Source organism: Dictyobacter aurantiacus (genome assembly GCF_003967515.1).
In the GTDB taxonomy this organism is placed as follows: Bacteria; Chloroflexota; Ktedonobacteria; order Ktedonobacterales; family Ktedonobacteraceae; genus Dictyobacter; species Dictyobacter aurantiacus.
In genome coordinates this window covers 980,414-1,038,084 of the sequence record NZ_BIFQ01000002.1, presented here as the reverse complement: position 1 = coordinate 1,038,084, position 57,671 = coordinate 980,414, and the positions used below count along the sequence as shown (strand labels likewise).

Annotated in this window: 43 protein-coding genes (2 of these 43 running past the window's edge); 26 read left to right on the top strand and 17 right to left on the bottom strand. The window is 53.5% G+C overall.

Translation table 11 applies throughout. The features are described 5' to 3' along the window. Nucleotides 1-614 carry the 5' portion of a metal ABC transporter ATP-binding protein gene (locus KTT_RS29195; protein ID WP_235845908.1) on the bottom strand. Its footprint begins 208 nt before the window's first position, so 614 of the gene's 822 nt are visible here — the first part of the coding sequence; the start codon lies at nt 612-614; its stop codon lies beyond the left edge, outside the window. Continuing rightward, complete coding sequence (locus KTT_RS29190; protein WP_126601218.1) at nt 614-1,534, bottom strand: metal ABC transporter solute-binding protein, Zn/Mn family; 921 nt, start codon at nt 1,532-1,534, stop codon at nt 614-616. The genes KTT_RS29195 and KTT_RS29190 overlap by 1 nt, the downstream gene beginning before the upstream one ends. Before the next feature lie 541 nt (nt 1,535-2,075). On the opposite strand from KTT_RS29190, the gene KTT_RS29185 reads away from it, so the two are divergent. Then, entirely contained in the window at nt 2,076-2,474 is a 399-nt protein-coding gene (locus KTT_RS29185; RefSeq protein ID WP_126601217.1) for a hypothetical protein, read from the top strand. 150 nt (nt 2,475-2,624) lie between these two features. On the opposite strand, the gene murA is transcribed toward KTT_RS29185, so the two are convergent. After that, nucleotides 2,625-3,923 carry a UDP-N-acetylglucosamine 1-carboxyvinyltransferase gene (gene murA, locus KTT_RS29180; protein ID WP_126603227.1) on the bottom strand — a complete coding sequence of 433 codons (1,299 nt, stop codon included), beginning with the start codon at nt 3,921-3,923 and terminating at the stop codon, nt 2,625-2,627. A gap of 318 nt (nt 3,924-4,241) precedes the next feature. On the opposite strand from murA, the gene KTT_RS29175 reads away from it, so the two are divergent. From KTT_RS29175 to KTT_RS29160, 4 genes are all read left to right on the top strand, one after another. Then, nucleotides 4,242-4,922, top strand: a complete 681-nt coding sequence (locus KTT_RS29175) for a DedA family protein (protein ID WP_160146205.1) — start codon at nt 4,242-4,244, stop codon at nt 4,920-4,922. 464 nt (nt 4,923-5,386) lie between these two features. Beyond that, complete coding sequence (locus KTT_RS29170) at nt 5,387-6,280, top strand: alkaline phosphatase family protein (RefSeq protein ID WP_162511826.1); 894 nt, start codon at nt 5,387-5,389, stop codon at nt 6,278-6,280. Between the two features lie 173 nt (nt 6,281-6,453). Continuing rightward, nucleotides 6,454-7,581, top strand: coding sequence for a HEAT repeat domain-containing protein (locus tag KTT_RS29165; RefSeq protein ID WP_126601215.1), 1,128 nt, complete (start codon nt 6,454-6,456; stop codon nt 7,579-7,581). Nucleotides 7,582-7,881: 300 nt separating this feature from the next. Next, on the top strand, nt 7,882-9,150 hold the full coding sequence (locus KTT_RS29160; RefSeq protein WP_160146204.1) for an MFS transporter: 1,269 nt from the start codon (nt 7,882-7,884) through the stop codon (nt 9,148-9,150). A 62-nt stretch (nt 9,151-9,212) separates the two neighbouring features. Here the strand turns inward: KTT_RS29160 and KTT_RS29155 are convergent, their stop codons facing one another. Both KTT_RS29155 and KTT_RS29150 read right to left on the bottom strand, forming a co-directional pair. Continuing rightward, nucleotides 9,213-9,719 (bottom strand): GNAT family N-acetyltransferase, encoded by a 507-nt coding sequence (locus tag KTT_RS29155; protein WP_218031037.1) that lies wholly within the window; start codon nt 9,717-9,719, stop codon nt 9,213-9,215. Nucleotides 9,720-9,748: 29 nt separating this feature from the next. Next, nucleotides 9,749-10,882 carry a potassium channel family protein gene (locus tag KTT_RS29150; RefSeq protein ID WP_126601213.1) on the bottom strand — a complete coding sequence of 378 codons (1,134 nt, stop codon included), beginning with the start codon at nt 10,880-10,882 and terminating at the stop codon, nt 9,749-9,751. 379 nt (nt 10,883-11,261) lie between these two features. On the opposite strand from KTT_RS29150, the gene KTT_RS29145 reads away from it, so the two are divergent. Beyond that, the gene (locus KTT_RS29145; protein WP_126601212.1) at nt 11,262-12,608 is read left to right on the top strand and encodes an acetyl-CoA hydrolase/transferase family protein; all 1,347 of its coding nucleotides are present in this window, start codon (nt 11,262-11,264) and stop codon (nt 12,606-12,608) included. Between the two features lie 69 nt (nt 12,609-12,677). Here the strand turns inward: KTT_RS29145 and KTT_RS29140 are convergent, their stop codons facing one another. Next, nucleotides 12,678-13,232: a Dps family protein gene (locus KTT_RS29140; protein ID WP_126601211.1), complete on the bottom strand. Its 555-nt coding sequence runs from the start codon at nt 13,230-13,232 to the stop codon at nt 12,678-12,680. Between the two features lie 308 nt (nt 13,233-13,540). Between KTT_RS29140 and KTT_RS29135 the strand changes: the two genes are divergently transcribed. Then, nucleotides 13,541-14,245, top strand: coding sequence for a response regulator transcription factor (locus tag KTT_RS29135; RefSeq protein ID WP_126601210.1), 705 nt, complete (start codon nt 13,541-13,543; stop codon nt 14,243-14,245). Nucleotides 14,246-14,349: 104 nt separating this feature from the next. Beyond that, nucleotides 14,350-16,026, top strand: a complete 1,677-nt coding sequence (locus KTT_RS29130; protein WP_126601209.1) for a sensor histidine kinase — start codon at nt 14,350-14,352, stop codon at nt 16,024-16,026. A gap of 11 nt (nt 16,027-16,037) precedes the next feature. On the opposite strand, the gene KTT_RS29125 is transcribed toward KTT_RS29130, so the two are convergent. Further along, entirely contained in the window at nt 16,038-18,767 is a 2,730-nt protein-coding gene (locus KTT_RS29125) for an NACHT domain-containing protein (protein ID WP_126601208.1), read from the bottom strand. A gap of 341 nt (nt 18,768-19,108) precedes the next feature. Here KTT_RS29125 and KTT_RS29120 point away from each other — a divergent pair, with 341 nt between their 5' ends. Next, on the top strand, nt 19,109-22,408 hold the full coding sequence (locus KTT_RS29120; protein WP_235845977.1) for a type 2 lanthipeptide synthetase LanM family protein: 3,300 nt from the start codon (nt 19,109-19,111) through the stop codon (nt 22,406-22,408). Nucleotides 22,409-22,544: 136 nt separating this feature from the next. Then, nucleotides 22,545-22,823 carry a mersacidin/lichenicidin family type 2 lantibiotic gene (locus tag KTT_RS29115; protein ID WP_126601206.1) on the top strand — a complete coding sequence of 93 codons (279 nt, stop codon included), beginning with the start codon at nt 22,545-22,547 and terminating at the stop codon, nt 22,821-22,823. A 144-nt stretch (nt 22,824-22,967) separates the two neighbouring features. On the opposite strand, the gene KTT_RS29110 is transcribed toward KTT_RS29115, so the two are convergent. Together KTT_RS29110 and KTT_RS29105 are read right to left on the bottom strand one after the other, a co-directional pair. Further along, entirely contained in the window at nt 22,968-23,762 is a 795-nt protein-coding gene (locus KTT_RS29110) for an alpha/beta fold hydrolase (protein ID WP_126601205.1), read from the bottom strand. A 272-nt stretch (nt 23,763-24,034) separates the two neighbouring features. After that, on the bottom strand, nt 24,035-26,335 hold the full coding sequence (locus tag KTT_RS29105) for a PAS domain-containing sensor histidine kinase (RefSeq protein WP_126601204.1): 2,301 nt from the start codon (nt 26,333-26,335) through the stop codon (nt 24,035-24,037). Nucleotides 26,336-26,890: 555 nt separating this feature from the next. Here KTT_RS29105 and KTT_RS29100 point away from each other — a divergent pair. The 5 genes from KTT_RS29100 to glk all read left to right on the top strand — a co-directional run bounded on the left by KTT_RS29100 (nt 26,891) and on the right by glk (nt 34,165). Beyond that, a complete protein-coding gene (locus KTT_RS29100; protein WP_126601203.1) occupies nt 26,891-29,926 on the top strand; it encodes an ATP-binding protein in 3,036 nt (1,011 codons plus the stop codon). A gap of 24 nt (nt 29,927-29,950) precedes the next feature. Then, nucleotides 29,951-30,343 (top strand): response regulator, encoded by a 393-nt coding sequence (locus tag KTT_RS29095; RefSeq protein WP_160146203.1) that lies wholly within the window; start codon nt 29,951-29,953, stop codon nt 30,341-30,343. 225 nt (nt 30,344-30,568) lie between these two features. After that, a complete protein-coding gene (locus KTT_RS29090; protein WP_126601201.1) occupies nt 30,569-31,504 on the top strand; it encodes a DUF2705 family protein in 936 nt (311 codons plus the stop codon). A 180-nt stretch (nt 31,505-31,684) separates the two neighbouring features. Continuing rightward, nucleotides 31,685-32,785, top strand: coding sequence for a WD40 repeat domain-containing protein (locus tag KTT_RS29085; RefSeq protein WP_126603220.1), 1,101 nt, complete (start codon nt 31,685-31,687; stop codon nt 32,783-32,785). Nucleotides 32,786-33,142: 357 nt separating this feature from the next. Beyond that, on the top strand, nt 33,143-34,165 hold the full coding sequence (gene glk, locus KTT_RS29080) for a glucokinase (RefSeq protein ID WP_126601200.1): 1,023 nt from the start codon (nt 33,143-33,145) through the stop codon (nt 34,163-34,165). Between the two features lie 497 nt (nt 34,166-34,662). Here the strand turns inward: glk and KTT_RS29075 are convergent, their stop codons facing one another. Both KTT_RS29075 and KTT_RS29070 read right to left on the bottom strand, forming a co-directional pair. Next, a complete protein-coding gene (locus tag KTT_RS29075) occupies nt 34,663-35,673 on the bottom strand; it encodes an aldo/keto reductase (protein WP_126601199.1) in 1,011 nt (336 codons plus the stop codon). Nucleotides 35,674-35,884: 211 nt separating this feature from the next. Then, on the bottom strand, nt 35,885-36,604 hold the full coding sequence (locus KTT_RS29070; protein WP_126601198.1) for a ThuA domain-containing protein: 720 nt from the start codon (nt 36,602-36,604) through the stop codon (nt 35,885-35,887). A gap of 291 nt (nt 36,605-36,895) precedes the next feature. On the opposite strand from KTT_RS29070, the gene KTT_RS29065 reads away from it, so the two are divergent. Beyond that, on the top strand, nt 36,896-38,347 hold the full coding sequence (locus KTT_RS29065) for a hypothetical protein (protein ID WP_126601197.1): 1,452 nt from the start codon (nt 36,896-36,898) through the stop codon (nt 38,345-38,347). Nucleotides 38,348-38,538: 191 nt separating this feature from the next. On the opposite strand, the gene KTT_RS29060 is transcribed toward KTT_RS29065, so the two are convergent. Then, entirely contained in the window at nt 38,539-40,014 is a 1,476-nt protein-coding gene (locus tag KTT_RS29060) for a hypothetical protein (protein ID WP_126601196.1), read from the bottom strand. Between the two features lie 893 nt (nt 40,015-40,907). Here KTT_RS29060 and KTT_RS29055 point away from each other — a divergent pair. Next, entirely contained in the window at nt 40,908-41,501 is a 594-nt protein-coding gene (locus tag KTT_RS29055; protein ID WP_126601195.1) for an NUDIX domain-containing protein, read from the top strand. A gap of 279 nt (nt 41,502-41,780) precedes the next feature. Next, a complete protein-coding gene (locus KTT_RS29050; protein WP_126601194.1) occupies nt 41,781-42,140 on the top strand; it encodes a hypothetical protein in 360 nt (119 codons plus the stop codon). 95 nt (nt 42,141-42,235) lie between these two features. On the opposite strand, the gene KTT_RS29045 is transcribed toward KTT_RS29050, so the two are convergent. After that, nucleotides 42,236-43,510, bottom strand: coding sequence for an adenylosuccinate synthase (locus KTT_RS29045; RefSeq protein WP_126601193.1), 1,275 nt, complete (start codon nt 43,508-43,510; stop codon nt 42,236-42,238). A 5-nt stretch (nt 43,511-43,515) separates the two neighbouring features. Next, nucleotides 43,516-44,400, bottom strand: a complete 885-nt coding sequence (locus KTT_RS29040) for a TrmB family transcriptional regulator (protein ID WP_235845976.1) — start codon at nt 44,398-44,400, stop codon at nt 43,516-43,518. A 344-nt stretch (nt 44,401-44,744) separates the two neighbouring features. Between KTT_RS29040 and KTT_RS29035 the strand changes: the two genes are divergently transcribed. Beyond that, a complete protein-coding gene (locus KTT_RS29035) occupies nt 44,745-45,554 on the top strand; it encodes an AAC(3) family N-acetyltransferase (RefSeq protein ID WP_126601191.1) in 810 nt (269 codons plus the stop codon). Nucleotides 45,555-45,584: 30 nt separating this feature from the next. Here the strand turns inward: KTT_RS29035 and atpD are convergent, their stop codons facing one another. Continuing rightward, a complete protein-coding gene (gene atpD, locus KTT_RS29030; RefSeq protein ID WP_126601190.1) occupies nt 45,585-46,994 on the bottom strand; it encodes a F0F1 ATP synthase subunit beta in 1,410 nt (469 codons plus the stop codon). A 249-nt stretch (nt 46,995-47,243) separates the two neighbouring features. Between atpD and KTT_RS29025 the strand changes: the two genes are divergently transcribed. The 3 genes from KTT_RS29025 (at nt 47,244) to KTT_RS29015 (ending at nt 49,345) form a co-directional block, all read left to right on the top strand. Continuing rightward, on the top strand, nt 47,244-48,074 hold the full coding sequence (locus KTT_RS29025) for an AraC family transcriptional regulator (protein ID WP_126601189.1): 831 nt from the start codon (nt 47,244-47,246) through the stop codon (nt 48,072-48,074). Nucleotides 48,075-48,291: 217 nt separating this feature from the next. Next, nucleotides 48,292-48,987, top strand: a complete 696-nt coding sequence (locus tag KTT_RS29020; protein ID WP_126601188.1) for an AzlC family ABC transporter permease — start codon at nt 48,292-48,294, stop codon at nt 48,985-48,987. Between the two features lie 25 nt (nt 48,988-49,012). Then, nucleotides 49,013-49,345: an AzlD domain-containing protein gene (locus KTT_RS29015; RefSeq protein ID WP_126601187.1), complete on the top strand. Its 333-nt coding sequence runs from the start codon at nt 49,013-49,015 to the stop codon at nt 49,343-49,345. Between the two features lie 9 nt (nt 49,346-49,354). Here KTT_RS29015 and KTT_RS29010 read toward each other — a convergent pair whose 3' ends face one another. Continuing rightward, nucleotides 49,355-52,186 carry a tetratricopeptide repeat protein gene (locus tag KTT_RS29010; RefSeq protein ID WP_126601186.1) on the bottom strand — a complete coding sequence of 944 codons (2,832 nt, stop codon included), beginning with the start codon at nt 52,184-52,186 and terminating at the stop codon, nt 49,355-49,357. Nucleotides 52,187-52,731: 545 nt separating this feature from the next. Beyond that, nucleotides 52,732-53,817, bottom strand: a complete 1,086-nt coding sequence (gene murB, locus KTT_RS29005; protein ID WP_126601185.1) for a UDP-N-acetylmuramate dehydrogenase — start codon at nt 53,815-53,817, stop codon at nt 52,732-52,734. Nucleotides 53,818-54,465: 648 nt separating this feature from the next. On the opposite strand from murB, the gene KTT_RS29000 reads away from it, so the two are divergent. From KTT_RS29000 to KTT_RS28985, 4 genes are all read left to right on the top strand, one after another. Next, on the top strand, nt 54,466-55,305 hold the full coding sequence (locus KTT_RS29000; RefSeq protein WP_126601184.1) for an ABC transporter ATP-binding protein: 840 nt from the start codon (nt 54,466-54,468) through the stop codon (nt 55,303-55,305). 12 nt (nt 55,306-55,317) lie between these two features. Then, a complete protein-coding gene (locus KTT_RS28995; RefSeq protein WP_126601183.1) occupies nt 55,318-56,568 on the top strand; it encodes an ABC transporter permease in 1,251 nt (416 codons plus the stop codon). A 108-nt stretch (nt 56,569-56,676) separates the two neighbouring features. Further along, complete coding sequence (locus KTT_RS28990; protein ID WP_126601182.1) at nt 56,677-57,360, top strand: response regulator; 684 nt, start codon at nt 56,677-56,679, stop codon at nt 57,358-57,360. 56 nt (nt 57,361-57,416) lie between these two features. Continuing rightward, nucleotides 57,417-57,671 carry the start of a sensor histidine kinase gene (locus KTT_RS28985; protein WP_126601181.1) on the top strand. The gene runs 1,083 nt beyond the window's last position, so only the first 255 of its 1,338 coding nucleotides appear in the window; it begins with the start codon at nt 57,417-57,419; the stop codon falls past the right edge of the window.

Below are 57,671 nucleotides of genomic sequence, written 5' to 3'. Positions count from 1 at the left end.
GCGCGACAGAGGTTATTGACCAGGGTGACGATCTCCTGTCCGCGCGCGATGTCCAGGTTAGAGAGCGGCTCGTCGAGCAGCAGCAGACGCGGATTGGTCAAGAGTGCCTGGGCGATCAGAAGGCGCTGCTGTTCACCGCCCGAGAGCTGGCCCACCGGGGCGTCGGCGAAATGCAGGGCGTCAACCTCTTGTAGCGCCTTTTCGATGGTCGCGGTGCGCTTGCGGCTGGGCCACCCCGGTCCCCAGCGATGACCATCGAGACCAAAGCCGACGACGTCGCGGGCGCGCAGCGCCAGGTCTGCTTCCAGCACCCGGTGCTGTGGCGCGTAGCCGATATCGGTATTGCCCCGGCGCGGCGGCCGTCCCATGATACGAACCGTGCCCGTCTCCGCCTTTATTAAACCCAATAGCAGCTTGAGCAGGGTACTCTTGCCAGCTCCATTTGGACCCAGAATGGCGACAAACTCGCCCGCGTTGATGGACAGGTTAATATTTTCCTGGATTGTACGCTTCCCCAATCGGATGCGTACGCTCTCCAGCGAAATAATCGGAGCTCCCCGTTCCACAATAGTATTATTCACGTTCATTTCTTCTACCCATGTTTCATCATCCATTATTTATTCTGGCCCAGACCTTGTTCCAGTGCATTTAGCTGCCCTATCATCCAGCTTTGATACGTTTGATTGCCTGGCATTGTTTCGGTTACGGCTATCGTAGGGATGTGTTGTGCCTGCGCAGTGCTTTGTAGCCTGGTGATGATGGTCGATTGAGTCTGCTGGTTATAGATAAGCACTTTGATCTGACGCCTGGTAATCTGATTTTCAGTGGTAATCACCGTACTAGCTGGCGGATCATTGTCCTCGGCCATCGCCTTCTGGAACTCGGCGGGTGTCAACACATTCAGGCCCATCGAACCGGTTTGATAGAGGAGGATGGTCTCGGTTAAACCAATTGGCGTCCCTGCGTATCTTGCTTTAATGGCCGCCAGCTTCTGGTCGATCTTCATGCTCTCACTCTTGAAGCGCTGCAGGTTGGTTTCGTATGCGGCCGCGTGGCGGGCATCGATCGCTTTCAGGTTGTCTGCTATGGCGGTGGCAATGGTCCTGGCGTTGACAGGACTATACCAGACGTGTTCGTTGTTGGGCAGCTTTACCGTGGCCAGGTCAAAGCCTTTGAGTACCCGGCGACTCTCATCTGGCGTGCTGGAGATGAGTTTGTCCATCCAATCATCATACCCCCCTCCATTGGCCACGATCAGCCTGGCTTTGGCAACAGCCTTTACCTGGTTGACATTGCTCTCATATGTATGGGGATCTACATTAGGGTCTGATAATATGTTTGTTACACTGACATATTTGCCGCCAATCTGGCTGACGATATCACCGTAAAAATTTTCGGCCGCCACCACAGGAATAGTCCCCTTGCTCGCCTGTCCCCCTATATTATTAGTAGCTGGAAGGCTGCAGGCGCTCAGCAAAAATATTCCCACCAGCGCCAGAATCAAACCCGCAGCCTTGCTACGTTTGATGACCATCAAATAAGTGCTCCATCGTACATTATCTACACTACGTAGAGGGTGTCAGACTCCCATGATGATGGCCTGCGGCCTGCATGAGTTTTCGCACCTGCGGTGCTCAAGCTTCCTTTGGTTGTTGGTGCATCGGGGGCGCGGCCGCGCCCCCGATGCACCAACAACCAAAACCGGCGCGGCCGCGCAGCGGACGCGCGTGCGGGGGCGCGCAAGTGGCCCCAACATGGCGGGAGTCTGGACACGCTCTTAGTAGTATCAGGTATCATTATTAATGATACACGATATCTATATGGTGAGAGGATACCATAAGCGGGGATGTACTGTCAATGAGATCTATTCTCATTAACATTTCGTCGTCCCACTCCATTTTTTGCCTGGCTCTTCAAAATCTGCCGGGCCGTTAGCTTGTCCCCTTGTTTTGTCAGGAATTCGTGTAAGAAAGAGAATAGATGTTTTGTTAAATATGTTGTGCCTGCCGCAGAGCCGAGCCCAGAGCAGTCGGCCTCATTTGCGGGCGGCATTATGAGGGGAAAGGACAACCTGTATGGCTGAGGGAATATTGTTTGCGAGCACCAATCCGGGCTGTTATGCGCTTGGTTCGGCCTTGGGTCCTGATATTGTGAATGGACAGGCGCTGGAGGTCTTCCTGGGTGGACACTGGGTTGCTGGTCGTGTGCGACATAGCCGCCAGCCTGTAGACGTTCCGAACCTGGGGACCCAGAGTGCGGGTACATACAATACGGTCGCCACCGATGAAGATACGGTGACCGAGGCTTCCGAAGAATCGTTCCCCGCCAGCGATGCACCAGCCTGGGCGGGCATGCGGGATCAGTTTGCGCATGATCAAGACGCGGTTAAAACTTCGAATGGCCTCTTTTTTGTGTCTGATGAAGATGGTAGCATCTGTGGTCTATGCGTTGGGATGAAGGTGCGCTCAAAGTAGGGATACAGTTTTGAACCAGTGGCGCAGTATTGCGCTGCCGCCGTTTGTGTATAGATTGGGCAACGGCCATGTCATTTAAAAGCGACCTCTGCATTATCCATAACAATATACATAGCAAAATATCGCAGAGGTCGCTTTGTGGTTGCAGTATTAAAGGGATTCCTGGAGGGCAGGTGTTTCCAGACGCTCTTCTTCAATGTGCAGACCCAGTCGTGTCAGGCGGCGAATAATTGAACTGTAGCCGCGCTCAATCATCTGGGCGTTGTCAATGATGGTTTCTCCTTCCGCCACCGAGCCCGCGATGATCAGTGCGCTACCGGCGCGCAAGTCATGCGCCCAGACGGTCGTGCCGATCAATGGCGTGGGACCCGTGATGACGGCCGAGCCATCTTCGAGCTTGATATTTGCACCCATGTTGTTGAGGTCGTTAGCCACGCCGAAGCGCTGGTCAAACAGTGTCTCACGAATGTAGGAGGTGCCTGAGGCCATGCAGGCCAGGGCCATGAGCGGCGATTGCAGGTCGGTCGGGTAACCCGGGAACGGCCAGGTGATCACGTTGACGGGACGCAGAGCGCCACGGCGCTGTACTCGAATGACCGGACCGTCTTCCTGCAGCTCTACACCCATCTGTTCCAGCTTGGCGCGTACGACCGCGAAGTGGCGCAGGTTGGCTCCGATCAGTGCCACATCACCCTGCGTGGCGCCCGCCAGGATAGCCATGGTTCCGGCATCGATGCGATCGGGCATGATGGTATATTCAACGGCTGAAAGCTCTTTTACCCCTTCAATCTGGATGGCGCCCGTACCAACACCCGAGATTTTTGCTCCCATCAGATTCAAAAAGTTGGCTACGTTGGCGATCTCTGGCTCCAGGGCGGCGTTTTCGATAATGGTTGTTCCCTCAGCCAGACATGCGGCCGCCATCAAGTTCTCTGTACCTGTGTGGCTGGGCGTGTCCAGGTAAAGATAGGCGCCCTTCGCTTTCTCCATGCGGACCGAAATGGCGCGCTCATCCTCAACCACTTCAGCTCCCAGGCGGACAAAGCCACGATAGTGGAAATCCAGGCTGCGCTTGCCCAGGTTACAGCCCCCCACCTTCTCGATGCTTACCCGGCCCGTACGTAACATGACAGGCGGCAGGAACAGGACCGAGCCCCGGATCAGATTGGTAAGCTCGGGTGACAGGTTACTGGTGGTGATGTTTGACGCATCAATAACCATTACCTGCTCTTCTTCATGCAATTTTATTTTCGCGCCTAGCGCGCGAGCAATCTCGATGGCCACATATACGTCGTTGATCAACGGCACATTATGCAAGATGGTCTGCCCTCTTTTCGCGAGCAGAGAGGCGGCAATAATTGGTAATGCGGCATTTTTAGCCCCCTGGATAATAACCGTTCCTTCAAGGCGTTGGCCGCCGCGCACGTGATAGCGAACTGGTTGGCGTATCGACATAGAATTAGATTCCCCTTTAATGTATGTGCATAATCTATGCGTAATTAGCATATCATATCGTTAGGGGTTCAATAGGAATGCCAGTATAAAGGTCTAGGAGGGGTCCTATCTGGCGACAACCTTATGGGTAAGCAAGTCGTAAATGAATAGAAAAAGAGAATTTTCTTTGCGTTTAAAGCTCGATACGCAAAACTATGGCTACTTTTGTAGTTAAATAGGTACAAAGTACTGTGACTTTACCTGCTGGTGCCTGGAGGCTGTGTCAAAAGTGCGGTCTATCGGTGCTATTAGTTTAGTAAGGAGTTGATGAGGATGTTGCTGGCATCGCTGATATCGCTACAGGCGTTGCAAGACGCTTTACACGTGATTGGGTACCCTGCCATTGCTTTATTTATCATGATTGAGTGCATCGGCATCCCTATACCGGGCGAAACCATGCTGCTGCTGGCCTCTTTTTATGCCGCTACTGATGATCGATTACAGATTCCAATTGTTATCGCCTGTGCGGCCTTCGGTGCGATTATGGGCGACAATATCGGCTACTATATTGGCCGCACCGGCGGTCGCACCTTTGTGAGCCGTTTTGGTCGCTACTTTTTTATCAAGCTCAATCACCTGGACCACGCGGAGCGCTTCTTTCAACGCCACGGGGCCAGGACGGTTTTCTTTGGGCGCTTTATTTCTATCCTGCGCATCTTCTCCGCCTTTCTGGCTGGTGTTAATCGGATGGATTGGCGTACCTTCCTGGTGTACAATGGCCTGGGAGGGGTGGTCTGGGCCACCTACGTTGGCCTGCTAGGGTATATTGCCGGCCATTATTTTCATGAACATTTTGACCAGGTGGAGTCGGTGGCCAGAACAGTGGGCTGGGCGGGCTTTGCTATCGCAGTCATCATTACTATTGCCGCCGTTATCTTCGTGAAAAAGCGCATCGTGCGCAGCATTGCCTCATCCGAAGTCGCCGATGAGTCAAAAGAGCATTCCCTTCGCTAGAATCCCTTTTCCTGTGATGCACCAGCGGTGCTCAATAGTTGTATGAGCGTATCTGATTCTCGTCATCATGGGGGCACGTGAGCGCCTCCGCACGGGCGTCCGCTACGCGGCCGCGCTATTTGTATGAGTTAGTGCATCGGGGGCGCATCCGCGCCCCCGATGCACTAACTCATACAGGACTCCTGAGCATCGCGGGTGCGAAAACCGATGCAGGCCGCAGGCTATCATCATGAGAGTCTGACATGCTCTATATATGTTGGTGCCGAGGGTGCGCATTCGCGCACCCTCGGCACCAACATATATACAACCGATGCGGCCGCGTAGCGGACGCCTGTGCGGAGGCGCTCACTTATCCCAATAAGATAAGAGTAAAGCCCATCCTGACAAAGGAGACGTTTTTTCTGCTATAATGCAAAAAAAGAACAAAAAAGATTGATAGCGGTTGTTGGATCAGGAGGTTAAGGATGAGAACGCGTATTATCACTATTGTACTGCTATGTGCACTTATGCTGGTGGCCGGGGGGCTATTGACCAGTTGTGCCCTCTCCAAACCTGGTGAGACGGTGCCACAGGCGGTAATCGCCCAGACGAAACTTCCGCGTCCAGACCACGTGGTGGTTGTTATTGAAGAAAATCATAGCTATTCGGATATCATTGGTTCTTCCGATGCTCCTTATATTAATTCCCTGGCTCGCAGTGGGGCTGTCTTTACTAACTTCCATGCCGAAACCCATCCGAGCCAGCCGAATTACCTGGCACTGTACTCAGGCTCGACGCAGGATGTAAGCAGTGATGCCTGCCCCAATACATTTTCGGGACCCAACCTGGGCCGCGCGCTGCTCGACGCCCATCTTAGCTTCGCAGGCTATTCAGAGGATATGCCCTCGGCGGGCTATACGGGGTGTGCCGCCCCCAGTTACGATAATGCCCTGTACGCGCGCAAGCACAATCCCTGGGTTAACTTTACTAATGTTCCGACTGGCAGCAACCTGCCGTACACCCGGTTCCCCACCGACTACAGCAAGCTCCCTACAGTTTCCTTTGTGATTCCCAACCAGATCCATGACATGCACTCCGCCTCCATCGCGGATGGTGATACCTGGCTCAAAAATAACCTGGATACTTACGTTCGCTGGGCCAACACCCATAATAGCTTGCTGATCGTCACCTGGGATGAAGATGATGGCTCCGATGTCAATCAGATCGCGACCATCGTCAGTGGCCCAATGGTCAAAACTGGCAGCTACCATGAAGATGTGAATCACTACCACTTGCTTCGCACTCTGGAAGATATGTATAAACTCCCTGCTATCAACCAGAGCGCCACCGTCCCTTCTATCACCGACATCTGGCGCTAGCCTCCCATCAGGTCCAAATTAAATAGGGGGAAAGATCGTCCGGCAGCGCCGGACGATCTTTCCCCCTATTTAATTTTTTTTCTTCATTCTTTATGAAATTTTGAGACAAAAAGACTCGGTTTTCAAGTAAACTAGAGGGAGGTGAGGCAATATATATAAATAAGGGGCGGTGTATGAATAAAAGCGCATCTCTCTCAGGTTTAGAAAAAACCATTTTAGCATTGAAACATACGACTGACTCTATACGGGAGGCAGCCGTTTATTACTGTATAGCGTTAGATGCCAATCATACTGTTGAGCCGCTTATCGCCGCCTTTGCCGTTGAAGGCAACGCACCCATGCGGGCAACGATGGCGAGAGCCCTGGGGATACTGAAAGACAGACGAGCTATCGAACCTTTGCTGCTGGCTGTAACGACCGACAGAAGCTCTGCCGTACGTCGTGATGCGGCCAATGCTCTTGGAGAATTAGACGGTAGGGAGGAGGTGGTTGAGCCGCTCATTGCTGTCCTTTCAGCTCCAAATGAACACAAAGGTAATAAGATGGATGTAAATGTTGTCTCAAGTATTGTGTTCGCATTGCGGAAGTTGAATGATGCGCGCGCGGTTGAACCATTAATCGAGGCGCTTGAGCGAAAGGACGAGCAGACGCGCGCCGTGATCGCGCTCTCCCTGGGTAGCTTTGGTGATAGGCGCGCGGTTGAACCTTTGCTCAATCTTCTGTATGATGATGAGCCTTTGATCCGCCGCGCCGCCGCCTGTGCCCTGGGCGACCTGGGTGATCAGCGCGCTGTTCTCCCCTTAATTAACTCGCTGACTGATCCAGATTTCGAGACGCGCAGCGGCGCGATTAAATCCCTGGGACTACTCGGCGATCGGCGCGCGATTGAGCCCCTATGTTCTCTGCTGCAACAGGATCGCATACCTTATCGACGTGTCTTTATTATCGAAGCCCTGGATCGCCTGGGCGCTACGCAGGCAGTCAGGCCGCTGATCGCGCTGCTGCAGAATTCGTTTGAAGAAGAGGTGCGCGTGGCCTCTATCGAAACCCTTGGCCATTTAGGTGATAAAAGCGCTACCCCTTACCTGCTCAACTTTGTCACAGATTTTGTGGCTGGTGATGCCAATGAACTCCGCTGGCGTGCCGCCGTCGCTTTAGGGCAAATTGGTGATACCCTTGCCATTGATAAGCTTAGCAAATATCGTACCGATCCTGAGCCTGTTATGCGCATGGCCGTCATCACCGCCTTGCGCCAGTTGAAAACGGCTCAAACCGCCGAATTGTTTCCTGAGCACCCATAACAAAAAACCTGAACCCGGACTGGTGACTATCTCTCGCTGTAAACCGTCTATGGATGTGAGCAACATAAAAGCTCTCTAAAATTTTTATTTTTCTTGTATAGAAAGCAATTTATGCGCGATGATCGTAATTAGAGTAATAACAGCGCGCTATGCTTGAAAATGACCTAAAAGTGGAATTGGAAGATTGTTTTGAGGATATAGACCATTAAGGAGCAATGGATGCTCCTTCTTCTGCAGTGAATTGCTCGTATGTATCCCCGCACTCCATCTCCTACTTGTCTGAAGCAGCAAAAGAGAGATATGAAAAATACCACCGTATCTACGTGGCGACAGCCGTTTGTACGCGATCGCTTTACCGTGCTGGCTTATGCCTTGCTGGCAAGCTTTTGTTATTTACAGGCCTCACCTGGCCCTCTGGTCCCATTCTTGCATGCGGAGATGCATCTCAACTATACCATTGATAGCCTGCATATGAGTGGTATCGCGCTTGGCATGATTGTGGCCGGCCTGCTGGCGGACCGCGTTTCCGCTCGCTGGGGCCGCCGATTGACGCTTTGGGGCGGCGCCTCTGGTCTACTGGTTGGTGCCCTGTTGCTCATGTTCAGTCATCATCCCGCGATCAGCATTTTCAGTATGTTTGTGATTGGTCTGCTGGGCACCTTTTTGATGGTGACGGTCCAGGCTTCCTTATCCGATCACCATGGCGAGCACCGGGCGACGGCGATTACCGAGGCCAATATGATTGCCAGTCTGGGCGCGGGCCTTGCCCCTATCTGCCTGGGTGGCATGATACTGCTGGGCGCTGGCTGGCGCGGTATGCTCTTTGTTCCGATGGTGATCGTGTTGCTACTGGCCCTCTGCTTTTTCAGGGTCCCGGTGCCCGAGGCCCGGACGTTCACACGTAAGCGAGAGTTCAGTGGACGTGTGAAGGTGCCGGGCGCTTTCTGGCTCTACTGGCTGGCGATGGTAATGGGGGTGGCCGCCGAGTGGAGCGTTTCTTTCTGGGGCTCCGGCTACCTGATCAACGTGGTCGGCATCGAGCGCACCAGTGCCGCGACCCTCATGAGCCTGTTCTTCCTGGCTGCCGTGATCGGTCGCTTTATCGGAAGCCATCTGACCCGGCGCATCAGCGTCGAAAGGTTGCTGCTGCCCGTGTTGATCGTGGCAATGCTGGGCTTTACCCTGTTCTGGCTCGGCCCATCGGTTCCATTGCACGTCATTGGCCTGTTCGTCGCTGGCCTGGGCATCTGCAATCTTTTCCCGTTTACCTTCTCCGCCTCGGCCAATCGCATTCCTCAGTATGCTGACCTGGCCAGCGCTCGTTCCGCGCTGGGGGGTGGACTGGCCATATTCTGCGCGCCTCTAGTGTTGGGACGCCTGGGGGACATGGTGGGCCTGCGCAGCGCCTATAGCGTGATCCTGGGCCTGTTTGTGTTGATGGGTGTATTCATGGTGCTGGCCGCCCGCGTTACTGTAGATCGGTCCTCTACGATGATCGTGCCCCCGGAAGATACCCTCGCGAGTGATGCGACCATGGAGAACGGCGACCTCAGCGTAGATCCTGTATAGCTTATGAGGATATAAAGTACCACTACGGAAATGACATCGGACGTCATTTCCGTAGTGGTACTTTATAAGTCGCGTCTCATTTCTATAAATTCCCGCTCACCATATAGTTCGCTTCGCTGTATATAGCTCCCACTCCGCCTGAAGCCGACCTTCTCGTATAGGTGAATAGCCCGCTGATTAAAGGGCAGCACAAAGAGGCGAACCTGCTCGGGAGCAAAGTGTTCTCTGGCGAATTCCAATATGGCCGTCACGAATGCCGTCCCAAGGCCCTGGCCGGTCAAATCTGGTCGTATACCCAGGCCAAGGGCAATCGTCTTCTGATCCTCGTCGTAAATGGCCGGGGCAGTGCTCGACCAGACCAGGGCCGAGGTGCCAAAGCAGGCGAAGCCAATCAGTTGTTCCTCTTCATCTTTGACCGTGTAATGTGGACTACGCGGGTCCAGCATTTCAGCCAGAGCATCATCGATATCAGCATCCACCATATTATAGATGTCGTATGGTGCTTCATAACGCCATTGAGCTATGAGATGCACATCCTGTTCGGTCATGGGTGAGAATTTAAAGGTCATCTTTTTACTTTCTGCTTGAAACACTTTGTTTATTCGCCACGCATGGCGTGATCGATGGTAGAGGGGGTGGAGGGCAGGAAATGATCCCAGGCGCTGGTCTGCCAGTCGTCAACGCGCTCTCCTTTTTGGATCCAGTCGGGAAGCGGTATCAACAGATGTTCGGAGAGGGAGGCGAGGAACGGTTCATAGGTGCTGCGAATCTCTGCCAGTCGTCGCTCTGCCGTCTCCTCATTAGTGAAGACCAGACCGGCTTCAGCCAGCTGCTCGCGCAGTGCAATGAAGTCTTCTGATGATAGTCTTTTGCCGTCCCGGACCGGTGGTGTGCCATAGGTCTGCGCTAGATCGACCGCAGCATGGCGCGCGATGGCAAAGGTAAACTTCATCGGTTTGACCGGTAGATTCTCAATGCCGATCAGGGCCAGGGCGCTGGCATCCAGTACGGTCGTGAGGGCGGCTAACCAGGATTGGCGTTCATGCTGCGAGCGGTAGTAGGTCAGGACCGGGTATGAAATATGGCTTTCAAGCAGCTCGGCGCACCATTTTTCCCATTCGCGCATGAACTGGAGGAGCTCGTCTGGAAAGTGGCTATGAGAGTGCCTTTTGAGCAGCTCCAGCGCCGTTGGAGGGGAGCCCGCTCGCGCATCCAGCAGGGTGATATTTGTTTCGCGGCGCGAAAAAGCCTGATAGATGACGGGCAGGTAGCCGATAATCAAGGCCAGGAAGGCCAGCCCAAATCCCGCTTCTATGGCGACCAGCCCTCTACCCATGCTGGAAAGGGGGATGACATCGCCCAATCCGAGTGTCACAAAGGTGGTACCGCTCATGTAGACATAGGTGGCGAAGGAAATGGATGTATCGGGTGAGTGGAGCGGTGAGATCAGGCCCCATTGTAGCAAAGCAAAGCTAAAGACGAAGCCGGAGGCCCATACCGCCAGCAGGAGTAGCAGGGAGAGGGGGCCGTAGTAACTTAAAAATTGGCCGCGCCGGCCGTCGGGACGCATTTTGCGCGCCAGAGCCGACCATAATTGCCACGTAGCGCTGTAAAAGAGCCGGGTCAGGCGAAACTTTCGTGCTACTCGTCTCGGCAAAACCACGGTCTCAAAGCCATCTTGCGCAATCACCAGAATAAGTAATATGCCGATAATGATTGCTATAATCCGCATAGGTTGTCCTCATTTATACTGCTTGAGTTATTGGTTACATCTCTATCATCGTATGCGCCACTCTTGAGCTTTCTCACCCACGGTACTCATGAGCCAGTTTTATGCTGGTGCATGGAGTGCGCATCCGCGCACTCCATGCACCAGCATAAAACATAACGGTGCGGACGCGTGTGTGGGGGCACTCACTTGTCCTCATTGTGACGAGTGTCAAACACATTCTAACATCTTTAACCAATTTCAGATGTATTGTATTCACCTTGAGGATAGCTTGTCTAGCTACTCAAGTGAGATCACTTTGTGATGCCAGTTCGGGGTTTTTGCGCGCCATGGATCGTCTTTTATAGTAAAGACAGTAATTTCTATCTACTTGAGGTATGCTATGACTACCTGGTGTGATGCCGCTACTGCTGTACAGGCCGTTTCATCCGGCAATCGCGTCTTCATTCATGGCGCATGTATGACGCCGAGCCCCTTGATCGATGCCCTGGTCGCTCGTGGTGATGAGTTGTTTGATGTCGAGTTGACCCATCTGCATACATATGGTCCTGTTGCCTATACTGATGAGAGGTGGCGGGGCCACTTTTCGACCCGCGCTCTCTTTGTGGGCGAGAATATGCGCCAGGCGGCGAATAATGGACGCGCAAGCTATACACCCGTTTTTCTATCGGATATTCCGGCTCTGTTTGAGCCATCTGGTTCACTGCCCATCGATGTGGCGTTGATTCAGATCTCGCCTCCCGATAGCCATGGCTATTGTTCGCTGGGCGCTTCTGTGGATGTGGCGCTGGCGGCGACCAGCCATGCACGCGTGGTAGTGGCGCTGATCAATCCTCGTGCGCCGCGTACGCATGGCAGCGGCTTTGTGCACATTTCGACCATTGATTACGCGGTTGAATGGGACGGACCTCTGTATGAGGTGATGCGGCGCCGTCCCGATGATGTGCAGCTGCAGATTGGGCGTCACGTGGCTGGTTTGATTGAGGATGGGGCTACGCTGCAGCTGGGCATCGGCGCCATCCCGGACGCTGTTCTGCAGGCCATCCGTGATCATCGCGCTCTGGGTGTGCATACAGAGATGTTCTCAGATGGCATCCTGGACCTGGTGGAGCGTGGCGTGATCACGGGTGAGAAGAAGATTATTGATCGTGACAAGATCGTGGCCAGCTTTGTGGTGGGTTCGCGCCGCTTGCTGGACTTTATCGATGATAATCCAACCGTCGAGATGCGACCGGCTGATTATACGAATAATACGGCTATTATTCGCCAGTTTGAAGGCATGGCGACGATTAATAGCGCGCTCCAGGTGGATCTGACAGGCCAGGTCTGCGCGGAGTCGATCGGTACTCGTTTCTATAGCGGAGTGGGCGGGCAGATGGATTTCATGCGTGGGGCGGCCCTGGCGAAGCGGGGCCGCCCCATCATCGCCCTGCCCGCTACGGCGCGCGTCCCACGTGGTGATGAATTGTCGGCCTCCGTGTTGGATACGCTGCCGGGTCTGCTGAAGCCGATCGATAATGTGGCCTCGCGCATCGTTCCCATCTTGACGCCCGGAGCGGCCGTAACGACCTCGCGCGCCCACGTGCATTATGTTGTCACTGAATATGGCGTGGCCGCGTTACATGGTCGAGATCTCGCTGAACGGGCGCGGAGCCTGATCGCGATCGCTGCCCCACAGTTCCGTGAAGAACTGGAGCGCGCCGCCTATAACCTCCACCTGTTGAACTGAACGCACAATGATCCCCGGCTTCCCTACCAGCCGGACAGCCGGGGATAAATTTCTACCAGTTTTTGATCGCTAACCGGCGTTATCCTGCCCCTGCACGATTTCAAACAGGAACCACTTGCGGCGTTCGGCCTGGTCCAGTAATTCCTCCAGCGCGTTGGCGGTCGCGTTGTCATGATGGCTCTCGATGATCTCGATCGCCGCTCGCAACATCTGTGCCATATGGGCGTTATCATTCATCAAGCGTTTAGCCATCTCACCCGCTGGCACGAACTCATCATTATCATCCTGAATCGTTTGCAACTGGCTGATGTGCTTGATGCTGCGGATCGTGGTGCCGCCGATGCGCCTGACACGTTCTGCCATTACATCGATTGATGCCAGGATGTCCTCTGCCTGCTCGTCGAATAGCAGATGATAATCGCGGAAGTGCGAGCCCGCCAGGTGCCAGTGGAAATTCTTGGTCTTGGTGTAGAGGGCAAACGCATCAGCGATCAACGGATTTAGCACTGTGACTACGGATTGTACCTCTTCTGGCGTCAGGTCGGTTACGGTCGCGAGTTGGGAAGCGATCGCTTTTTGCTGGGTAGCGGTATGCCTGCTGGTTGGTTTCTCTTTTGTTGTCATTGGTGTTACCCTTTCTCAACCTTCAGATGCACATCCTGTGAAGCGGTTTTATCTTACTTCGCTATCAGCTTTCGATATGTGTTCATTACACGACCTCAAAATGAGATGGGTAACAGGGTGCTTTTCCGCTTTAGCTTGCTGTTCAGAGCATAGATTTTATATGTCACCCTTGTATCGCTAGATTGTCGCAACTTTGTCGCAATATCTGAAATAGCTGTTTCAAAGGAGGGACAGGTGTTTGTCTCCGGCTACTTTGAGGTTATAATTGTGTTAACACAACAGGAAAAGATAGATAGAGGGATAGATAGATGCCAACGATATTGCTGGTTGAAGACGAGGCAGATCTGGCCCAGGTCGTTTTGCGCGAACTGACCGCCTCTGGCTATGCGACGCTCCATGCCAGTGATGGTCTGAACGCGGTCAAGGTGCATAATAACGCGCGGGTAGACCTGGTGATTCTGGACTGGATGCTACCAGGATTGAACGGTCTGGATGTATTGAGGCAGATCAGGCAGGTGGCCTCTACCCCCGTGCTGATGTTGACGGCCCGTAGCGAAGAGGCGGATCGCGTAGTCGGCCTTGAGGTCGGAGCGGACGACTATCTGACGAAGCCTTTCAGTGTACGTGAGCTCATCGCCCGTGTACGCGCGCTCCTGCGCCGCAACGAACTGATCCTACAGACGCTAAATGCTGATCGGAGCGATGCCGCTGCCATGCTGGTGCGGGGACCGCTCCAGCTTAATCCGCAGACGCACGTAGCAACCTTGCATGGCTCAACCCTGGATCTGAGCCCGACCGAGTTCAACCTGTTGCAATTGCTGCTGCGCAGTCCTGGACGCGCCTTCAGCCGGGCCTATCTCATCGAAACCCTCTGGAGCGAAACCTATATCGGCGGTGACCGCTCGGTAGACAACGTCGTGCTGCGCCTGCGCAAAAAACTCGGCAAAGTCGGCGATGCCATCGAAACCGTCTGGGGCGTCGGTTACCGCCTCAAACAAGAAAGCCTGACATAATAATAGCAGGGAGGTGCGGGATGGGCGGCGAGCCCCTCCTGCCGGGGTTGGCGGGGTGTCCCCGCCCATCTTCTATCCCTGGGTAAGGAATAAAATGGTGCCTTATGATGAATAAGCAAGCATGGCGACAAACCCTTTTGATGCACGTCACGGTGGGGCGGGCTTTGTTAGAGATGCTGATTATTCAAAGCGCTATGGCACTGATCCTTCCGGCGATCTCACCGCTTACAGGTAGCCGTAGTATTCCGATCAATGGATATGGAATCCAGTTTTTCACACTCTATTGCCTGTTCTCGGTTCTCTGTCTGGCTTTCCGCTGGCGCCTGCGGCCTGCCCAACGTACCGTCTGGCAGCAACTACTGACCGAGATCGAGGTCACGGGCGTCTTATCATTTGAGCTATTTTTTAGTGCCTGGTTTTTTCTCTGGCTCTTTCATCAACTCGATTTCCTCTCCCTGGTGAGTGTCTCGGAGGGCAGCCAGATCGGTTTCTTCGCCGTTACTTTACTGGGCTGTATAGGCTTCTTCTCGCTACGTATCGTGCTGCATGCGCTGGCGTTCTGGGATCGTTTACGTCTGAAGCGTTTGCGCTGGGAGGTTACACATTCACATCTGATGGTCGTGGTTATCGGTTCCGGCATTATCAGTGCTGTGATTGTGCTGATCCTTCTGGCGGTTGATTTCAGCACACTTTTTACGGATACACGCCCGCTCTACCTGATCATCTCTTTTCTGTTCGCCATGTTTATGTGTACTGTTTTTACTATTGCCTGTGTCTTGCCGCCTTCCATCCTGTCCTCCTATATCTTTACGCGCCGCATTACCAGAAGGATCGAACAGCTGGCACGGGCGACCAGCATGCTGCGTAGCGGCGATTATAGTATTCGTGTGAACATTGAGGGCGAGGACGAGATCGCCCATCTGCAGGCCGACTTTAACGCGATGGCTTCGGCTCTTGAGCGAACCATGCGGGAGCTGAAGGAGGAACGCGACAATGTGCAGACGCTTCTCAATGCGCGCCGCGAGTTGATCGCCAGCGTGTCACATGAACTGCGCACCCCGGTGGCGACGGTGCGTAGCTACCTGGAGTCCAGCCTGGCGAACTGGCAACAGGATCAGCCGCCGGCTACGCTCAAGCAAGATATGCAGACGATTGAGCAGCAGACGATACGCCTGCAGTCTTTGATCAATGATCTATTTACGCTGGCCCGGGCCGAGGTGGGTCGATTGGAGATGCGCTGTCAGCCAACCAATATCGAGCTCCTGGTGACGCGCGTGGTCGAGACGATTGCTCCTGTGGCGTGGCGTGGTAGCCGGGTGGAGGTTGTCGCTGAAGTGGAATCTAGCAGCCCATCCTTCCCATATGCTCTGGTGGACGGTGACCGGCTGGAGCAGATTCTGCATAACCTGATCCATAATGGCGTTCGGCATACATCTCCCGGCGGCATTATCGCCGTCGCGGCCCAGGCCGATGAGCGGCAGATCATTTTGCAGGTCAAAGATACCGGTGAGGGTATCGCTTCAGACGATCTCGCCAGGATCTGGGATCGCTTTTACCGTGCCTCACATGCTCAGTATGGCAGCGGGACCGGGCTGGGCCTGGCGATTGTCAAAGAGCTCTCCGAGGCGATGGGCGGCTCGGTCGCGGTCGAAAGCGTGCTCGGCCAGGGATCTTGCTTTACTATCTGCATCCCTCGTGCTCAGGCCGCCACCGAGTCAATTGCCGACGGCGTCTTTATGTCCACACAGGACATCAAAACGCGCCCCCTGCCAATACTCTGACGGTTTGCCTGTCATCTCCTCTCGTGCGTTTTCGATTGATCCCAATAGTCTAACGGCCGCGCCAGAGGGTGGGGAACCATGGCCGCGAAGTAGTCCAGCAAGAGCCGATGCACGAAGATGTAGCCGCCGCCTACTTTGCGCAGCAGGATACGCTCCGTGGCGAAATCAAGAAACCTGGCATAATTGCGCGGCATCGCCTGACTACGCCAGAGTAGAATGCGCAGAACGATATGCTGGATGCAGGCCCAGCCACCTATTAAGAGCCCTACCAGCAAGCCGCAGGATGGCCCGATGTAGAGGGCATTGTGTAGCCCAAAGCTCAAAACCTCGTTGACCCCCTCATCAAGCAGTATGTTGAGTTGTTGCCCTGGATCATTGCTTAACAGCATGGCCAGGCCCTGGCTGAACAGGTAGTAAGCCCTGGTGAAGATGAGTAGCATTAAGATATGGATGCTCCAGGTGGCAAACGTGCAGATGAGACCCACAATAAAGCCATTGCGCGCCGAGCGCCCAATCCCCTGGTTGGGGGTTAGTCTACGATGTTCCTCAAGCCTGTGATTGGAGAGACCATTTAACAGGCCTAAAATAAAGCCATAACTTAATCCAATACTTAAGCCGGTACTGAGCCCAAAACCGAGGCCAACGAGGGCGCGATAAATAAGTTCGGCGTCGTTCCCAAGGGTGAGCAGGTTTTTGAGCTCAAAGCTCAGGCTGCGCGCCAGCGCTACACTGGGGCCAAAGATCAAGGCGTTGCTGAGACCAATGCTTAATCCAACCAGCCCACTTACCAGCAGGCTCTGTTTGATATAGCGGGTGCTCAATAGCCCTTTGAGCAGGTTTTTTGGATGCCAGGTAATAATCTCCGTGAGCTGGATGGTTGGACTCCTCTGCGAGAAGAAGAGCAGGAGGAGCAGGGAGATCAGCGCGAAGCTGATACCGATGATCGAGCCGAAGCCGATACCGATGATTGGTCCGATCAGGAAGCCAAAGCTGAGCCCGGTGCTCAGGCCGATTAAGGTGCCGATGAGGACACTTTGCTTAATGAGTGTATAGGTTCTATGCGTGCTTTTGGTGCTGGGTACGGGCGCCAGTAAAATACTTAACAGCGTGCTGGTAATGCCAAGGGCCCCCCCGACTATGATGCCTTTGAGCGGATCATACCAGGTATAGCCTCCAGGTATGAGAATGGTGATCAGGGCAATACCTACGCCATTGCGTGTGGGTCCATTGCTGATGAGCCTGTTCAGCCAGCCAGATACGCCCCGCCTGACCGGTAAGATGGTTGATTCTGGTAGCGGCTCAAGTGTTCTGCCACTCAGCAGACCTCCCAGTAATCCTCCCATCAATCCATAGATGGCACGTATGGTGATGGTTAAGCTTCCCAGAAACAGGAGGCTGACGACCAGGCTGATCAGGATGCCGACGCAACTACCAATCAATTGTATGGCCAGGCGCTCATAGATGCGCTGCGTGCGCGGCTCCTCCAGCCAGTCTGGTTGGATGTGTTCGATATAAAAGACACTTTGATTCTGTCGCTTCATCTGGCGGGCGAGATAGGCCAGCCAGTGGATGGTCTGGGCCGGTGGATGGCTGGTGGACGTGCCGCGGCGTGTGAGCATGCGCTGGACATAGGTGGCGAAGATCTGCCGCCGCTTGTTCTCTAAGGTATCGTTTTGCAGGATCTCGTCCAGTGGCATGCCGTGATAAGCCAGGGCGAGCACGCTGAGCATCAGAGGGGTTGTCGCCAGTTCTTGTAGATAGAAGTCCTGCTGGAGCGCGATTCTTAATGCTTCCAGGGGCCTGCCAACGTTTTTGAGATACTGTTCGATCTGGCGGGGGGCCAATGGTTGTATGACCACCGCCATCTGCAGGCTCAACTGTGTGGATAGACTGTGGTATTCTGCGCTGCGGCTGCATACTACGATCGGTACCATCCCATGTTTCTGGCGGAACGTGTTGATGGCGTCGATGCAGGTGGCCCTGTGGGCGGCGTTGACCTCGTCAAGCCCGTCGAGAAGGAGCAGAATATCTTCGGTATCGATCCAGTTTTGCCCGACTTTGCGCGGCACCTGGTATTTGTCATGAAGTTCATCAATTAACCAGTCGCGCAGCGGCAGGCGCCTGGCAGCCCATGATGAGAGGTTGAAAACGACGGGCAGGAGGTGATGCTCGTCTTGCTCGGCCCGGTTGAGCAGGTGACGCGTGAGTTCCAGCATCAGGGTGGTCTTCCCGGCTCCTGGTTCCCCTAATATGAGCAAGGCGCCATCGGCTTCGTCGTAGACCTGCGTGATCGAGGTGTGCGCGGGTAACGTTCTTTTGGCCTGCGCCGATTCCTGTAAAAGATGCCATGGATTAATTAATGCATCAGGCCTTGTCTGCAATCCTAGTTCGATCAGCGTGGCATGATGCAGCGAATGTTCGAGCACATCTGTGATCCAGAAGCGCCTGACACGCTTGAGGAGATGCAGACGGTTATTTTTCTCCTGTGGCGAGTGGGCGGCTCTTGTATTTCTGAATACCGGGTTATCAATACCTGGTCCTGGCGGCGCATAATACAGCGGCGGCATCTCTCTTTCTGGTATGAAAGGCTGATGCTGAACGCTGTACGTTCTACTCTCATGCTGTGAATATCGTCCCAATAGTCCTGTGCGTGGTATCGCTGGCCGTTTGGCATCGCCAGGTATGCGTAGCAAGGTCTCTTCACCACCTGCTACCGTCTTGTACATATCGTCTTCTCCCATCCCTTTCTCCCTCCTTACACATTACCCTCGAGGTGCTCCCCCACCCTGCACCCTGCTGTTGTACGGTGTTTGCCTACGCGCTCATTGAACGATGCAAGAACATTATAACATGCTGACCGTTGTTACGTCTTTGTTGCTCCTATTTTTCCTATATAATATCACTTTTACATCTTGTATAACTGGTATAATATTCCTACTCACTTATGAAATCGTTTTGAATTATTGTATATTATATTCAAGCGCAGAAGTATATTGATAACTTAATGTATGCCAAAAATGAATTTCGTCAAAAATTATAATGTTATATGTAGTTTGTGATCTTTTTAAAGGGGACGTGATTGATGATAGGAGAGGGGCATAAGACAACGGTTGGCATACCTCAGCAGGCAATTCCAGCTTCCTGGTACCGCGCCCTGACATTGCCTGAGCGCATTGCGTTATGGCGGGCTGATAATGAGAAGAGGGTTTCTTTAGATCAGCGCAATACCGATCTGGCGGCGAGTAAGCTGCGCTGGTGGAAGGAACTGCCAGCCTTTCAGCAGGAAGGCCAGTTTGCTCAGCGTCTGGCAATTGATGGGTTGGTGGAAGAAGATCTCCTCTATCTGCTGGCCGAACCTATCGAGGCGGTACGGCAGCGATTTGCGGGCGATCTGACCTGGCTGGATAAGTTGCAGCAGGCCTTTTCTATGGATGATAAGGATATGCCGTGCCCCCTTCCTCCTATGCGACAGGAAGAAGGCATAGACCTGCTCGCACGCGCGATTCGACCCCTTTTGCGAAGCGCCTGGAAGCGTGTCTATGTAGAGATGCAGATTCTGTTGCAGCGTCAGCAGAATCCGCCGTTCGATCCCCTGGTTGTGATGACCCAGCTGTTTCAGTGCCTACCAGGTCAGCTGTTCCTCAAAGTGAGCAAGGTGCTGGCCCTTGAACTGAACGTCATGCGCCTGGAGGGGCGCCTGCGCGGTGAGACTCCTGAGGAGCGCTTCGCTTTTTTTGCCGATTGGTGTAGCCAGCCGCAGGTGATGCTTTCGATCCTGGGCCGCTATCCGGTACTGGCCCGTCAGCTGATGACCCATCTTGATCAGTGGCGTGAGACGTCGCTGGAGTTCCTGCAGCGCTTATGCGCCGACTGGAGAGAGATCTGTACCCTCTTTTCGCCCGATGCCGATCCCGGCTTTCTGATTGAGGTGCTCAGTGGAACGGGAGATGTTCACCGGGGAGGCCGCAGTGTTTTTCTGCTGTGTTTCCATTCTGGCTTGCGCCTGGTCTATAAGCCTAGATCCCTTTCGATTGATACCCATTTTCAGATCCTGCTGCAGTGGTTGAATGTGAGAAGCAAGTTGCCTCCGTTCCGCTTATCGCGCCTGCTGGATAAGGGTACATATGGATGGTGTGAGTTTATTGAAGCCCATGATTGTAGCGAGCCCGAACAGGTGGAGCGTTTTTATATTCGGCAGGGAGCCTATCTGGCCCTTTTGTATATGCTATCGGCGACCGATGTACACGCGGAAAATCTGGTGGCTGCCGGCGAGCAGCCGGTATTGGTTGATTTAGAGGCGCTGTTTTGTCCACGTATTCGTTGGCAAGAAGATCGGCCATCTGTCCGGACCGAGTTCGATGATGCGTTGCAGTCGTCGGTACTCTCGGTGGGTTTGCTGCCCTATCGCTTCTGGTCAAGTGAACGGGCGCCCGGCATGGATATGAGCGGTATGAGCGAGCTACAGGGTCAGGTAGTTCCGGTGGCGGTGCCCCGGTGGGCTCAGGTGGGAACGGATCAGATGCGCATCGTGCGTGATTTCGCGACTATGGGTGGACGCCAGAATCGCCCGCGTTTACGGGGTCAGCCAGTAGATCTCTGTTCTTACCAGCACTGTATCGTGTTCGGTTTTGTCTCTATGTATCGATTGCTGGTTGAATGTCGCGAAGAGTTGTTACAGACCATGTTGCCACGCTTTGCGCGTGACGAGATACGCGTGATTTTACGACCGACGATGGCCTATAGCCTGGTATTGCAGGAGAGCTTCCACCCCGATGTGTTGCGCGATGCGCTCGATCTCTATCGTTATATGGATCGCCTGTGGACGATTACACGTCAGCAGCCATATATGACCAGCGTCATAGCGGCCGAACAGGCGGATCTTCTCTCTGGCGATATCCCTTTCTTTCTGACACGGGTCTCCAGCTATGACCTCTATACGAGTCGGGGTGAACAGGTGAGGGACTTCTGCTCCCATAGCGGGATGGATATGGCTGTGCGACGCCTGCAGAAGCTGGATGATACCGATTTGATGCGGCAGGTGTGGATTATTCAGGCGTCACTGGCTTCTATTACAGAGCAGGAGCTGCATTTCCAACCTCCTACCCTGCAACTGCGCACGCCTGCCGCGCCTGCGACTCCTGAGCGTTTGCAAACGGCCGCTCGTTCGATCGGCCGTCGCCTGGATACCCTTTCATTTCATCAAGGAGACACGCTGAGCTGGCTGACCCTGACACCGGGACGGCATCGCGAGTGGTATATTGGTGCCGTGGGTTGTGACCTTTATAATGGGCTGGCGGGCCTGGCCCTGTTTCTTGCCTACCTGGGCAAGTGCGATGGGCACGAGGAATCAACCACCCTGGCGCGCACTATTGTATCCTCTCTGTGCCAGCAGTTGGAGTCGTCACCGTCGGTCCCCCTGTTGATGCAGGACGTGGGGGGATTCGCGGGCTGGGGATCACTGCTCTACCTCTTCTCCCACCTGATTGTACTCTGGAACGAGCCGTGGTTGGTAAGCGGGGTGGAGCGCGTGCTTGAACAGATCGAGCCGTTGATTGAGCATGATCAGCAGCTTGATGTAGTTCATGGTTCCGCTGGCTGCCTGTTGGCTTTGCTGAGCCTGTACCAGGTTCTGCCTACAGCACGTGTGCTGGCGAACGCGATCCGTTGCGGCGATCATCTGCTGCAAACTCTGCATCTAACTTCACCAACGGCATCAGTAGCCGCTCTGCTCCAGAGGGGTCTGTTAACCGGATACGCCCACGGGGCTGCCGGTATGGCTTTAAGCTTGATGAAGCTCTCCGTCGCCTGTCAGCAGGAGAGATTTCGTATAGCTGCTAACGCTTTGCTCTCTTTTGAGCGCCAGTTGTTCTCAAGTACCCACAATAACTGGCCTGACCTGCGGCCCGAGTCGACTGCGCGGGGAGCGCATGAGACGGACGAGGGTACCTCGTCGCGTTTTGTGGTGGCATGGTGTCACGGCGCCGCTGGTCTGGGCTTGAGCCGAATGGAGCTGTTGCACTATGACGATAGCGTTGTAATGCGCCAGGAAGTGGAGATAGCGCTTAAAACAACATTGAAGGAGGGATTTGGCTTTAATCATTCGCTCTGCCATGGGGACCTGGGCAATCTAGAATTGCTCCTGACTGCGACACAACGTCTGGGTATGACTGAATATTTGGAGCCGCTGGCCCAACTGACCGCGATGCTGCTGGAATGCGGCGAGCGTACAGGTTGGGTAAGTGGTCTTCCTCTCGGTGTCGAAACTCCAGGGATGATGCTGGGACTGGCTGGTATCGGTTACGAGTTGTTGCGCCTGGCGCAACCTCAGTCCGTGCCGAATCTGCTTCTCCTGTCTCCTCCCACGCGTATGGTGGCTGAATGAGGCCGTCGTCATGGGGATTTGACGCATTTCTTGCTTGTGTCTCTGGCTGTAAAGCCACTGGTTATACGTACTGTTGTAGCCCATATGTTGTAGTGGTGGAATACTTTGTTTATTTCCACACAGAAAGGATGTTCCCATGTCTTCTATAGACGTTGTGCGCGCCTGGACGGATGAAGCATATCGCCGCAGCCTGGAGCCTGCTGAATTAGCGCAGCTACCGGCCAATCCGGCGGGCGAAATTGAGCTGATTGATGCTGATCTGGCGGCGATCTGTGGCGGAGACGGTATTAGTCTCGGCATCGGTATTGGCATCGGCGTTGGTATGAATCGTCCGCATGAACAGCAGTTTTCTCTTGGTTGTTCGGCTGACTGCCTGAAATCGTCTTATTGCTTTACATTTGGACCCTGTTGTTAGCATGCGGCCGCGTCGATCTGTTCCAGAGATCAATGTATTGCATCTGTGGTATCGTTCATTTCGTCCTGTGCGGATGCACCCTGTTGTAGCCGCACAGGTCTTGTATGCTGTCGTCCAATGCGCTCAGAAAAGAGATTCCCTCTTTTAGTGCACGGTCTTGTCGGTCTGCTCAGCATGCAAGAAGTTGAGCACATGTTTATTGAACAGAGGAGCCTGCTCAAACATACATACATGTCCTGCGCGGGCCAGTATGATAAGCTGGGCCTGGGGAATCTCTTTGATGAGCAACTGCCCCAGTTCCGCCGGCACGAGGGTATCGTGTTGACCCCATATAAGCAGGGTCGGCATGCTGAGGGCGCTGATATGCTCATGATCTCCCTGGGCCATGAGCTGACGGGCCGCGTTAAGAAGGGTCAGGGGACCGGTACGCATGGCATCGTAGGTGAGGATGGGCCAGAAGGCCGGTGAGGTATGGGTGATACCCAGACATAATGGGAGGAGATAGTGGCGCACCTGGCGCGCGGGCGGTATAAACGCCGGCGCTACCAGAACCAGTTTCCCTACCACTTCTGGACGCCGCGCAGCAAGCTCCGTACAGATAAAGCCTCCCATGGAGTGGCCGATAAAATGCGCCTTCGTCAGCTCGATCTTCTCCATCCATTGTATGAGCCATGAGGCGGTCTGCCTCAGATGGAAGTGCTGACGGTGCTGGCGCATCGAGCCAAACCCCGGCAGATCGACAAGGTAGAGGCGGTAGTGTTGTGCCAGAGGTGCGATATTGCGCGTCCACCAGTAGCTAGAGGCACTGAGCCCATGCACCAGCACAATCGCCTCCCTGGACGTCTCCTGCCTATCCCCTGTCCTATCTACCATCTGATAGTGTACGGGACGTCCCTCTACAAAAACCGTATGATTGCTGATCTCGCGATACATCTTCATACTATATATGTACACCCGCACATATTAAAATGCAAGCATCATGCATAATGAGTCTTGTTTTTGAGCCATCCCCCCGATTTTTGGGAAGATGTTGTAACGCAACCAGGCCCCCCTATTTATTTTTTGAGGGGGTGATGCAATGTTGTGAGGGGGTGCAATTGCACCCCCTCACAACATTGCATCACCCCCTCAAAAAATTCAAGTTGAGCGCCGCAGGCGCGTAGTGTCATGGCCGCAGGCACAAAAAGCAGCCCTAAGAGCGCCACACATCGCTATGTGCCGCTCGCCATCAAAGGCAACGAAAACCAGAACGAAGTCCCCTTCCCTTTCCGGCTGGTAACTCCTACCTGGCCATGATGGCGCTCGATCAACACCTGGCAGATATGCAGGCCCAGGCCGAGGTTGACCCCCGTGGCTTTTTTATCCCTGGCCTGGTTGGTACGATAATAGCGATTCCAGATCTGCTTTTGCTCTTCCTTTGACATCCCTTCGCCGCGATCGTGTACCCATACGCGCGCCTGCGAGTCATCTGCCGTTATCTCTACGGTGATGGGCGCATCGGGATCTGAGTATTTGAGCGCGTTGCTGATATAGTTCGCCACTACCTGGCTGATGCGGTCACTATCCATGAGCACTGGTATGTATCGCTGCTCTGGCAGTATCAGGGAGATAGGATGGTTGCCCTCGGTATAGTGTAGATCATCGACCGTTTCCTTGACGACGCTGATAAGGTTGCCTGGCTGCATAAATAATTCGAGCCTGTCGATTGCCAGCCTGGAAACGTCCAGCATATCGTTGATCAGGCGGTTTTGCACGCGTGTCTGGCGTAATGATTGTTCCAGCAGCTTGTACAATTTGTTGATCATCACCTCTACATCTGAGGGCAATTTATCGGGACGCTCCTGTAGGAAGCGCTGGATGCGGCGCTGGGCGAGTTGGACGCTACCATTGATGGCGGTAAGCGGCGTGCGTAGCTCGTGCCCAACAATGCTCATGAACATCTCTTTTTGTTTTTCGAGCTGTTTTTGAGTCCTTAAATCAACGACGATGATGGCGCAGAGGTGACGCGTGTTGTCTACAATGGTACCCGCTATCATGACGGGTACGCGTTGCCCATGCTTGTCGCGATATTCTTTTTCGAACGGCATGAAGACGCCGGTCTCCTGGATATCTTTGACTGCCTGATCATCGATGCTTCTGTATTCATCGGGTGTGACATTGCGCCAGTTTAAGCGACCAGTAGCCACATCTTCTTGCGTATAATCAAGCATTTCCAGCAGTTTATCATTGACCTCGACAATTTTTCCGTCCCGTTCGGCCAGCATAAAACCAATGATATTAGCATCGATCAATGCCTTAAATTTGTGCTCGCTGGCGCGTAGAGCGATTTCTGTTTGCTTGTGGGCCGTAACATCATTATAGTTGACTGATAGACCCTCTGGAATAGGATGGAGGTGAACGTCATACCAGCACCGATGCGGAGCGAAAAAGGTCTCAAAATGGATGCTTTCCTGGGTGTGAATGGCCTCTTGAGCTTTTTCTTCAAAAATGGTGTTTTTTAAGCTGGGAACGCTTTCCCAGATATTGTGCCCAATCAGATCGTCGGCTGAGCGGTGGATCAACCTGGCGGCCTGCTGATTTACATATATGAAGTGCCACTGTTTATCAAGTAGAAAGAAGGAATCTTTGAGGCTATCCAGGATGGTGTGGAGATAGTGGTTTGAGGCATGGAGCCTGTGCTCTTTCTGCTTTTGCCTGGTGACGTCGATAGCTATCCCCATCATTTTGATAGGACGACATTGTTCGTCAAAGTAAACGCGGCCCTGGACCTCGATCCAGTGTTTGTGCTTACATGAGTCGGTAAGTATGTATTCATCTATGTATTTATGCCCCGTTTTTAAAGCTTGCTGCAGGACACGTTTGGTGTTAGCTGGATTGGCGGCCTGAACCGTCTGCATCACTTGCGGCCCATTAGGAGGATTTTCCCGCGGCTGGTGATCGAACGCGGATAGTATCTGGTCGCTAAGATTCTGCTGGTCGTCAAGGACATTCCAGGACCAGAAGCCAATGTTTTGGACGCAAGCCGTCAAGTTAACGTGGTCCTGTAGCTTTTGTTCCGGTTTTTTTATGGTGGTGATATCCTGGTTGACTATTAAAATATGATCAGGGTAGTCTGTATCGTCCTTGAGAATGCTCTGGCGGCTCTTGACCACTACTAACTTGCCATCACGCCTGGTCTGGAGTAACTCACCTTCCCACTGATCTTCTTGTAATAGCTGGTACATGCTATCAGAATTTTTTTCGTTGGGCTTGCTTTGAAGCAATTCATGATAGAGGCACCCGATAACTTCTTGTTTTGTCCATCCGTATAGTTCTTCTGCGCTACCGTTCCATAGTTGGATGTGCTGTTGAGGATCGCAGATGATCATTGCATCACGCGACATCTCGATGAGCCTGATGTATGTCTGGTCTTCAATGCGCCGGCGTGGAGCCTGTTCACATGTGACCAGGTTGTGCCGATCTAGTTTTATCCCTGCTTGCGAAGGAGCAAGGAGTGTTTTTTCTTGCTTCAATGCCTGCCTCGAAACTATATCTGAACAAGATATTATACATGGACCAGTTGTTGTCAACGTATTGTACCACGGAATTGCCAATTTGTGTGTTTTTCATTGCTCTATAGGTTGTGATTTATGTGTAGAATGTACATAAAAAAACAATCCGGTTTGTCATCCGTTGGCGCGTACCTTCCAGGTTAAATACTTTTGTTTTGGAATGTGTCTGACTCTCATGATCATCGCCTGCGGCCTGCGCGAGGTTTCGCACCTGCAGTGCTTACGTGTCCCTTGTATGGTAGTGCCGTGCACGCGGAGGCCTGTGCGGGGGCGCTCATCTTCACCTGCCAGGCGAGGGGAAGATATTACCTGCTTCTGGCTTCTTTTAGTACTGGTGCTTTAATTTATGCTGTTGATGAGGTATGATAGAGATGGCTCAATTAGTCTCCCGTTATGGTGGGTAGCTGATCCTTGTTGGGTGCTCGCTTCATTATTTGTTTGTTGCCAATATTTCCTTATGAGTGTTCATGATATGCTTTGCCGGCATTCTCAATATTAAGCTAAAAAGAGTGCGCAATGATCAATATTTTACAACCTCAGAAACGGCCGCATCGACAGCAACGTAGTTTGATTGTGCATTTGCGCAGGCGGCTCTTCATATCGATCGCTTTCCTGGTATGCTGCCTGCTTTTGAGTTCCTGGGCCAACTTCTATGTCTCCCAAAATCAGCGGCAATTGGGCGATCAGCGCGTGGCATGGCATGATAATGTTAATGGCCTTTTGCAGGCGATGATCGATCAAGAGACTGGCCTGCGTGGCTATATCGCTACTGGTGATGCGTCGTTTCTGCAGCCATTTAATGATGGTCAACGGCATTTTGCCTCCTACGTGCAGCAATTAAAAAATGCGAGTGCCGCAGAGGGTTTTCATCAGACCGAACTGGCGGTGACTCGTGTGGAGGATCGCGTAACGCATTGGACCTCTCTGTATGCTGATCCGCAACTGCAGAATATGCGTAATGGGGACCTGAAGGCGGCTCGCGCCGATAAGATTAACGCTCTGGGCAAGGGGTATTTCGATGATGTGCGCTCATCGGTGGCATTGCTGCAGACGACCAGCGATAATGACCTGGCAAGTTTGCAAAGTCAGGTTCTGACCAGGAACTGGCTGTTTTTGGGCCTGTTGATCGCGTTGACGCTCGTCGTTTGTGCTTTTCTCTGGAATACTTTTCGCCTTTATATCGCTGTACAACGAGAGCAGCTGGATAATTTTAAGTTTGCGGCTACCGCTTTTCGCGATGGTGATCTGACGGCACGGGTACAGGAGAGCCGGGATAGCGAGTTTAATGAGATTGTGCAGACCTTTAATGGCATGGCGGATGTGTTGCAGGAGCAGCAAAGCGTGTTGAAGGATCGCGATATTCTGGAGCAGGTGATGCAATTGAATACGTTGCTGGCTGGAAGTCTCGATCTCGCCGATTTGATGCAGCATTTCTTTCAGAAGTTGTTGGATCTGCTGGACGTGCAGATCGCGGCTCTGTATTTGTACGATGATGAGCAGAAGCAGTTGAATCTCTTTTCTTCGCGCGGCCTTCAATTTTCGGGCCGGCAGAGCTGTTTTGCTATGGGAGAAGGTCTGGTCGGACAAGTGGCGCAGGTGCGGGAACCCTTGCTGGTAACCCGGCATAGTCCGGCGACCGAGATTTTTTCCATCAAGACTATTGTTGGCGAGGTGCTGCCTTCGACCCTCTATCATGTGCCGCTTGTGCAGGGAAATGAACTGCTGGGGGTGCTGGCTGTTGGTTCCGTGTTTACGATGAGCGAACGGGCACGCAATGTGATTCAGGTCGTGACCAGCAGTCTGGCGACCGCTGTACGCAATACGCAGACGTATGAGCATACTCAGCGCCAGGCGCTGGCGCTAGCTGAATATGCGCACCAGCAGGTGGAGAGTAATCAGGTTCTGCGTCAGCAGCGCGATGAGCTAACCGTGCTGAATGCCGCTCTAGAGGAGGCTAACCGGGTACGCAGCCAGTTCCTGTCTACGATGTCGCATGAATTGCGCACTCCGCTGGCCTCGATCATCGGTTTTAGCCAGATTATTATGCGCTCGGAACAGAAATTTCCCTTGACCAGCCGCCAGCATGACAATATCGAGCGCATCCTGAAGAACGCGCAGCATCTACTGAGTTTGATCAATGATGTGCTGGATCTGGCCAAGATTGAAGCCGGTCGCATGGATATCAATACCTCCGAAGTGAATGTAGAAGAACTACTGAGCGCCGTGATGGATGAGACGCGCTCGATGGCGCTCAATCGCCGTCTGAAGCTGGCTATTTCTGTGGAAGAGGGGATCTCGACGATTGAAACCGATGCGCGCAAGTTGCGCCAGATCCTGCTGAACCTGATCTCAAATGCGCTGAAATTTACAGAGGAAGGCTCGGTTACCGTGTCTGCCGTGCGCCGGCCTGCCGCGAATGCCAATAATGATGCTGGTGGGCAGATCTCTATCTCGGTAACGGATACCGGCATTGGTATTGATCGCGATCGCCAGGAACATATTTTTGAGGCTTTCTATCAGGTGGATAGTAGCAATAGCCGTAGCTATGGTGGGACTGGCCTGGGGCTCTCGATCGTTCGTGAACTGACGGTGTTGCTGGGCGGTAAGGTTGAGATCCAGAGTGAGAAGGGGGTCGGCTCTACATTCACGATCGTGTTGCCGATGCGTCTGCGCGATCAGCGCCTTATTCAGGATATGCGCTTGAATACATTGCTGGACCAGAAGAATACTGCCAGTACATCGCCGGAAAATGAATTGCCGTTGATTGCCGATACCGGGACATTGCGGGTGGTGCGCAATGTCGAGCCCCTGGCGGATGATGCCTATCTGGTAGTTGCGGTTGATGATAATCCTGATGTGCTGCAGTTGATTTCGGCGTCTTTAGAGCAGACCCCCTATCGTGTGGTCGGTGTGCAGGATTCCAGTAAAGCGATCGAGGTTATTCAGGAGCTTCGCCCCAGGGTGATTACGCTGGATATTATGATGCCCCGCATCAATGGCTGGCAGATTCTGCATCAACTGAAATCGAATCCTCTCACCGCTTCTATCCCGGTCATTTTGTTGACTGTGCTGGAGGATCGCTCGGCTGGCTATGTGTTGGGCGCCGATGAGTATCTGGTTAAACCGGTGGCGCGCGATTCCCTTTTACGTGTGCTGCAGCAATTGACTACTAGAGAGCCTGCGCCATTACAACATGCAGCGGCCGAGTCTCAGATCCCTGAAGTGCTATCCACAATCCCTCCTATCAGTGCCGAGACCCTGGTGCCGGGGCAGGATACTGGTGGCGGTTTGAGAAAGCCAATTTTGCTGGTGCATAACGAACCCGATATTTATGGGCTCGTTGATAAATTGAGGGAGAAAACCGGCTATGTATTACAAAAGACATCTGAGGGACAGGATCTACTAGATTTGATCGAAAAGGCACACCCGGACCTTTTAATGATGTTGCTGCATGCTGATGATGGTAAATTCCTGGGAGATCGGTTAAAATCTGTTATAGAGCAATCCTCTTCTTCACCACTTACAGACGATTCTACTGGCCCTGGTGTATAGTAAATGTTTGAGATAAGGAGCGTTATGGATAATCTTGCGCGGGTACCAGCAAGGAAGCGTATTCTGATTGTTGATGATAGTGAAGATATGCGCCAATTGATGCGGCAAATTCTAGAGGAAGAAGAGATCTATGATCTTTTTTTTGCTGAAAACGGTTCGCACGCCATTGAGCAGGCGCTTAAGCAACTTCCTGATTTGATTTTGATGGATATGTCGTTGCCGGGTATGAGTGGCTGGGACGCGGTTGCGCATTTGCGTAAACTCGCGACCTTTCATGAGATACCCATTATCGCTGTGACGGCCCACGTGACACAGGCTGATCAAGAACGAGCGCAGGCGATCGGCTGTACATCCCACCTTGGCAAACCTTTTGATGTGAATGTCGTGCTGGATATGATCGCCCATTTTCTGGCTTAGCCGCGTTTCCCCCTCAGACATAATTGGTCTATCGTGTGGTTGCTGCTGATTCGCTCTGCTCCTTTTTGTTTACGCCTCCTCCTTTTGGATGATAGAAGAAGAGAACGCCTGGCCTGAGATAAATGCTCTTTTTGGGTGATGACAGCCTGTGCATCTGTCCTTTACACTGAACGTATTCGAATATATTTTATCGGGTTATGGCCTGCTAGAGAAAGGATGCGTTCGATGGCGCAACAACTGTCAGGACCACGCGTAAATATGGCCTCGACTGAACAGTTTGTCCATGGCTGGTTGCCACAAACCTGGCAATTGGTGCTGTGGAACCTCTTCCATCTGCGGCGGCGTGGTATGTCCAGGTGGTTAGTGGGCCTCTTCTTTGGCGGCTATGCCCTGCTCTTGATGCTGATGATTATTTCCCATCTGTTCCTGGCATCCAGTTCGGGTCCACGATTGGGTTCCGATCCTGTGGTGGCCCTGGTCTTTCCAGGTTCGCTCCAATTTGCCCTGGGCTATCTGGGCTTGCTGGCTCCTATCTTCCTCTGCATTGTGGCCGGCTCCCTGGTGGGGGGCGACTATACCTATGGTATGCACTGCCAGATGCTGACACGCGGCCTGCGTCGGGGCCAGGTCTTTACCGCTCAGGTCGTAACGCTGGCTCTGGTGGCTTTGCTGGTGGTCGCTTTTGTTATGCTCCTCTCGACGTTGCTTGGCTTTTTGTCTGGCCCGTTGTTCGGCTTGCGACCTGCGTTGCTGACACCTCTGGGTTGGGTCGGCTTTGTACTGACCTGGGTGACGCAATCGTTGCGCTATTTTATCTATATGCTCATTGCTGTGCTTGCCGCCACTATTGGTCGCTCCGCCATTGCCGGTATCGGCTTCTCAATTGGCTATGTCTTTATCGAGTTTCTGGCCACCAATCTTCTTTTTAGTCTGGTAGGCGGATTAAGCGCTCCGATTGGACGGGCGATCGTGGCCTTTGTCAATAGCCTTCCGGGTACGGTATCCAACTCGCTCAACACCTATACAACTTCCTTGATCGCTGGTCAGCCGATGCCCAATCTTGACCAACTTCCCTCGCAACTTGTGATAACTCTGGCATACGGCATCATTCTACTCGCCCTTAGCTATGTTATCTACCAACACAGCGATATCTTCGATTAAATTTTGCCATTTATATACGTTAGATGAAAATATCTTGATAAATGGATTCTCCAATATAAAGATATTTTAACAAATTATTAATGCTAAAGCGCGACTCGAAGATATCAAAGAGATTATAATCTTCTTATGTCGCTTTATATATCATAAAATGCATAAAGCTGCATAAGGAAGGTACAATTAATGCGAAATTACCTTAAGTGTTTTACATATACTTCTGCTACACGCGTCTCTCGTCGGTCTCTGTGCCTGGCGGGTCTGGGACTGCTATCGGCAGGTACTAGCCTCAATATCAGGCATATGGTTGGCGCAAGCGGCCGGACTGCTGCGCCCGATAACCATTTGCTGCTGACGCGGCAGAACAATCATAGTACCGCGCTGGCGTGGTCTCATGATGGTGGTTGGATCGTTTCAGGAGGTAAGACGTCGCCCGTTGAAGTCTGGGATGCGTCTACTGGAAAGACGCGGGTCTCTCTGGCTGCCAGAGATGGAGTGTTGCTCGATTGCTCGCCCGATGGTCGCTACGTTGTAACGGCCGGTGGCATCGAGGTTGGAGATGCGTCCAGTTCGGCGGCGGGATTACCACAAACCTTTTCCGAAGTTGTGATCTGGGATGCCACCAGTGGCACGCGCCTGGTTACCTATAATGGTATGTCGTATATCAATGCGGTGGCCTGGTCACCCGATGGTACGCGTATCGCCCTGGCGGGCAGTGACGCGGATGGGGCTACGATCCATGTGTGCGATGCACTGGCGGGAAGGTTGCTGCTGGCGTATCGACAGCATGTGGCCTCGCGCCTGGCCTGGTCCCCCGATAGCCGACAGATTATCTCGAGTATCGATAGTATCATTGGTGGGGTTTTTACCCGTACGACGCGAATATGGGATAGTGTCACTGGCCGCGATGCTGTCGTGCTGAACAATAGCGCTAATGCCTTATCCTGGTCGCCTGATGGTAGCTTGATTGCCTGTGGCGATGCTGAGGTGATCACTCTGCGTGACGCCCGGACGGGAACTGCGACCACTTCCTACAAAACCAATGGCGATCGAGCGCCGATATTGGGCGTGGCGTGGTCTCCGGATGGCCGCTTTATCGCCTGTGTCGGCGGCAGTCCACAATTTCCCGATCCCAAGGGCTTTGTGCAGATACGTGAACAAGTCACAGGACAGATTACCTCCTTCCATGGGCATAAGGTTACTGTCGCAGCCTTAGCCTGGTCCCCCGACAGCTCTCGCCTGGCGAGCAGCTCTTATGATGAAACGATTCGCATCTGGCACATCTGATCAAGAAGTTGGAGTATGCCGGTGTACATGAGGTGGTGCAGAGAGCTCGTACCGCGCTCTCTGCACCACCTCATGTACACCGGCATACTTCTATACCTCAGACTTTCCCCCCACAAATGAGTACAGTGTGATATTATTTTGTGGTACCTTGAATGAGTGCTTGCCTGAACATCAGGCCGGTCTTACTGTGAAGGTGCTGTTTACCTTTATTTTTATATGCGAAAGTCGATTAGATATAGACATATATCGATATCTTTTCGGATTTGTCTGTCGCGGACAAAGCCCCCACTATGTCTACGACCGTTACAATGAAGTGTGCTGTTTTAGACAGTACTTATCGAAAGGTTGCGCTTAATCATGTTACTGGCTGGTGACATTGGAGGAACTAAAACCAATCTGGCTCTATATGCCTCGAAAGAGGATTTTCGTTCTCCAACGAGGGAAGCAACATTGCCGAGTGCGCAGTATCCTACGTTGGCCGCCCTGGTTAACGACTTTCTCAAGAAGATCGATCTATCTAACGTTACTATTGATCGAGCTGTCTTTGGTGTGGCTGGACCAGTCGTTGCCGGCAAGGCGAAGATTACCAATCTCCCCTGGCATATGGAAGAAAAGCAACTGCAGCAGACATTGAATATTCCTTCTGTGACCTTGCTCAATGACCTGGCCGCTATGGCAACGGCTATTCCTCTCCTGAATCCATCTGATCTGCATACGCTCAACGCGGGAAAGCCAGCCAAGCATGGCACCCTGGCTGTGGTCGCTCCTGGCACCGGTTTAGGCGAAGCAATTTTGACCTGGGATGGTGCTCATTATCGTGTGCACCCTTCTGAGGGTGGCCATGTCGATTTTGCTCCTACCAATCCCTTTGAAGTTGGTTTGCTGGTGTATCTACTCGAACGCATGCAGCATGTCAGCTATGAACACGTATGTTCAGGTATTGGGATGCCCAATATTTACGCCTATGCTAAAGAATCGGGCCTGTTCGATGAACCTCGCTGGCTGTCGGACAAGCTATCTCAGACTAAGGATGTAACACCCATTATTGTGCAATCCGCCATGGCACCTAAAGATACCGAGGCTGAATCGAACGCCGAAGGTAGCTACTCGGCTATCTGCGCCGCCACCGTCAGGGTCTTTGCCTCGATTCTGGCCGCTGAAGCTGGCAATATGGCGTTAAAGACGCTGGCCACCGGTGGCGTCTATCTCGGCGGAGGCTTACCACCACGTATCCGCCCCTTTCTGGAGGATCCCGAGTTTATGCATGTCTTCCAGAACAAAGGTCGTTTCTCCGAAATGCTGGCCGATGTGCCTGTACACGTCGTCCTGAACAGCAAAGTGGCCCTGCTCGGCGCAGCCTCCTACGGTTTCGAACAATAAAGCTCCGCTTTATTGTTCCTTTTCGGGCGTTCGCATACGCGGCCGCCCATATTGTTAAGGGGTTGGTGGCATACAACAGGTGGGTGCATCCGCACCCACCTGTTGTATGCCACCAACCCCTTTGTAAAACCCATTTTTAATAAAGTGTTGTGTGTCTGGCGGCACCCACCTGTTGTATGCCACCAACCCCTTTGTAAAACCTATTTAATAAAGTGTTGTGTGTCTGGCGGCACCCACCTGTTGTATACCACCAACCCCTTTGTAAAACCCATTTAATAAAGTGTTGTGTGTCTGGCGGCACCCACCTGTTGTATGCCACCAACCCCTTTGTAAAACCCATTTAATAAAGTGTTGTGGGTCTGGCCGCACAGCGGCCAGACCCACAACACTTTATTAAAATTTCTGAGCGCCGTAGGCGCGTAGAGTCATTGCCGAAGGCACACATCCCCCACCGTGCGTGGGCAACGGGATCCCCATGAGATTGTGCCATACACCTTCTAGAAGGTGTATGGCACAATCTCATCGATCGCCTTCAATTCTTCGGCGCTGAAGTCGAGGTTCTTGAGGGCGGCGACGTTCTCGTCGATCTGCTCAACTTTGGAGGCGCCGATCAGGACGCTGGTAACGGCTGGCAGGCGCAGATTCCAGGCCAGCGCCATCTGGGCCAGCGTCTGACCGCGCTCCCTGGCGATGGAGTTCAAGCGATTCAGCTTGTCCTGTACCTCGCCCCGCACCACTTCCTCGTTGTTCTTACGACCCCACCAGGCGGCCGCGCGCGAATCCTCGGGCAGTTTGTCGCCGAGATATTTGTCGCTCAGCAGTCCCTGGGCCAGCGGACTGTAGGTGATGACACCGATGCCGTTGCGCACGGTATGATCGAACAGATTATGCTCGGGCTTGCGGTCCAGCATGTTGTAGCGTGGCTGGTGGATGGTAATCGGAGCCAGGCCCATCTGTTTCGTAATCTGTACCGCCTGCTCTAGATGATCACCTGGAAAGTTACTGACGCCCACGTACAGAGCTTTGCCCTGGCGAACAATCAGATCGAGGGCGGCCATTGTCTCTTCCAGTGGCGTCTCCGGATCGGGACGGTGGGCATAGAAGATATCAACATATTCCAGGCCCAGGCGTTTGAGGGACTGATCCAGGCTGGCGACGAGGTATTTCTTCGAGAGTCCGTCGCCATAGGGGCCGGGCCACATGTAGTAGCCTGCTTTACTGGAGATGATTAGCTCATCGCGTGGCATGTCTTTCAACACTTTGCCCACGACCTTTTCGGCATTGCCCGGCGGGCGTCCATAGTTGTTGGCCAGGTCGAAATGGGTAATACCTAGATCGAAGGCGCGATACAGACAGGCACGCGCAATCTCTTCACCGCGATATCCACCAAAGGTCTCCCAGGCTCCCAGCGAAATGGCTGGCAACTGCAATCCTGAACGACCGGAGCGGCGATACTGCATGCTATCATACCGGTTTTCAGCGAACTGCTGTGCATCCTCTTCTGGCATGGTAAACGTTCTCTTTCTTGCTTAAAATAATAATAAATCAATATACAATGGACACCTGCGGCGCTCAGCGTCCTTCAATGTGTTGATACATCGGAGGCGCATCCGCGCCCCCGATGTATCAACACACAAACATCAATGCGGCCGCGTCAGCGGACGCCCGTGTAGGGGCGCTCACGCGCCCTGGAAAAAGTGTGTCAGACACGCTTTATAGCTATTTCTCCAGGGCAGGAGTGTTGCCGCGAATCAGCTTGCGGGCTGCGGTTGGATTGGCCCAGCGCACGGCGTTGCTGATAACGAGCTGAACCTCTGGATGATGATAGGTGGGCAGCGTCTCGTGACCGGGACGGAAATAGAAGATTTTGCCCTGCCCTCGTGTGTAGCAGCAGCCGCTACGGAAAACCTCCCCACCGGTGAACCAACTGACAAAGACCAGCGTGTCCGGCTCAGGAATACCAAATGGCTCGCCATACATCTCTTCGTGCTCGATCTCGATGTAATCGCCGATGCCTTCGGTGATAGGATGGCCGGGGGCAACAACCCACATGCGCTCCTTATCATTGGTTTCACGCCATTTGAGATCACAATCTGTGCCGAGTAGCTTTTTGAAGATTTTGGAGAAGTGACCGGAGTGCAGGACTACCAGGCCCATTCCATCTAGTACGCGCTTGTGTACCTTCTCTACAATTTCGTCGCGCACCTCTCCATGGGCCATATGACCCCACCAGAGCATGACATCGGTGTTTTCCAGCACTTCGTCGGTTAATCCATGTTCCGGCTCATCCAGAGTGGCGGTGCGTACGGTGTAGCCCTTTTCGCTGAGCGCTTTGGCCAGCGTGCCATGAATCCCCTCTGGATAAATCTTTGCGACCTCTGGCGATTTGCGCTCGTGGCGGTATTCATTCCAGATGGTGACACGGATGTTTGCTGTCATTGTATGCCTCTTTCTAAGTCGTTACGTTGGCACTGTTGTCGCCTCATCGGGATGTATCTATCTTGCTCGTGTCTTCAAGCAGATAGATGCGAAGAAGATGGCCGGCCAGAATTGACATTTCGGAGCAAGCACATCTTAGTTCGTTTTTATTGTAACACGTGCCTCCTGAAATTGCATGGCGCTCACATCGTTTTTTCATTTTTTAAGGTGTATCTGACATTTGGCCTGTGTTTGTATGCTGATTATGTAATTCTATTTGTGTCATGATGTGCTTTATGAAGGGATAAGCTTATGAGTCAGATACAGGAGAAACCCCCGCAAAGGGAATCTGAACAATCACTGTGGCGACGCTATCGTAGCTCGAAAAAGGCGCGCCGCATTACCGCCATTGTTTTATATCTGTTGCCCGTTGTTGTGCTGGTAACATTGATGTATACCGTGTTTATCCGGCCACCTTTTAATCCCAATGAGGGAAAGCCGACGCCACAACCGGTGACGAAACACCATCAACCAACCGCACAACCGACCCCTACCAGGACGCGTGTCAAAGATCTGGATACCATCGTGACCCAGGTGCTCAACGATATGAATGCGCATAGCTGGGATGATCAGTTGCACACCACTTTGATCAACTGGCGTAAAAGCGACGTTAACCAGGTGAACTGTAGCCCCGATCGCTGTGATCAGCGTGGACATTCCACCCGCCGTGATAGCCTCAATGATTTGCGCATCCTGGACAATATGTACTGGTATAAGATGCGCCACCCCGATGATAAGTCCATTGACCAGTATATCGCTCGTATGCTGCCAACCACACAGCGCGAATGGGGCCATACCGTCCTGAATAAGGGCTGGGTCTACTTTACGTTGCTGCACATGCGGGATTTCAGTCATGATACCGATTATTGGAATCATACCATGCTTGGCTGGGCTACATCCGAGTATAAGCGGATCGATCCCAACCTGGGCGTGCAGCATGGTGACCTGGATACCAGCGCCGGTGGCGGCAACGTCCATCTACAGGATGGTTATCGTGTCGATCACGCTCTGGAGACCAGCCTGGCCCTGGTTGATGCCGGCACACGCTTCCAGCATCCAGAATGGGTGACCGCCGGCAACCGGGGCGCGGAAGCTGTCATCAAACAGGCGTATAATCAGCATTACCACCTCTTTGGTCGCATCTACCTGCTCAACGATTCGCGTTATGGCTCCAATAAGTTGCTGGACACGCAGGCGCGCATGGGCGAGACCGGTCAGGAACTCGAAGCATTGATCAGGACCGGCGCTTATACGCACAACCAGACCTATCTGAAGCTGGCTAAAGAGATGCTGGATAACCTTGAGACCTCGCCCTTACGCGACCGGACCAATGGTGGCTTCTACTTTAAGATGTACCTGGGACCCTATCAAGGCTTTACTACGGGCTATGTTGATAAGAGCATTAAAGAGACTCGTCAGATGCACGTCCTGATCGCCGTTCACCTGGCTAACCTGGTCTTCAACAACCGCTGGGCTGATCTGGAGAAAGACCTTATTCAGGTCGCGACCCAGCGCCTGTTCTTGCCCGCGCCCGTTCCCGGATTCAGCTACCGTGTACTCCCCAACGGTGATATGTATCCCTGCCCTTCCTGCACCGTAGCTCCCAAACTGGAAGACTGGGTTACCTCTGAGGCCGACAACATCAGCCTCGAAGCCTTCCAGACCGTCCTTTCGCATCGTCAATGGCTCTTCCCCACCAATTAACTGGTTGTGCACGTCCCATTCCCAATTAGGACGTGCACTATTATGTTTATATATTGTGGCAATGATGCAAATAACGCGCAATACGCGTTATTTGCATCATTGCCACAATATATAAACAAGGGCGGCCGCGTATGCGGACGCCCGTGCGGGGGTGTCCACCCACACCTGGAAAAAGTGTGTCTGACACCCTCCTAGCTACGCAGGTTGATGCGGAAGTAGTATTCGTTGTTGTGGTTGCCGTAGACGCCATCGAGGTAGTTGCTGAGCGGATTCCCTCCACGGGGTACGATAAATGTGGGTGAGTGGCAGAAGTCGTCATCGGTGCACCCGGGGAACTTCGATATGTCCAGGTGGATTGCTGCTTCTAACTGGGTTCCGTCGGTGTCGCCGGCCGTGCCGGGATAGATGTTGATGCTCTGCCCCTGATCGTCCATCGAGATGAGATAGAAATGGCCGATAGCATCCTGAATAATACGTACCTTGTTGGGAGCTGTCACGTTCTGAATCACATTTTTAATGATGGTACCATGATCGACGATGACGTGATGGACGCCGTCATATTGATTGCTATAAATGATATGCGTACGCCCCTGCGTATCCATATAGGCATCTGTAAGGTAGGTGACGTCGAAGTCGTCATTGCTGCGTGGCTGTACCTGTGTTAATGACAGCTGCTGCATAACGGGATTATAGACGTTGCCGATATAGAAGTACCTGATCTCATTAAAGATATAGTTAAAGTCCTGGGCGCTGGGAAGGCCCAGGCGTGGACGTAGCACGTCACGCATGGCGACCATGGTCAGATCGTTGTTATAGCCAGGAAAGAAGAAGGCATAGGTATGGCGATAATCCATCTGACTGGTATGGAAAGTCCAGGTATTGGTGTTTGGTGAATAGTAGGTCCAGTAAAAGATGCCTGGCACATCATCGCCGGTCTGGAAGAAGACAATGTCTCCCAGTGGATTAATAGCGGCTCCGCTATAGCCCTGATCGCTGGACCATTGCCCTTGTAAGATCTCCTCTTTAAAGGTCTGTCCCAGGTCGTTTGATACAAAGTGATGGGCTTCCTGGTTAGTGCCAGGCCAGGAGAACAGGTGAATCTCATCGTGGGGGCCACGGATAATATTGATGGGCTCAGTGCCAGCATTACCCTGTTTTAGCTCTGTCCAGGTGCTGCTACCAGGTGCCTGGTGCATGAGATGCCAGGTGCGGTTTTGCTGATCGCTACCTTCCGAAATAAATATTGTAAATAGATCACCAGAGGTCGTGCGGATAATACGTAGTTTATGCACGCCCCAACTGTTGGGTACATAATCGCCTTCATTGCCAAAGGCCTGGTCTGTTACCTGATCTAGTTGGCCCAGGGTGGGTACCCCTGGTATGGTGGGCTGAATGATCGTAGATGTTGGGGCGGATGTAGCCTTTGGCTTTGGTTTCGTGGTTGGGGTCGTTGCGTGTGGAGGTACCTGGAATCCAATACCCTGGGATGCTGGCGTGGCGGTCGACGCTGAGTTCGTCATTGGCTGCGGATGCGAATGGGTCTTTTGCGTATAGATAGATATGGAGACGGCGATAACCAGTATGGCTACGAGTGAGAATAAAATGGCCCTTTTCCTACCGCTGATGGCACTACTCCCTTTTAACTTATCTAAAAGTGGCACTTTCAATATTCCAAACCCCCTTATTGAGTTTTTCAATAGGAAATTCACATCTATCTATATGGAAATATCTACGCTGTGCTGGAAATCCAATAGCTTCCAGATATATTAAACGAAAGCTACACGCCTTTCTACTTTGTATATGACTTTCTGCCTATTAACTCTTTCATAATATGGCAAAGCATTTTTCCGCCAACTGTGTTTAGCATAACTGAAGAGTATGATAAGCGGATTAAAAAAACGGCCATGCCGCAAATGTGGTGCCCCTTCTCGATTGTGCTGACACTGTGAAAGTAGATTGCTCTGCCATTGTGGAGCACGTAAGTGCCTCCACACGCGCGGCCGCTACGCGGCCGCGCTGGTTTTTATGTGGGAGCAGCAAGGGCGCATCGCGCCCTTGCTGCTCCCACATAAAAAAGGACTCGTGGGCACGGCAGGTGCGACGCCTCGTGGTGGTTACACCTGCCGTGCTTAGATGTCATGTGTAGGTGTACCAGAGGCGCATCCACTCACTCGCTGCTCCAACCAAAATGGACATCTAAGCACAGCAGATGCGCACTGTGTGTTGGTTACATCGGTCGTGTTTAGATGTCATATGTGGGTGTACCAGGGCGCATCGCGCCCTTGCTGTTCCCGCATAAAAAGGACTCGTGGGCACGACAGGTGCGACACCTCGTGCTGGTTACACCTGCTGTGCTTAGATGTCATGTGTAGGTGTACCAGAGGCGCATCCGCGCCCCTGGTACACCTACACATATCCGATGCGGCCGCGCGTGCGGGGGCGCTCACGCCCCATGACAAGAAGTGCGTCTGGCACTCCCCGATCAAGGAGCCGAAATGTATGGCTTGTACGTCAATAAAGAAAGAAGGCTTTATATTTACTTTTTGGCAAGGATGATGTAATGGATAAGAAAGTAGAGATTCTGGAGCAGCGTGTGCTGCTGGATGATTTCTTTAAAATCGAGGAGGCCCACCTACGCTTCAGGCGTTTTGATGGGCAGATGAGCGATCCGGTTCGCCGCCTGGTGCTGGAGCGCGGTGATGCCGTCGCGGCTCTACTGGTGAATACCAATACCCGGAAAGTGTTGATGACCAATCAATTCCGCTACCCGACCTGGGGAAAAGGACCCGGCTGGCTGCATGAGGTGGTCGCCGGTATGATCGATGAAAATGAGCAGCCGGAGGATGCTGTCAGACGCGAGATTCATGAGGAGATTGGGTACCAGGTTCATGAACTGACTCCGATCGCTACCTTTTATGTTTCGCCCGGCGGCTCTTCGGAGCGTATATTCCTCTTTTACGCCGAGGTGACCAGCGCTGATCGTATCTCAAATGGAGGCGGCCTGGCCAACGAACATGAAGATATCGAGTTAATTGAGGTATCCTTTGATGAACTGTGGGACGTACTTAAAAGAGGAGAAATCCGCGACGCCAAGACTTTAATCGCGGTCCAGTGGCTGCAGCAAAAGTGGCAGACCAATGCCACGCATAGATAGTTTTCGCACCTGCGGTGCTCATCTATCTATTGTTGTGTAAGTGCAGCAGGGGCGCATCCGCGCCCCTGCTGCACTTACACAACAATAGGCGAAAAACCTTTAAGGCCCTATTTAGGGAATCGATATAGACCTTTATGAATTCGCATATATAATGGTCATAGATGCTTTCTATGAACAGGATTTTTTTCTGGCTAGTGGTTGTAACGTTTGTAGGGTATTGGTTGATTTATATATTGTAGATGATTTGTTTTTATGTCTTAAGAAAGAACAGGGGCCATTTTGAGTACATTGATCTGTGAATTTACGGCGGTGACAGCGACACTGCCTGGCAATAATACCGTGGAGAGTTTCCACTATGCGGGAACAACGCAGCAGTTTTCTGCCCTGATGGCTAAATCTACCCCTAAAGCTGTGAACGCCCACCAATCAGCATTTACGGTAAAGCATGCCCCGGTTGGTATTGCTGCGACGGCGGCTAGTACCGGCGGCGCCGGTAATACAGATATGACGGCCAGCGTTTCCTTTAACCCGATGCTCTTTTTTCTTGGTCTCTTCCTGCTGGCGATTTCTATCGCCATGGTCTGGTTCATTTTGAAGCGTGCCGGGCATAAAATAGAGCTCAATGAATTCGTTTCATAAGCTGGACCAGTAAGCCCTTTTATATAGGCTGCACAAATAAAGTGGTATACACTGGGAGGCCTCCCAGTGTATACCACTTTATTTGTGCATATCCCTTATGCCATCAGGGTCTGGTTGCGGTTGGGACCAACACCGACGCTGTGGATGCGTACGCCAACCAGTTCCGACAGGCGATCCAGGTAGGCGCGGGCATTGTGGGGTAGGTCTTCCAGCGTTCTGGCCTGCTGGGTGGATTGCTGCCAGCCGGGAAGCACCTCGTAGACGGGCTCGCATTTTTCGTGGATGATGGGATCAGGCAGGTGCTCGATCATCTCGCCTTTATAGCGATAGCCAGTGCAGACCGGGATCTCGGCCAGGGTGTCCAGCACGTCCAGCTTGGTGATGTTGAGGTCGGTGCAGCCGTTGATCTCGGTGACGTAGCGGGTGATGACGGCATCAAACCAACCGATGCGCCGGGGCCGACCGGTGGTGGCGCCAAATTCTCCTCCCAGGGTGCGCAGATTAGCCCCCATCTCGTCGTGCAACTCGGTTGGCATGGGTCCTGTGCCGACCTGGGTGCTGTACGCTTTGGCTACGCCGATGACGCGGTTGATGTAGCGTGGCGGTATACCAGATCCCGCGGAGGCACCAGCGGCGGTGGGGGAAGAGCTGGTGACAAACGGATAGGAGCCCCAGTCGATATCTTTCATGGCGCTAAGCTGGCCTTCAAGTAAAATATTCTTGCCTTCCTGCAGCGCTTTGCGTACGATTGGCATCGTGTCGACGATGCGCGGCTTGAGTTGCTTTCCCCAGGAGAGCGCGGACGCGATCAGTTCCTCGACATCAAATGGTTGCTGCCCGTAGACGTGCGTGAGGATGGCGTTATGCTTTTTGACGACGGCGCTTAGCTTGACGCGGAGAATCTCTTCGTGGAGCAGATCATGGAAGCGGATGCCAATGCGCCCGACTTTATCGGTGTAGGCGGGCCCGATGCCACGTCCGGTTGTCTCGACGCGATACGCGCCCCTGGCCTCGTCCTCTACTTTGTCGAGTAGCTTATGATAGGGCATAACGACATGCGCTCGATCTGAGACCAGCAGCTGATCGACGGAAACGCCTTTGCTGGCGATGGCTTCCATCTCTGTGATAAGATCCTGTGGATCGATGGCGGTTCCTGTCCCCATGACGCAGATACAACTGGTATTAAAAATACCGCAGGGTACCAGGTGGAGCTTGAATTCACCATAGTTATTGACGACGGTATGGCCTGCGTTACCACCACCCTGGAAACGCATGCACAGGTCGGCCTCGTTGCTCAGAAGGTCTACAAGCTTCCCCTTTCCCTCATCACCCCATTGTGTGCCTACAACTACGGTTACTGTTCCAGCCATGACGGCTACTCCTCTCCAAGATGCGATGCATCTCGCGTTGATGTATGTAAATTTGACGGTAGGTTGATTGGTTGCGATCCCATGGTTGTAATGGCGACGAGGTGCTCGGCGTCCTGCGCGGGCAGCAAGCTGCGGCGCAGATTGACCATGTGCGGACCAAAGGTAGCCTCTAGCTCTGGCGAGAGCCGCTCGTAGATGGCGGCCAGATAGGCCTCGTCGCGAATGAACTTTTCCACCACACGAACCATGGTGCGGTTCTGGGTGACGACGCCGCTGGCCGGGGCATCTAGCGAAGCGACCAGGGCCTCTTCAAAGTCGATTGCCAGCGCGATGACATGGCCCCCCACCACTTTTTCGGGGCCCTCGTGCTGATAGATCATGGCGTAATCGGCGCTGGCTTCGCCAAATAAGTTAAGAATAATCGTACAGCCCCGGTCGCGCGCCTGCTGTAAGACATCGGTCAGACGGTCGAGGTCCTCGGCCCATAGACTGGCCGCGATCCGCTGCCGGGCAGACGCGATCAACTCGCGCAGTCGCGCCTCAATACGACTGTACTCGTTGAGCTCCCAGAAGTGCCCGACGTTATCTGGCCGTTCCAGCGCGGTCAACTGCTGTTCCAGACTCTGGCAGCGTTGGGTGGTCTCCTCTTCAATGCGCTTCAGCAGCCTTGCCGGTGGGACGGGCGCGTAGCGCACGGGGTCCGCGCTCACAGCTATAACACGTTCCTTGGCGGTCAGAGTTTCAAGGGCCTGGTAGGTATTGGCTCTGGGCAATCCAGTCCCCTTGCTGATCTCATAACCTGTCGAGAGCGGATGCTGGAGCAAGAAGATATAGATCTGTGCTTCCGCGCCGGTAAATCCGAGGTGCTTCATCTCCTCAACGGTCGACATCGTCACAACTCTCTCCTTCTCTCTCTTTAGTAGTAGCTCCAACTACTACTATAATAATCGGCTTCTCAATTGTCAAGGGTTAGAGCGTGTCAGACACACTTTTTACCGGGGCGTGATCGCCCCCGCACGGGCGTCCGCTACGCGGCCGCAGCGATTTTTTATGTTAACGCATGGAGTGCGCAAATGCGCACTCCATGCGTTAACATAATTTGTCAAATTATGTTAGTTGGTGTGGCAGGAGCGCGAATGCGCTCCTGCCACACCAACTAACATAAGACTGTTGCTTTTATGTGCGATGGATGGTAGTCTGTTCAGGTTGCGAATAGAAAGGGGATAATGGATTTATGTCTGAGGAAAAGGTTGTGAGGGAGACCGCCAGGCTGTGTACGCGTGAGAGCCTGGCCCACGATCTACGGGAACTGGGATTGAGACCGGGGATGAGGGTGCTGGTGCATTCGTCGTTGAGCTCGCTGGGCTGGGTCTGCGGGGGGGCGGTGGCGCTGGTGGAGGCTTTGATGGATGTCGTTACGGATGCGGGTACCCTGGTGATGCCGACGCAGACCGGCAATTATTCTGATCCGGCCAGCTGGCAGAAGCCTCCGGTGCCGCAGCCCTGGTGGGATATTATCTATGAGGCGATGCCGGCCTTTCGGCCCGAGGTGACGCCATCCTATAAGATGGGCGTTGTCGTGGAGGCGTTTCGGACCTATCCCGGTGTGCTGCGCAGCAATCATCCGCAGGTTTCGTTCGCGGCCTGGGGCCACCATGCTGATCAGATTCTCGCTGATCATGGACTGGAGTATGGCCTGGGCGAGCGCTCGCCCCTGGCGCGCATGTATGAGCTGAATGGCTGGGCATTGTTGCTCGGGGTTGGCTACGATAGCAATACGACTTTCCACCTGGCTGAGTATCGCGTTCCAGGCGCGCAAGAGGTGACGCTGGGGGCTCCGATCATTGAAAATGGTCAGCGCGTATGGAAGCGCTTTAAAGATATTGAGCTGGATGCCGACATCTTTCCTGCCATCGGTCACGAGTTTGAGCAGACTCAGCAGGTGTTGCGTGGCAGTGTCGGGCAGGCGTCCTGCCGCCTCTTCCAGCAGCGGCCCGCGATCGATTTCGCGGCCGCCTGGCTAAAGCGCCAGCGAGGATCGTGATCCCGCGTGGCGCTCTGGCCGTTTGCCAGCTTACCGCTGCTCATTCCAGCGTTCTACGACCTCGTCAATACCTCCGACCATGTAGAACATGCCCTCTGGTATATCGTCGTATTCACCAGCTATGATCGCTCTGGCCCCACGTAGCGTCTCGGGGATCGTGACGTAGCGCCCTTCCAGGTTGGTGAAGATCTGGGCGACGCTGAGCGGCTGCGTCAGGAAACGTTGCATCTTGCGGGCGCGCGTGACCGTGAGCTTGTCTTCATCCGAGAGCTCTTCGACTCCCATGATGTTGATGATGTCCTGCAGTTCACGATAGCGTTGCAGTAAGCGCTGTACGTCGCGTGCGGTGTTATAGTGTTCTTCGCCCACCACACCTGGATCCAGGATGCGGCTGGTCGATGCCAGGGGATCTATAGCTGGATAGAGCCCTTGCTCAAACAGGGAGCGTTCCAGCGAGACGTTGGCGTCCAGGTGGGCGAAGGTTGTGGCCGGGGCGGGATCGGTGTAGTCGTCCGCTGGCACAAAGACGGCCTGCAGCGAGGTGATCGAACCGTTGGCAGTACTTGTGATGCGCTCCTGTAGATCCCCCATCTCTTCCGCCAGGTTGGGTTGATAGCCTACCGCTGATGGCATGCGACCAAGCAGCGCTGAGACTTCGGCGCCGGCCTGCGAGAAGCGGAAGATGTTGTCGATGAAGAGCAGTACGTCTTTATGTTCTGCGTCGCGGAAGTATTCGGCCATGGTTAGACCTGTCAGGGCGACGCGCAGACGTGATCCCGGCGGTTCGTTCATCTGCCCATAGACCATCGATACACGATCGATGACGCCGCGTTCGATCATTTCATGATAGAGCTCGTTGCCCTCACGCGTGCGTTCGCCTACGCCGACAAAGACGCTGTTGCCCTGGTGCTGTTTTCCGATGTTGTTGATGAGCTCCTGGATGATTACAGTTTTGCCGACGCCGGCACCACCGAAGGCACCGATCTTGCCGCCTTTGACGAAGGGACAGATCAGGTCGATAATTTTGATGCCGGTTTCAAGGACCTCTGCTTTGATGGTCTGGTCCTCCAGAATGGGTGCCTCGCGGTGAATGGGCCAGCGCGGCGCATCGGTGATCGGCTCGCCGTTATCGACGGTCTGTCCTAGCACATTGAAGATGCGCCCCTGGGTCTGTGGTCCTACCGGCACCGAGATGGGATGTCCCAGGCTGATGACTTCGGCTCCGCGCTGCAAGCCATCCGTCGCTCCTAGCGCGATACAGCGCACCCAGTTGTTACCTAGATGCTGTTCGACCTCAAACGCCAGCGCTTGCTCGATGTCTGGCTGCTTTAACCGCAGCTCATCATAGATCTTTGGCATCTCGGCGGCCTCAAATTCGATGTCGACGACCGCGCCCAGTACCTGCACAATTTTTCCGGTTGGATATGACACCACTGCCATATGCTGCCTCCTTCATGGCTCTCTTCACTTTTTTCTTCTGCCCCTACTGTACCGAAAAAAGAAGGCTCGCATATGACTCATATGACGTAGTTTTGGGAGTACCTGAATGCTAAGATACCTTACCATAAGAGATAGGCAAAATAACGTAGATGCGATGGATTACCACCATTGCATTTTTCGCGTGGGCCGCATATTCTATGATTGAATATCATCGATCCAATTCCAGCTATGTGATGGAAGGAGAAACCCATGCCCCGTGAGCATGAGTACGTGAAATTCTGGCAGGATGCTACCTTGAGCAATCTAGAACTGCTTCATGCGACCTATGTCAGGCATTCGTTTGCTCCCCATACCCATGAGGGTTATGCGATTGGAGTCATTGAGCAGGGCGCGGAGCAGTTCGCGTATCGGAGACGTCAGCATGTCGCGCCAGTCGGGAGCATTGTGTTTATCAATCCTGGTGAAGTACATACCGGTTCGGCGGCGGCCGAGCATGGCTGGACCTACAGGATGCTCTATCCATCAACCGGGCTCTTACAACAGGCGGTCTCTGATCTTACCGGCCGGACACGCGATATCCCCTTCTTCACTGAACCGGTGGTGCATGATCCTGACCTGGGAGCCGAAATCTCCCTTACCCATCGAGCACTGGAAGAACATGCGTCGACCCTTGAGCGGGAATCGCGGATGTTGTGGACGCTCGCGCGCTTGATTTTGCGCTACGCTGATGATCATCCGCGCCCGCGCCTGTTCACCAAAGAGCATATGGGCATCCAGCGCGTTCGTTCCTATCTTGAAGAAAACTACGCCGAGAATATCTCGCTCGACCAGCTGGCGGCGATTGCCAGTCTCAGTCCATTTCACCTGCTGCGCTCATTTCGAGACCAGGTCGGCTTGCCTCCTCACGCTTACCAGATACAGACACGCATCAGGCACGCGAAGGCCCTTCTGGGTATGGGGATGTCTTGCGTAGATATCGCTATCACTGTGGGTTTCGCGGACCAGAGCCACTTTACCAGACACTTTAAGCGCATCGTTGGCGTGCCGCCCGGGCTCTACGGCTCAATCTTCCATCCATAACCTGTGCTGTAAAACACATTCTCAGAAGTCAGTTTTATATGAGTGCATGGGATGCGCATTCGCGTATCCCATGCACTCATATAAAACTAGCGCGGCCGCGTAGCGGACGCGAGTGCGGGGGCGCGCAGGTGCCCCCAAGATGACGGAAGCCAGACCCATTTAAAAAATAGCAATATCAGACAAGACGGATGCCGTTTTTGTCTTCTATAATGGCCCCATGAAAGCATCACATTTTGAATTCTTACATGGGGTCAGGGACGAACTGCCAATCTTACTCGGCGTGGTCCCCTTTGGGATGATTTATGGAGTGTCGGCGATCAGCGCGGGCATCCCGGCGAGCATCGCGCAGGCTATGTCGTGCATCGTCTTCGCGGGCTCGGCGCAATTTGTGATCGCTCAACTCATCGCGGCCGGCGTGCCCGCGCTTGTCGTGATCCTGACCGCCTTTATCGTCAATATCCGCCATGTGCTCTATAGCGCGTCGGTCTCTCCCTATACGCGCAGGCTTCACGTGCTCTGGAAATGGCTGCTGGCATACCTGCTGACCGATGAGGCGTACGCGGTGACCATCTTGCATTATCAGAAGCCGGGCGAGGATGGGCGGAAGCACTTTTATTTCCTGGGGGCAGGCCTGGCTCTGTGGACAACGTGGCAACTGAGCACGGCCGCTGGCATTTTCCTGGGTGGACACATCCCCGCCAGCTGGTCGCTTGATTTTACCTCTACATTGACGTTTATCGCTCTGGTTGTGCCCGCGCTTAAGGACCGCGTGAGCACAGCTTCCGCGCTGGCCGCCGCGCTGACCGCGCTGCTCGTTATCGCCTTACCCTTGAAACTGGGGATCGCGGTCGCCGCCCTGGTTGGCATCGCGGTTGGCCTCATCATGGAGTTGAAGGGAAGAACATCGCTATAGCAAGCAAACAAGCAAGGAACTGGATATGTCGCAGCAATGGCTCTGGATCACTATCATTACTATCGGATTGTTAACCCTGGGTACTCGCCTGTCATTTATCGTATTTATGGGGAAGATGCAGGTCGCCCCCATCGTTCAGCAGGCCCTGCGCTTTGTGCCCATCGCGGTTCTGTCAGCGCTTATCGCGCCCGCGCTCTTCTTCCCGGGCGGCTCACTGGACATATCGCTGAGCAATGCTCGCCTCATCGCGGGCATCCTCGCCATCCTGATCGCCTGGCGCACCAAAAACGTTCTGCTCACCATCGCTAGCGGTATGGCCTGCCTGCTTATCTTACAAACATTGGTTTCCCACCATTAACTCGCATCCCTAAACAAGCTTGTGTTCGAAGGCGAAGCGGCTGGCGGCCGTGCGTGAGGTGACGCCGAGCTTGGCGTAGATGGAGCGTAGATGGGTGTTGACGGTACGCGGGCTCAGGACCAGCTTCTGCGCGATCAGTACGTCGGTGAGTCCCTCGGCCAGGAGCCGCAGGACATCTACTTCGCGTGTCGTTAGTCCCGCAGGGTAGTCCAGGTGGGATTTTTCCGCGACTGCTTCGCGCTTTTTGTGCAGGTGGATGTTGGCGATCATGCCCAGGGTCTGGGGCAGGCTCATGTTGCGGCCAACGCTCCAGTTTTCGCTGAAGGCTTTTTCGCCGATGTTTTTCTTATAGCTAACTATCTGCTCCGCATAGCTGGCCTGGTGCACCTTTTCGATGGGGGCGGACACCCCTTCGCGTAGGATAGAGGCGGTGCCCAGAAATTGGACGGCGCGTTCAGGCAGGTCTACCTGCTGGCATACCTGGGCGAATCCTTCTAAGGCGATGGCCATGCCGAGCATGTCTCCGTGCAGAAAAGCGTGGTGGAGCGCCTTGCGAATCTCGATGCCCGCCTGCTCGTAGTCTTGCTTTGCCAGCGCTACGCATCCCAGTCCGTAGAAGATGGAGATTTTAGAGACCTGATTGCCCATGCCGGCCATCATACTCAGGCTCTCCTCGTAATAGGCGCGGGCGTCATCATCGCGCCCGTTCATGCGCGCCAGGTCACCGAGACTGCTCAGGACGGCTACGACGCCGGAGGGATAGTTTATCTCACGGGTGATGTGCAGACTTTCTTTGAGTCGCTGGCTGGCTCGCGCGAGAGAGCCGGTGCTGATGTCTAGCTTGCCCAGTCCCAGCAGAACATTGGCTCGTTCGCGCCTGGTGCCTAGAGCCGTCGCCAGTTCCATACAGGCATCCAGTGCCTGCTGTGCCCCCTCGTAATCACCACGCAGGCGGAGCGCGTTTCCAATACTGCTCAGGCAGACCACCTGTCCCCAGCGATCATTGAGCTGCTGATAGAGCGGCAAACCTTTCTGATAGAGGAAGACGGCGCTAATCAATTTGCTGCGCTGACTCATGACGTCGCCTACGTTGATCAGCACATCGGCCTGGCTGCGGATATCTCCCACCTGGCGTAAGAGGCGCAGGCTCATGGCGTAGCGCACCTGGGCGGCTGTGAAATCGCTTTGCTGGCTGGCGATATTGCCGCAGATGCTATAGAGCATGCCGCGACACCAGATGTCGGATGAGTCGCGTAGCGTCTCCAGGCTGTCTTCCGCCAGCTGGCGCGCCTGCTCGTAGTGACCCCGGTGCAGATCGAGCAGGGCCAGCGCCCCCTGCGCCAGGGCGCGGGTGCGTGTATCATCGGTCAGGGTGGTTATGCGGTTGCACTCCTCTAGTCGGCTGCGCGCCAGGGCCAGATTCCCGTGCAGATGGGCCATGGTGCCCGCGCTATAGTAGACGCGGGCCAGAAAGTGGTTGGGCTGCGCGCTGGCGGATATGGCGATAACCTCTTCCAGCCAGTTGTGACCCTCATTTAAGGAGCCGCGCAATTGCAGAAAGCGACCGAGATTGCCGGCCAGCCGCTGCGCGATATCGACTTCAAGCTGATCGATGACCCGGCGCAGCGCCAGCCAGATGTTGGCCGCCTCAAGATCGAGTCGGGCCAGCCATAGTGACTGTTCATTGCCATAAAGATGTGGCTCGCAGCGCTCGACGAGCGCTGTGAAGAAGAGCGCGTGGCGCCTCTGGGCCTTGATCAGCTCCTGGTTCTGTTTCAGACAGTCAAGCGCGTACTCACGAATCGTTTCGAGCAGGTTGAAGCGGGTCTCTGAACCCGTATCATCGGCGACGCGCACCAGGCTTTTGTCGACCAGCGAGGCGAGCAAATTTAGCGTGTCCTCTTCAAACACCGCTTCTGGTTGGGCGATGGCCGTTGCAGCCTCCAGCGTCCAGTTGCCCGTCAGGATACCGAGCTGCCGAAAAAAGTATTTCTCCTCTTCATTTAGCAGGTTATAACTCCAGTCAAGCGTGGCGCGCAGGGTCTGCTGGCGCGGCAAGAGGTTGCGTGCGCCACCAACTAATGTGCGCAGGCGGCTATGCAGACGTTCAAGCAGTTCCTGGGGATTCAATAGCTTGCAGCGGGCGGCGGCCAGTTCGATAGCCAGTGGCAGCCCATCCAGCTGAATACAGATCTCCGCGATGGTTTGGATGTTGTCCTGTTTGAGGGTGAAGCCGGGTTTGATGGCTTGTGCACGCTCTACAAATAGCTGCATGGCGTCTGATGGCTCGTCCAGTCCTATCTTCTGCTGGTGATTGGCCGGCGGCAACGCCAATGGTAGGACCTCGTATTCATGCTCGCCATAGATGTGCAGGGCTTCACGGCTGGTTGTCAGAATTGTGAGCCGGGGAGCAGCCGTCAGCAGATCGGCGATGGCAACGTTGGCCGCCATAACATGTTCAAAGTTGTCCAGTATCAGCAGCATGTGCTTGTTGTGCAGGTATGCCTGGAGCTCGTCGCTGATAGAGTATCGGCCTGTCTCTTCCATGCCGATGGATCGCGCGATGGTGGGTAGCACAAACGTGTGATCGCGTAAGGGGGCCAGTTGCACAAAAAAGATCTCTCCAGCGAAGAACATACGCATCTGATGGGCAATCTCCAGGGCCAGACGCGTCTTACCAACGCCGCCGGGACCGGTCAGGGTCAGCAGACGTGTGTGCTCTTCGCGTAATAATGAAGATGCCTGGAGCATATCAGCGTCACGGCCGATGGTTGTATTCATCTGAGTGGGTAAATGACGGTGTATCTGGGATCCTTGAGATGGGTTATGCTGGCTCATCATCTTATCCTTGCATGCAGTCCAGGGGCGCGACCATTCTTACTCAACTATCATTCCTATTTTAACAGGTAATGACAACCTATGCATGCCGTTGTGATCGTATTGTGATGCGCTTAAGCTGAAGTGTGAGGGTGCCGTGATTGACATGGGCTATAATCGCTTAAGGTGGAACAAGAGATTTAGCCACTGGAAGCTTTCTCCGTGAGTCTAATACGGTACTCATCTTGTTTTATCTCGACCGTCCTGGACGCGAATTGTGTGCCCTCCAAGCTACATAGCTTGCATCCGGCGATTGGAGGCTTGGTCGATGTCCTTATGACAATGAAGTCATGAGGTACTCGATCAAGCTTTTTGTTTTCTACTGCGAGGGAAAAAGCGGGTTTGTGCCCTTACAATAGAGAGGGGAAAGCGCGATTCCATTTTCTGTACACATTGCAGATTAGACCTGGCCACATATAAGCAGGGGATCATGCCGATGTTGTGTGATGTCACCCACGGTGATACCACACAACATCGGCATAGCTGGCTCTTTTTCTTGCGCTTCTTATTTATTGCCCATGCAACTCTACGTTGAGCTCCAGATTGACGTTGAATTTCTCCTGGACGCGGCGGTGCATCTCTTTGATTATATTAAGTACATCGCTGGTAGTGGCTCCGCCATTATTGACGATATAGTTGGCGTTGCGATCCGAGACCTGGACTGGACCCATGCGAAGTCCCTTCATGCCCACCTGCTCTATCAGCTGGCTGGCCGGCTGGCCAAGAGGATCTTTGAAGATGGAGCCGGTATGATTGTGTGGCGGCTCGTGTTCTTTGCGTTCTTGCTGATATTGCCTGATTTTCTCCTGCAGCAGCTGTGGCTCCTCGTGGTGGAGTCGGATGCCCAGCGCCATTACTATTTCCGCTGGCTCGATCAGACGGTGTGGAACCGGCAGGATATTGCCCTGCTCATCAAATACGCTTTCATGTCCGGCACGGAAGCGGCTATAGCGATAGCTAAGATCCAGTTCGTCCCTGGTGTAATGGCGCTTGATGGGGAGAGAGAGCGCGTCCCCTTCGAGGTTACAACCACGGGCATCCAGGACATCAATCGATTCCAATACTTCGCTCAGATCGTGGTTGTGGGCGCCCGCGTTGCTGACGATGCCCCCACCTAATGTACCTGGAATGCCGATCCCGAACTCTACGCCTCCCCAACCAAGTGGAGCCAGTTCATTGGCGATGCGCGGCCAGCTTGATCCCGCGCTTACATTTAAAATGACCTTGCCGTCAGGCTCTTTATTGATCTGATATTCATGATCCGTCATCCTTACCACAATACCACGCACGCCGGTATCGGTAAAAATAATATTGGAACCATTACCAATGAGCAGCAGGGGCCAGTGCTCTTCCGCGCACAGGCTAACCAGCCCGATCAGTTCGTCGCGCGACTCTAGCGCAATCCAGATGTCGGCCGTTCCCCCGACTCCAAAGGCGCTATGCGGCGCGAGCGGTTCATCTCTGTGTACGCGCGACCCGAAACGTCTCTGCAGATGCTGGTAGACCATATCCGCCTTAAAGGCTGCGCTATGTGCCAGGTCAAACAGCGGTACGTTGCCCGCCGGATAATTGTTCTGTGGTGTCATATTTTGCATGTAGCCCAGCTCCCTTTTTTTATATAAACCACATCAGTAAAATATATGGATCATCTGCACATATAGGCAACGGCGGTAGCGAGAAACCGTAGAACGTTATTCCTGTTCACGGCAGCCAGGATCAATGCCGGTGATAATTCTACAGGTCTATCTCTCATTCCGCGCTTCTATGCACCCGCCGTTGTTTCTTCTATCATAGCCCCACTCCCTCACAGAGCTATCACTGCAGTTCACCCCTATATCACAGGGATATCACGCCCCCCCATATCCCAAAGTTACTGGCACTGTATGAATGGGAGAGGTATGCGGGGCAGCGCATTCGCGCTGCCCCGCATACCTCTCCCATTCATACAGTGCTAGCGCCCCCCATGAAGAAGAGCCAGTGCCCCCCATGGAGAAGAGCCAGCGCCTCCCCAATGAAGAAGAGATAGCGCCCCCCAATTATTTATAAGGTGTGGTGGGGCGCCTCGGCGCCCCCACCACACCTTATAAATAACGCCCGCGCCGCAGGCGCGGGCCATGCCTTCAGGCACCATGACTTTCGTCATGGTGCTATATACCTTTTTGGACTTTATTTCTTCTATATACGAGCGTTATACTTTGCATGAGCTTGAAAGAGCGGCATACAATCGTCTATGAGGAGCATTTATGCAAGAATCAATAAAATCTTCTTTATCGACTACTATCAATAAAAATCAAGGAGGAGCGATCCACCTGCCGGATGATGGACGAGCGGTTGCCATTGAGGTACGGCACCTGGTCAAGACCTTCGGCAAACACGAGGCGGTGAAAGACGTCTCGTTCACCATCGGCAAAGGAGAAATCTTTGGCCTGCTGGGCCCTAATGGAGCGGGCAAAAGTACGACCATCAACATGATGTGTGGATACCTGCAGCCTGCGTCTGGCGATGTGAGTGTGAATGGACGCTCGTTGGCCAGCCATATGCGCGAGGTGAAGCGCATCATCGGAGTGGTGCCGCAGGAGATCGCCCTTTATAAAGATCTAAATTCACTGGAAAATCTGGAGTTCTTTGGCAAGATCTATGGTCTATCGAAAAAAGAATGCCGACAGCGTGCCGAACAATTATTGCATTTAGTAGGACTCTACGAGCGCCGCAAAGATGCTATCGAGACTTTTTCAGGTGGCATGCAGCGCCGTATCAATATAGCCGTTGGCCTGATCAATAATCCCGATTTTCTGATGATGGATGAGCCAACGGTCGGCGTCGATCCGCAGTCCCGCGAGCACATCTTCTCTACTATCGAGCAGATACGCGATCAGGGGACCACCCTCCTCTACACCACGCACTATATGGAAGAGGCCGAGCGCCTCTGCGATCGCATCGCTATTATGGATGAGGGCCAGATTATCGCTCTGGGTACGCTTGAACAGTTATTGGCGCTGCGCGATCAGCGGCAGCAGGTGCAGCGTCCCCACGGCCTGCAGGAGCTGTTTATTCAATTGACCGGAAAAACGTTGCGCGATTAAAGGTGAAAAAATATGAAAACGCTCTGGTATATTGCGAAAAAGGATCTGTTGCAGGTTATTAAAGATAGGAATGCGCTTATATTGCTGCTAGTGGTTCCGCTAGCATTGATTACCGTGGTTGGCTTTGCTCTGGGCAATCTTTATGGTGATGGCTCCTCCCAGATCAAGATCAAGGTGGCCTTAAGCAATCACGATGCAGGTATCGGTAATACTATCACCCGTTCGCTCAAGGTAGATACGAAGGATCTTTTGATTACTGTCAGCCAGTATTCCGATACCGCTCAGGTGACTGACAGGGTCGATGCCTCCAATGATGCGGCGGATGTCGGGATCGTTATCCCCGCTGGTGCCAGCCAGGCTATACTGGACGCTGGTCAGTCCGCCAGCACAACAAAGAATCTGATCCAATTTTATACCCTGCCTAATGCGACTGGTACCTCCGTTACTATCGTGCGCAATATCATCAATAACGTTGTGCAGGAGCAGCGCATCGCCAGTGTCTCGGCGCGCCAGGTGCACCAGGTGTGTGGCCTGCCGGGAAATACGTGCGCGCCCAGGACTATCAATGACGCCGCCATTAGCGGAGCGGTCGTTAAAGCCAGCCAGACCAGCGACCAGGCCATTGTGTCCCAGACGGTGGGACATGCCACGAAAGCGAGCGCGTTTGACCAGGTAGTGCCCGGCTACGCCATCTTCTTTTCTCTCTTTGGTTTGAACGCGGTGGCCGCCACAATCTTGCAGGAGCAGGAGGACGGGACCTTTCGCCGGCTGCTGATCGCGCCGATCCAGAAATACGCACTGCTGGGTGGGAAGATGCTGGCGCAATTTCTGCTGACCCTGGCTCAGCTCACCATTCTGTTCGCGATCGGTTACTTTGCCTTCAAAATGCATATCCCTTCCTGGCCAACTATCATCTTGCTCTTGATCGCCACCAGCTTCGCGGCAACGGGCCTGGGCATCCTGCTGGTGTCGGTGATTAAATCGCGGCGCCAGATCAATCCCGTGGTTAGCCTGGTGACGCTTATCACATCGGCCATTGGTGGTGCCTGGTGGCCCCTCTATACCGAGCCAACCTGGATGCAGCAACTGGCCAAAGTCGGTATCACCGCCTGGGCTATGGAGGGCCTGAACGGCAGCATGCTCTTCGGCAAGGGCCTTTCTGGAGTACTTCCCGATATCCTGGGACTGCTGATCTACGGCGGCATCTGCTTTGTGATCGCCTTGCGCCTGTTTAGCTTTCAACCCAAAACGGTTGTGGCCTGATCTCTTTAAAAGTCATAGGGGAAGATGAACTGGCGGTTCGACAGTATCATCTTCTTCATTAATAATGGATGAGCATAACAGAGCCAGTGTGCACGAAAGATACGCATTATGACCAACGATATTACCATCCTGATCTGTGAAGACCAGACCCTGATGCGCCATGGCCTGTGCACGATCCTTGAACTGGAGCCGGGCATGAAGGTGATTGGTGAGACGGCCGATGGGGAAGAGGCGGTCGCATCCTACCAGGCTTTACGTGCTAGAAATATGACCCCGGATATTGTGTTGATGGATGTAGAGATGCCACGCATGAATGGCGTGCAGGCTACTACCGCGCTGATCGCCAGCCATCCACAGGCCCATATCATTATCCTGACGACTTTTGACTATGAGGATTATGTATTTGATGCTATCAAAGCCGGCGCTATGGGTTATCTGCTCAAAGATGTACCGGCTTCTGATTTGATGGCTACCATTCGTAAGGTACACGCTGGTGAACCCTTTATCCAGCCCAGGCTCGCCAACAAACTGCTGATCGAATTTGGACGTAAAGGACGTGGTCTTTCTACCAGGCCGCAATCCTCGCGTACCTTTCCGGAAGAAGATCTGAGTACCCGTGAAACCGAGATCCTGAAATTGCTGGCCGAAGGCGCCAGTAATCGCAAGATTGCTGAACAACTGGGATTGGCCGAGGGCACGGTCAAAAATCATGTTTCCAATATTCTGAGCAAGCTGCAGACCGAAAATCGTACCCAGGCCGCTTACCTGGCACGTGAGCGTAAACTGTTCTGATGCTTTGATGCTGCACGCGATCAGGAACGTGCACAGTTGAGGGAGGAAAAAGCACAATGAGCTCCGAAATAGAGACAGGTGATATTGTATTTTATCGTTCTTTTAACCGGACAATGCTGGGCTTTGCTGTTCTCTGTTTTTTCTATCTATCCACCATAACTTCGATTGTACTGATAGGTGAGCCCGTTTATTGGCACGATTGGCGGGGAGTGGCCTGCGTTGGACTTTCGATTGTTGCATTTCTTCTGTACGCGATTCACACGCTGTTCAATAGCCGACGCCAGCAGAGTTGGCCCCCATCCTTACGCTAT

Coding starts and splice junctions, on each gene's coding strand:
- KTT_RS29145 (WP_126601212.1), top strand. CDS start 11,262: ATGACTACCTGGTGTGATGCCGCTACTGCTGTACAGGCCGTTTCATCC.
- KTT_RS29125 (WP_126601208.1), bottom strand. CDS start 18,767: ATGGGAGAAGACGATATGTACAAGACGGTAGCAGGTGGTGAAGAGACC.
- KTT_RS29025 (WP_126601189.1), top strand. CDS start 47,244: ATGCCCCGTGAGCATGAGTACGTGAAATTCTGGCAGGATGCTACCTTG.
- glk (WP_126601200.1), top strand. CDS start 33,143: ATGTTACTGGCTGGTGACATTGGAGGAACTAAAACCAATCTGGCTCTA.
- KTT_RS29045 (WP_126601193.1), bottom strand. CDS start 43,510: ATGGCTGGAACAGTAACCGTAGTTGTAGGCACACAATGGGGTGATGAG.
- KTT_RS29185 (WP_126601217.1), top strand. CDS start 2,076: ATGGCTGAGGGAATATTGTTTGCGAGCACCAATCCGGGCTGTTATGCG.
- KTT_RS29040 (WP_235845976.1), bottom strand. CDS start 44,400: ATGTCGACCGTTGAGGAGATGAAGCACCTCGGATTTACCGGCGCGGAA.
- KTT_RS29070 (WP_126601198.1), bottom strand. CDS start 36,604: ATGACAGCAAACATCCGTGTCACCATCTGGAATGAATACCGCCACGAG.
- KTT_RS29165 (WP_126601215.1), top strand. CDS start 6,454: ATGAATAAAAGCGCATCTCTCTCAGGTTTAGAAAAAACCATTTTAGCA.
- KTT_RS29075 (WP_126601199.1), bottom strand. CDS start 35,673: ATGCCAGAAGAGGATGCACAGCAGTTCGCTGAAAACCGGTATGATAGC.
- KTT_RS29120 (WP_235845977.1), top strand. CDS start 19,109: ATGATAGGAGAGGGGCATAAGACAACGGTTGGCATACCTCAGCAGGCA.
- KTT_RS29175 (WP_160146205.1), top strand. CDS start 4,242: ATGTTGCTGGCATCGCTGATATCGCTACAGGCGTTGCAAGACGCTTTA.
- KTT_RS29035 (WP_126601191.1), top strand. CDS start 44,745: ATGTCTGAGGAAAAGGTTGTGAGGGAGACCGCCAGGCTGTGTACGCGT.
- KTT_RS29135 (WP_126601210.1), top strand. CDS start 13,541: ATGCCAACGATATTGCTGGTTGAAGACGAGGCAGATCTGGCCCAGGTC.
- KTT_RS29090 (WP_126601201.1), top strand. CDS start 30,569: ATGGCGCAACAACTGTCAGGACCACGCGTAAATATGGCCTCGACTGAA.
- KTT_RS29160 (WP_160146204.1), top strand. CDS start 7,882: ATGAAAAATACCACCGTATCTACGTGGCGACAGCCGTTTGTACGCGAT.
- KTT_RS29000 (WP_126601184.1), top strand. CDS start 54,466: ATGCAAGAATCAATAAAATCTTCTTTATCGACTACTATCAATAAAAAT.
- KTT_RS29095 (WP_160146203.1), top strand. CDS start 29,951: ATGGATAATCTTGCGCGGGTACCAGCAAGGAAGCGTATTCTGATTGTT.
- KTT_RS29190 (WP_126601218.1), bottom strand. CDS start 1,534: ATGGTCATCAAACGTAGCAAGGCTGCGGGTTTGATTCTGGCGCTGGTG.
- KTT_RS29110 (WP_126601205.1), bottom strand. CDS start 23,762: ATGAAGATGTATCGCGAGATCAGCAATCATACGGTTTTTGTAGAGGGA.
- KTT_RS29055 (WP_126601195.1), top strand. CDS start 40,908: ATGGATAAGAAAGTAGAGATTCTGGAGCAGCGTGTGCTGCTGGATGAT.
- KTT_RS28995 (WP_126601183.1), top strand. CDS start 55,318: ATGAAAACGCTCTGGTATATTGCGAAAAAGGATCTGTTGCAGGTTATT.
- KTT_RS29085 (WP_126603220.1), top strand. CDS start 31,685: ATGCGAAATTACCTTAAGTGTTTTACATATACTTCTGCTACACGCGTC.
- KTT_RS29100 (WP_126601203.1), top strand. CDS start 26,891: ATGATCAATATTTTACAACCTCAGAAACGGCCGCATCGACAGCAACGT.
- KTT_RS29010 (WP_126601186.1), bottom strand. CDS start 52,186: ATGATGAGCCAGCATAACCCATCTCAAGGATCCCAGATACACCGTCAT.
- KTT_RS29170 (WP_162511826.1), top strand. CDS start 5,387: ATGAGAACGCGTATTATCACTATTGTACTGCTATGTGCACTTATGCTG.
- atpD (WP_126601190.1), bottom strand. CDS start 46,994: ATGGCAGTGGTGTCATATCCAACCGGAAAAATTGTGCAGGTACTGGGC.
- KTT_RS29020 (WP_126601188.1), top strand. CDS start 48,292: ATGAAAGCATCACATTTTGAATTCTTACATGGGGTCAGGGACGAACTG.
- KTT_RS29065 (WP_126601197.1), top strand. CDS start 36,896: ATGAGTCAGATACAGGAGAAACCCCCGCAAAGGGAATCTGAACAATCA.
- KTT_RS29150 (WP_126601213.1), bottom strand. CDS start 10,882: ATGCGGATTATAGCAATCATTATCGGCATATTACTTATTCTGGTGATT.
- KTT_RS29115 (WP_126601206.1), top strand. CDS start 22,545: ATGTCTTCTATAGACGTTGTGCGCGCCTGGACGGATGAAGCATATCGC.
- KTT_RS29140 (WP_126601211.1), bottom strand. CDS start 13,232: ATGACAACAAAAGAGAAACCAACCAGCAGGCATACCGCTACCCAGCAA.
- KTT_RS29130 (WP_126601209.1), top strand. CDS start 14,350: ATGATGAATAAGCAAGCATGGCGACAAACCCTTTTGATGCACGTCACG.
- KTT_RS29015 (WP_126601187.1), top strand. CDS start 49,013: ATGTCGCAGCAATGGCTCTGGATCACTATCATTACTATCGGATTGTTA.
- murB (WP_126601185.1), bottom strand. CDS start 53,817: ATGCAAAATATGACACCACAGAACAATTATCCGGCGGGCAACGTACCG.
- KTT_RS28990 (WP_126601182.1), top strand. CDS start 56,677: ATGACCAACGATATTACCATCCTGATCTGTGAAGACCAGACCCTGATG.
- KTT_RS29155 (WP_218031037.1), bottom strand. CDS start 9,719: ATGACCTTTAAATTCTCACCCATGACCGAACAGGATGTGCATCTCATA.